This window comes from Pararhodobacter sp., assembly GCF_036802785.1.
GTDB lineage: Bacteria > Pseudomonadota > Alphaproteobacteria > Rhodobacterales > Rhodobacteraceae > Pararhodobacter.
The window spans coordinates 1-53,754 of record NZ_DAIRVN010000020.1; the positions used below are offsets into that span (position 1 = coordinate 1).

60 protein-coding genes, 1 tRNA gene and 1 pseudogene (1 of these 62 only partly in view) are annotated in these 53,754 nt (G+C 65.0%); 24 read left to right on the forward strand and 38 right to left on the reverse strand.

All coding sequences use genetic code 11. The features are described from left to right. A partial coding sequence (locus V7Q53_RS09020; protein ID WP_333828209.1) for an IS110 family transposase occupies nt 1-433 on the reverse strand: 433 nt, incomplete at its 3' end. 67 nt (nt 434-500) lie between these two features. Between V7Q53_RS09020 and V7Q53_RS09025 the strand changes: the two are divergent. After that, a pseudogene (locus V7Q53_RS09025) lies at nt 501-773 on the forward strand (integrase core domain-containing protein); the annotation flags it as partial. 177 nt (nt 774-950) lie between these two features. Here the strand turns inward: V7Q53_RS09025 and V7Q53_RS09030 are convergent. After that, complete coding sequence (locus tag V7Q53_RS09030; protein WP_333828210.1) at nt 951-1,631, reverse strand: pentapeptide repeat-containing protein; 681 nt, start codon at nt 1,629-1,631, stop codon at nt 951-953. Nucleotides 1,632-1,727: 96 nt separating this feature from the next. Continuing rightward, entirely contained in the window at nt 1,728-2,120 is a 393-nt protein-coding gene (locus V7Q53_RS09035; RefSeq protein ID WP_333828211.1) for a GFA family protein, read from the reverse strand. A gap of 189 nt (nt 2,121-2,309) precedes the next feature. On the opposite strand from V7Q53_RS09035, the gene V7Q53_RS09040 reads away from it, so the two are divergent. The 4 genes from V7Q53_RS09040 (at nt 2,310) to V7Q53_RS09055 (ending at nt 4,962) form a co-directional block, all read left to right on the forward strand. Next, nucleotides 2,310-2,651: an ArsR/SmtB family transcription factor gene (locus V7Q53_RS09040; RefSeq protein ID WP_333828212.1), complete on the forward strand. Its 342-nt coding sequence runs from the start codon at nt 2,310-2,312 to the stop codon at nt 2,649-2,651. Beyond that, nucleotides 2,648-3,124 carry an SRPBCC family protein gene (locus V7Q53_RS09045; protein WP_333828213.1) on the forward strand — a complete coding sequence of 159 codons (477 nt, stop codon included), beginning with the start codon at nt 2,648-2,650 and terminating at the stop codon, nt 3,122-3,124. The genes V7Q53_RS09040 and V7Q53_RS09045 overlap by 4 nt, the downstream gene beginning before the upstream one ends. Beyond that, on the forward strand, nt 3,121-3,996 hold the full coding sequence (locus tag V7Q53_RS09050; protein WP_333828214.1) for an SRPBCC domain-containing protein: 876 nt from the start codon (nt 3,121-3,123) through the stop codon (nt 3,994-3,996). The genes V7Q53_RS09045 and V7Q53_RS09050 overlap by 4 nt, the downstream gene beginning before the upstream one ends. 126 nt (nt 3,997-4,122) lie before the next feature. Beyond that, nucleotides 4,123-4,962 (forward strand): isocitrate lyase/PEP mutase family protein, encoded by an 840-nt coding sequence (locus tag V7Q53_RS09055; protein ID WP_333828215.1) that lies wholly within the window; start codon nt 4,123-4,125, stop codon nt 4,960-4,962. A 29-nt stretch (nt 4,963-4,991) separates the two neighbouring features. Here V7Q53_RS09055 and V7Q53_RS09060 read toward each other — a convergent pair whose 3' ends face one another. Both V7Q53_RS09060 and V7Q53_RS09065 read right to left on the reverse strand, forming a co-directional pair. After that, the gene (locus tag V7Q53_RS09060; RefSeq protein ID WP_333828216.1) at nt 4,992-6,005 is read right to left on the reverse strand and encodes a hypothetical protein; all 1,014 of its coding nucleotides are present in this window, start codon (nt 6,003-6,005) and stop codon (nt 4,992-4,994) included. Nucleotides 6,006-6,100: 95 nt separating this feature from the next. Next, nucleotides 6,101-6,508: an ArsR/SmtB family transcription factor gene (locus V7Q53_RS09065; protein WP_333828217.1), complete on the reverse strand. Its 408-nt coding sequence runs from the start codon at nt 6,506-6,508 to the stop codon at nt 6,101-6,103. 48 nt (nt 6,509-6,556) lie between these two features. Here V7Q53_RS09065 and V7Q53_RS09070 point away from each other — a divergent pair, with 48 nt between their 5' ends. Next, nucleotides 6,557-7,003 carry an SRPBCC family protein gene (locus tag V7Q53_RS09070; RefSeq protein WP_333828218.1) on the forward strand — a complete coding sequence of 149 codons (447 nt, stop codon included), beginning with the start codon at nt 6,557-6,559 and terminating at the stop codon, nt 7,001-7,003. A 34-nt stretch (nt 7,004-7,037) separates the two neighbouring features. On the opposite strand, the gene V7Q53_RS09075 is transcribed toward V7Q53_RS09070, so the two are convergent. The 5 genes from V7Q53_RS09075 to V7Q53_RS09095 are packed head-to-tail and all read right to left on the reverse strand — an operon-like array spanning nt 7,038 to nt 11,655. Further along, nucleotides 7,038-7,700, reverse strand: a complete 663-nt coding sequence (locus tag V7Q53_RS09075; protein WP_333828219.1) for an ABC transporter ATP-binding protein — start codon at nt 7,698-7,700, stop codon at nt 7,038-7,040. Continuing rightward, complete coding sequence (locus V7Q53_RS09080; protein WP_333828220.1) at nt 7,700-8,458, reverse strand: ABC transporter ATP-binding protein; 759 nt, start codon at nt 8,456-8,458, stop codon at nt 7,700-7,702. Before V7Q53_RS09080 ends, V7Q53_RS09075 begins: the two co-directional genes overlap by 1 nt. Then, nucleotides 8,455-9,402, reverse strand: coding sequence for a branched-chain amino acid ABC transporter permease (locus V7Q53_RS09085; RefSeq protein ID WP_333828221.1), 948 nt, complete (start codon nt 9,400-9,402; stop codon nt 8,455-8,457). Before V7Q53_RS09085 ends, V7Q53_RS09080 begins: the two co-directional genes overlap by 4 nt. A gap of 1 nt (nt 9,403) precedes the next feature. Then, nucleotides 9,404-10,303, reverse strand: a complete 900-nt coding sequence (locus V7Q53_RS09090; protein ID WP_333828222.1) for a branched-chain amino acid ABC transporter permease — start codon at nt 10,301-10,303, stop codon at nt 9,404-9,406. Between the two features lie 59 nt (nt 10,304-10,362). After that, nucleotides 10,363-11,655: an ABC transporter substrate-binding protein gene (locus tag V7Q53_RS09095; RefSeq protein WP_333828223.1), complete on the reverse strand. Its 1,293-nt coding sequence runs from the start codon at nt 11,653-11,655 to the stop codon at nt 10,363-10,365. 282 nt (nt 11,656-11,937) lie between these two features. On the opposite strand from V7Q53_RS09095, the gene V7Q53_RS09100 reads away from it, so the two are divergent. Next, nucleotides 11,938-12,636: a GntR family transcriptional regulator gene (locus tag V7Q53_RS09100; protein ID WP_333828224.1), complete on the forward strand. Its 699-nt coding sequence runs from the start codon at nt 11,938-11,940 to the stop codon at nt 12,634-12,636. 23 nt (nt 12,637-12,659) lie between these two features. Here V7Q53_RS09100 and V7Q53_RS09105 read toward each other — a convergent pair whose 3' ends face one another. From V7Q53_RS09105 to V7Q53_RS09130, 6 genes are all read right to left on the reverse strand, one after another. Next, complete coding sequence (locus V7Q53_RS09105) at nt 12,660-13,997, reverse strand: amidase (RefSeq protein WP_333828225.1); 1,338 nt, start codon at nt 13,995-13,997, stop codon at nt 12,660-12,662. Continuing rightward, nucleotides 13,997-14,383: a cupin domain-containing protein gene (locus tag V7Q53_RS09110; protein WP_333828226.1), complete on the reverse strand. Its 387-nt coding sequence runs from the start codon at nt 14,381-14,383 to the stop codon at nt 13,997-13,999. The genes V7Q53_RS09105 and V7Q53_RS09110 overlap by 1 nt, the downstream gene beginning before the upstream one ends. 6 nt (nt 14,384-14,389) lie before the next feature. Continuing rightward, nucleotides 14,390-15,871: a 4-hydroxyphenylacetate 3-hydroxylase family protein gene (locus V7Q53_RS09115; protein ID WP_333828227.1), complete on the reverse strand. Its 1,482-nt coding sequence runs from the start codon at nt 15,869-15,871 to the stop codon at nt 14,390-14,392. A gap of 22 nt (nt 15,872-15,893) precedes the next feature. After that, entirely contained in the window at nt 15,894-16,424 is a 531-nt protein-coding gene (locus V7Q53_RS09120) for a flavin reductase family protein (protein WP_333828228.1), read from the reverse strand. Further along, the gene (locus V7Q53_RS09125) at nt 16,421-16,963 is read right to left on the reverse strand and encodes a MarR family winged helix-turn-helix transcriptional regulator (RefSeq protein WP_333828229.1); all 543 of its coding nucleotides are present in this window, start codon (nt 16,961-16,963) and stop codon (nt 16,421-16,423) included. Before V7Q53_RS09125 ends, V7Q53_RS09120 begins: the two co-directional genes overlap by 4 nt. Before the next feature lie 110 nt (nt 16,964-17,073). Then, nucleotides 17,074-17,796 (reverse strand): DeoR/GlpR family DNA-binding transcription regulator, encoded by a 723-nt coding sequence (locus tag V7Q53_RS09130; RefSeq protein WP_333828230.1) that lies wholly within the window; start codon nt 17,794-17,796, stop codon nt 17,074-17,076. Nucleotides 17,797-17,857: 61 nt separating this feature from the next. On the opposite strand from V7Q53_RS09130, the gene V7Q53_RS09135 reads away from it, so the two are divergent. The 5 genes from V7Q53_RS09135 (at nt 17,858) to V7Q53_RS09155 (ending at nt 22,625) form a co-directional block, all read left to right on the forward strand. Then, a complete protein-coding gene (locus tag V7Q53_RS09135; RefSeq protein WP_333828231.1) occupies nt 17,858-18,523 on the forward strand; it encodes a TIGR00725 family protein in 666 nt (221 codons plus the stop codon). After that, nucleotides 18,520-19,599, forward strand: coding sequence for an ABC transporter ATP-binding protein (locus tag V7Q53_RS09140; protein WP_333828232.1), 1,080 nt, complete (start codon nt 18,520-18,522; stop codon nt 19,597-19,599). The genes V7Q53_RS09135 and V7Q53_RS09140 overlap by 4 nt, the downstream gene beginning before the upstream one ends. Continuing rightward, a complete protein-coding gene (locus V7Q53_RS09145) occupies nt 19,596-20,486 on the forward strand; it encodes a carbohydrate ABC transporter permease (protein WP_333828233.1) in 891 nt (296 codons plus the stop codon). The genes V7Q53_RS09140 and V7Q53_RS09145 overlap by 4 nt, the downstream gene beginning before the upstream one ends. Further along, the gene (locus tag V7Q53_RS09150; RefSeq protein ID WP_333828234.1) at nt 20,483-21,301 is read left to right on the forward strand and encodes a carbohydrate ABC transporter permease; all 819 of its coding nucleotides are present in this window, start codon (nt 20,483-20,485) and stop codon (nt 21,299-21,301) included. Before V7Q53_RS09145 ends, V7Q53_RS09150 begins: the two co-directional genes overlap by 4 nt. A gap of 76 nt (nt 21,302-21,377) precedes the next feature. Beyond that, the gene (locus tag V7Q53_RS09155) at nt 21,378-22,625 is read left to right on the forward strand and encodes an extracellular solute-binding protein (RefSeq protein ID WP_333828235.1); all 1,248 of its coding nucleotides are present in this window, start codon (nt 21,378-21,380) and stop codon (nt 22,623-22,625) included. Between the two features lie 63 nt (nt 22,626-22,688). On the opposite strand, the gene V7Q53_RS09160 is transcribed toward V7Q53_RS09155, so the two are convergent. The 3 genes from V7Q53_RS09160 to V7Q53_RS09170 form a co-directional block, all read right to left on the reverse strand. Further along, complete coding sequence (locus V7Q53_RS09160; protein WP_333828236.1) at nt 22,689-23,441, reverse strand: hypothetical protein; 753 nt, start codon at nt 23,439-23,441, stop codon at nt 22,689-22,691. Between the two features lie 71 nt (nt 23,442-23,512). Beyond that, nucleotides 23,513-24,112 (reverse strand): substrate binding domain-containing protein, encoded by a 600-nt coding sequence (locus V7Q53_RS09165; RefSeq protein WP_333828273.1) that lies wholly within the window; start codon nt 24,110-24,112, stop codon nt 23,513-23,515. Nucleotides 24,113-24,127: 15 nt separating this feature from the next. Then, nucleotides 24,128-24,388, reverse strand: coding sequence for a LysR family transcriptional regulator (locus tag V7Q53_RS09170; protein WP_333828237.1), 261 nt, complete (start codon nt 24,386-24,388; stop codon nt 24,128-24,130). A gap of 100 nt (nt 24,389-24,488) precedes the next feature. On the opposite strand from V7Q53_RS09170, the gene V7Q53_RS09175 reads away from it, so the two are divergent. Further along, the gene (locus V7Q53_RS09175) at nt 24,489-25,478 is read left to right on the forward strand and encodes an NAD-dependent epimerase/dehydratase family protein (protein WP_333828238.1); all 990 of its coding nucleotides are present in this window, start codon (nt 24,489-24,491) and stop codon (nt 25,476-25,478) included. A 25-nt stretch (nt 25,479-25,503) separates the two neighbouring features. Here the strand turns inward: V7Q53_RS09175 and V7Q53_RS09180 are convergent, their stop codons facing one another. The 5 genes from V7Q53_RS09180 to V7Q53_RS09200 form a co-directional block, all read right to left on the reverse strand. Beyond that, nucleotides 25,504-26,346 carry an FAS1-like dehydratase domain-containing protein gene (locus tag V7Q53_RS09180; RefSeq protein ID WP_333828239.1) on the reverse strand — a complete coding sequence of 281 codons (843 nt, stop codon included), beginning with the start codon at nt 26,344-26,346 and terminating at the stop codon, nt 25,504-25,506. 27 nt (nt 26,347-26,373) lie between these two features. Further along, nucleotides 26,374-27,468, reverse strand: a complete 1,095-nt coding sequence (locus V7Q53_RS09185) for a M24 family metallopeptidase (RefSeq protein WP_333828240.1) — start codon at nt 27,466-27,468, stop codon at nt 26,374-26,376. Continuing rightward, the gene (locus V7Q53_RS09190) at nt 27,465-27,935 is read right to left on the reverse strand and encodes a GAF domain-containing protein (RefSeq protein ID WP_333828241.1); all 471 of its coding nucleotides are present in this window, start codon (nt 27,933-27,935) and stop codon (nt 27,465-27,467) included. The genes V7Q53_RS09185 and V7Q53_RS09190 overlap by 4 nt, the downstream gene beginning before the upstream one ends. Before the next feature lie 66 nt (nt 27,936-28,001). Next, nucleotides 28,002-29,588 carry an ABC transporter substrate-binding protein gene (locus V7Q53_RS09195; protein WP_333828242.1) on the reverse strand — a complete coding sequence of 529 codons (1,587 nt, stop codon included), beginning with the start codon at nt 29,586-29,588 and terminating at the stop codon, nt 28,002-28,004. 24 nt (nt 29,589-29,612) lie between these two features. Beyond that, nucleotides 29,613-30,227 (reverse strand): helix-turn-helix domain-containing protein, encoded by a 615-nt coding sequence (locus V7Q53_RS09200; protein ID WP_333828243.1) that lies wholly within the window; start codon nt 30,225-30,227, stop codon nt 29,613-29,615. A gap of 229 nt (nt 30,228-30,456) precedes the next feature. Between V7Q53_RS09200 and V7Q53_RS09205 the strand changes: the two genes are divergently transcribed. From V7Q53_RS09205 to V7Q53_RS09225, 5 genes are all read left to right on the forward strand, one after another. Next, the gene (locus V7Q53_RS09205) at nt 30,457-31,425 is read left to right on the forward strand and encodes an ABC transporter permease (protein WP_442954425.1); all 969 of its coding nucleotides are present in this window, start codon (nt 30,457-30,459) and stop codon (nt 31,423-31,425) included. 2 nt (nt 31,426-31,427) lie between these two features. Next, entirely contained in the window at nt 31,428-32,336 is a 909-nt protein-coding gene (locus V7Q53_RS09210; protein WP_333828274.1) for an ABC transporter permease, read from the forward strand. Further along, complete coding sequence (locus V7Q53_RS09215) at nt 32,333-33,166, forward strand: ABC transporter ATP-binding protein (protein ID WP_333828245.1); 834 nt, start codon at nt 32,333-32,335, stop codon at nt 33,164-33,166. Before V7Q53_RS09210 ends, V7Q53_RS09215 begins: the two co-directional genes overlap by 4 nt. Beyond that, a complete protein-coding gene (locus V7Q53_RS09220) occupies nt 33,163-33,912 on the forward strand; it encodes an ABC transporter ATP-binding protein (RefSeq protein ID WP_333828246.1) in 750 nt (249 codons plus the stop codon). The genes V7Q53_RS09215 and V7Q53_RS09220 overlap by 4 nt, the downstream gene beginning before the upstream one ends. A gap of 182 nt (nt 33,913-34,094) precedes the next feature. Then, on the forward strand, nt 34,095-34,301 hold the full coding sequence (locus tag V7Q53_RS09225; RefSeq protein ID WP_228662462.1) for a cold-shock protein: 207 nt from the start codon (nt 34,095-34,097) through the stop codon (nt 34,299-34,301). A 197-nt stretch (nt 34,302-34,498) separates the two neighbouring features. On the opposite strand, the gene V7Q53_RS09230 is transcribed toward V7Q53_RS09225, so the two are convergent. From V7Q53_RS09230 to V7Q53_RS09240, 3 genes are read right to left on the reverse strand one after another with little or no spacing between them, the layout of a single operon-like run. Beyond that, on the reverse strand, nt 34,499-34,693 hold the full coding sequence (locus tag V7Q53_RS09230; protein ID WP_333828247.1) for a hypothetical protein: 195 nt from the start codon (nt 34,691-34,693) through the stop codon (nt 34,499-34,501). Between the two features lie 46 nt (nt 34,694-34,739). Further along, nucleotides 34,740-35,156 (reverse strand): nucleoside diphosphate kinase regulator, encoded by a 417-nt coding sequence (gene rnk / locus V7Q53_RS09235; RefSeq protein WP_333828248.1) that lies wholly within the window; start codon nt 35,154-35,156, stop codon nt 34,740-34,742. Nucleotides 35,157-35,200: 44 nt separating this feature from the next. Next, nucleotides 35,201-35,710 (reverse strand): hypothetical protein, encoded by a 510-nt coding sequence (locus V7Q53_RS09240; protein ID WP_333828249.1) that lies wholly within the window; start codon nt 35,708-35,710, stop codon nt 35,201-35,203. A gap of 378 nt (nt 35,711-36,088) precedes the next feature. Here V7Q53_RS09240 and V7Q53_RS09245 point away from each other — a divergent pair, with 378 nt between their 5' ends. From V7Q53_RS09245 to V7Q53_RS09255, 3 genes are all read left to right on the forward strand, one after another. Beyond that, entirely contained in the window at nt 36,089-36,484 is a 396-nt protein-coding gene (locus V7Q53_RS09245) for a VanZ family protein (RefSeq protein ID WP_333828250.1), read from the forward strand. Nucleotides 36,485-36,587: 103 nt separating this feature from the next. After that, the gene (locus V7Q53_RS09250) at nt 36,588-37,838 is read left to right on the forward strand and encodes a serine hydrolase domain-containing protein (protein WP_333828251.1); all 1,251 of its coding nucleotides are present in this window, start codon (nt 36,588-36,590) and stop codon (nt 37,836-37,838) included. A gap of 19 nt (nt 37,839-37,857) precedes the next feature. After that, the gene (locus V7Q53_RS09255; protein WP_333828252.1) at nt 37,858-38,319 is read left to right on the forward strand and encodes a MarR family winged helix-turn-helix transcriptional regulator; all 462 of its coding nucleotides are present in this window, start codon (nt 37,858-37,860) and stop codon (nt 38,317-38,319) included. Between the two features lie 50 nt (nt 38,320-38,369). On the opposite strand, the gene V7Q53_RS09260 is transcribed toward V7Q53_RS09255, so the two are convergent. Beyond that, nucleotides 38,370-39,278 carry an AraC family transcriptional regulator gene (locus V7Q53_RS09260; RefSeq protein ID WP_333828253.1) on the reverse strand — a complete coding sequence of 303 codons (909 nt, stop codon included), beginning with the start codon at nt 39,276-39,278 and terminating at the stop codon, nt 38,370-38,372. A gap of 98 nt (nt 39,279-39,376) precedes the next feature. On the opposite strand from V7Q53_RS09260, the gene V7Q53_RS09265 reads away from it, so the two are divergent. Beyond that, complete coding sequence (locus V7Q53_RS09265; RefSeq protein ID WP_333828254.1) at nt 39,377-40,120, forward strand: SDR family oxidoreductase; 744 nt, start codon at nt 39,377-39,379, stop codon at nt 40,118-40,120. 19 nt (nt 40,121-40,139) lie between these two features. On the opposite strand, the gene V7Q53_RS09270 is transcribed toward V7Q53_RS09265, so the two are convergent. The 3 genes from V7Q53_RS09270 to trpS form a co-directional block, all read right to left on the reverse strand. Then, a tRNA-Cys gene (locus V7Q53_RS09270) sits at nt 40,140-40,213 on the reverse strand. A gap of 47 nt (nt 40,214-40,260) precedes the next feature. Continuing rightward, on the reverse strand, nt 40,261-41,484 hold the full coding sequence (locus V7Q53_RS09275; RefSeq protein ID WP_333828255.1) for an MFS transporter: 1,224 nt from the start codon (nt 41,482-41,484) through the stop codon (nt 40,261-40,263). Between the two features lie 143 nt (nt 41,485-41,627). Then, nucleotides 41,628-42,665: a tryptophan--tRNA ligase gene (trpS, locus tag V7Q53_RS09280; RefSeq protein WP_333828256.1), complete on the reverse strand. Its 1,038-nt coding sequence runs from the start codon at nt 42,663-42,665 to the stop codon at nt 41,628-41,630. 90 nt (nt 42,666-42,755) lie between these two features. Here trpS and V7Q53_RS09285 point away from each other — a divergent pair, with 90 nt between their 5' ends. Beyond that, a complete protein-coding gene (locus V7Q53_RS09285) occupies nt 42,756-43,478 on the forward strand; it encodes a rhomboid family intramembrane serine protease (protein ID WP_333828257.1) in 723 nt (240 codons plus the stop codon). Nucleotides 43,479-43,588: 110 nt separating this feature from the next. Here V7Q53_RS09285 and V7Q53_RS09290 read toward each other — a convergent pair whose 3' ends face one another. The 3 genes from V7Q53_RS09290 to V7Q53_RS09300 are packed head-to-tail and all read right to left on the reverse strand — an operon-like array spanning nt 43,589 to nt 47,890. Continuing rightward, complete coding sequence (locus V7Q53_RS09290; RefSeq protein WP_333828258.1) at nt 43,589-45,241, reverse strand: FAD-binding dehydrogenase; 1,653 nt, start codon at nt 45,239-45,241, stop codon at nt 43,589-43,591. A gap of 1 nt (nt 45,242) precedes the next feature. After that, the gene (locus tag V7Q53_RS09295) at nt 45,243-46,145 is read right to left on the reverse strand and encodes a bile acid:sodium symporter family protein (protein ID WP_333828259.1); all 903 of its coding nucleotides are present in this window, start codon (nt 46,143-46,145) and stop codon (nt 45,243-45,245) included. Next, a complete protein-coding gene (locus V7Q53_RS09300) occupies nt 46,139-47,890 on the reverse strand; it encodes an AMP-binding protein (RefSeq protein WP_333828260.1) in 1,752 nt (583 codons plus the stop codon). The genes V7Q53_RS09295 and V7Q53_RS09300 overlap by 7 nt, the downstream gene beginning before the upstream one ends. A 317-nt stretch (nt 47,891-48,207) precedes the next feature. Here V7Q53_RS09300 and V7Q53_RS09305 point away from each other — a divergent pair, with 317 nt between their 5' ends. Then, complete coding sequence (locus V7Q53_RS09305; protein WP_333828261.1) at nt 48,208-49,371, forward strand: polysaccharide biosynthesis/export family protein; 1,164 nt, start codon at nt 48,208-48,210, stop codon at nt 49,369-49,371. A 28-nt stretch (nt 49,372-49,399) separates the two neighbouring features. Here the strand turns inward: V7Q53_RS09305 and V7Q53_RS09310 are convergent, their stop codons facing one another. The 4 genes from V7Q53_RS09310 to V7Q53_RS09325 form a co-directional block, all read right to left on the reverse strand. Beyond that, nucleotides 49,400-50,188, reverse strand: coding sequence for a glycerophosphodiester phosphodiesterase family protein (locus V7Q53_RS09310; RefSeq protein ID WP_333828262.1), 789 nt, complete (start codon nt 50,186-50,188; stop codon nt 49,400-49,402). Further along, complete coding sequence (locus tag V7Q53_RS09315; RefSeq protein WP_333828263.1) at nt 50,188-50,646, reverse strand: RidA family protein; 459 nt, start codon at nt 50,644-50,646, stop codon at nt 50,188-50,190. Before V7Q53_RS09315 ends, V7Q53_RS09310 begins: the two co-directional genes overlap by 1 nt. Before the next feature lie 114 nt (nt 50,647-50,760). Beyond that, on the reverse strand, nt 50,761-52,062 hold the full coding sequence (locus tag V7Q53_RS09320; RefSeq protein ID WP_333828264.1) for an HlyD family type I secretion periplasmic adaptor subunit: 1,302 nt from the start codon (nt 52,060-52,062) through the stop codon (nt 50,761-50,763). Next, nucleotides 52,059-53,754: the 3' portion of a type I secretion system permease/ATPase gene (locus V7Q53_RS09325; RefSeq protein ID WP_333828265.1), read on the reverse strand. 80 nt of this gene lie beyond the right edge of the window; 1,696 of the gene's 1,776 nt are visible here — the last part of the coding sequence; its start codon lies off the right edge, out of view — the gene reads right to left on this strand; its stop codon occupies nt 52,059-52,061. Before V7Q53_RS09325 ends, V7Q53_RS09320 begins: the two co-directional genes overlap by 4 nt.

The window sequence follows — 53,754 nt, forward strand, 5'->3', positions numbered from 1 at the left end:
CCAAATGCGCTCGGAATGCACAAGCTGCCATCGTTCTCTGTCGGACCAGAATCCCCCGGGCTCTGTGCAGCATCAGAAATGCCTGGTCCTCGCGCAATTTGACCGGGACAAAGCGCATGTTGGGACGGGTCACCGCTTCACAAATGGCGGCCGCATCCGTGGCGTCGTTCTTCGCCCCCCGCCGCACGAAGGGTTTGACGTAACCTGGAGGAATGAGGCGCACGTCATGGCCGAGCCTCTGCAACTGACGTGCCCAGTTGTGGGCAGTCGCACACGCCTCGATACCGATCAGGCAAGAGGGCAGTGACTCGAAGAAAGGCAAAAGCTCACGACGCGAAAGCCGCTTGCTGTCGAGTGTTCTGCCGGACGCGTCGGCGACATGGACGTGAAATACGTTCTTGGCCAGATCAAGGCCCACGGTGGCTGGGTTCATGGGATTGCTCCTTCTGCAAAGTAGGACCAGCATACGGTCCCTTCTCAGGAGCGGGGCCGTCTTCCCCATCAACGGCCGGCTGCGGGACGAGCTGCTGAACGAGACGCTCTTCCCGTCCCTGAACCATGCCCGCGTCACGCTGGCCGCCTGGCGCACGGACTACAACACCGAACGACCCCACTCGCGCCTTGGCTGGCAGACGCCTGCCGCGTTCGCCGAAACCTTCACCCCGCACCGGGGCCTGACGCTGCGCAACCCGCAAAGCTCCGCGCCAGCCCCCGTTGCCAAAACCGCCCTAATGGGCAAAACTCAAACCCAGAGTCTCCCTCACGCTGGATAAAAGTTGGGGGCAACGTCATAGACAGAGTAAATCCCGATCCGGTTTCGATTCAATCCTGGAACGACCCGGGCATCCGGGGGGCAGCGTGAACGGGACATGATTAGGCTGCAGCGTCTGCAAGAAGGGTTGCGGGATGCCCTTCGATTCACGGTGAGGCCTTGGCCCCTTTCCGGCTGATCAGAGAACGCGCAGCCCCAGTTGGCCGAGCAGGTCTGCCGCCTGCCGTCTGGAAATGATCGCTCCTCTGAAGCGCCGTGCCTCAGTCAGTTTCACGCCACCCAGATCCGCACCGCGCAGGTCGGCATTCTCAAACCGGCATTCCGCGAGATGGGCATCGCGCAAAGAGCATTCCTCGAAAACCGCATCCCGGAAATCGCAGGCCCTCATATCCGCCTCGCTGAAATCGACGTGCTTCAGCGTCATCTCCCGGAATGAGAGCTTCGGCAGAACCGCAAGAACCAGCAAAACCTCCTCCAGCACAAGCCCGATGGCCTGCACATCCGAGAGATCAGCGCCCGTCATCTTGCAGCGCAGGATTTTGGCGTCGGTCAGTCTGGCGCCCCGGAAATTGGTGTTGCTGAAGTCGCCGCCGTCGATCACCGCCTCCAGCATCGCGGCGCCGACGAAGCTGGATTCGGCAGCCCGGCAGGCTTTGAACGAAGCTCCTTCGAGCATGGCGCGGTTGAACGAACAGGATCTGAGATTGCAGCGCTCAAAACACCAGCCTGTCAGGTCAAGGTCTGCCAGATTCAAACCTTCCAGATCGCAGTTCAGCAGCGTGACCGGCCCTTTCCCGCTGAGGCGCTCGATCTCGCCACCGGCGGGCTTATGGTCGGAAAGGGTGATTTCTGATGTCATGCCCGTCATTCGCAGAGCGGTTGGAGGTGCACAAGATTCGCATGCGCTGATGTGACTAGCAGGCTGCGGAAGATGCGGGCCCATGCCTGAATCCAGCTAGCCTTCAAAGCGTCCCTTGTCGTCCTGATCGCGCGCATATCGTCTTTCAAGCGGGAACGGCGGCAGCCACGTTTCCCGGCGGATCGTCCAGAGCTCATAGGTCGGCAGAAACTGGTCAGGGGCGTCCAGCGCGCCGAGGTTCACTTCGATCTCATCGTCGCTGCGCCCGAAAACCGACGATCCGCATTGCGGGCAGAAGAACCGCCCCGCGTAGCTGCGCAGCTCGCCTTCGATTGTCACCGCGTCCTGTGGGAAAATGGCCGAGGCATGGAACAGAGCGCCATGATGCTTGCGGCAATCAAGACAGTGGCAAAGGCCGACCCTGTTGGGTTGCCCCGTCGCCACGATGCGAACGCTGCCGCACAGGCAACCGCCGGTGTATCGCTCCATGTTTTGCCCTTTCAGCCCTCATGCAATTTTGCCAGCGAACCCGCATCGCGGCAAGGAGGGATGTGCCGCTTGCTGCGTGGCTTTCCTCAAGGCCGCCACCGGGAGGTGTTCTGACGGCGCAATGGAGAAACTTCGCCGGTTGGCTAAGTTTTTCTTGCCATGAAATCGGTTTCAGGTATAGTTAGCTTTATGGCTAAGCATGAACCCGACCTTTCGCTTCTCTTTCACGCTTTGGCAGACCCAACGCGGCGCGCTGTCCTGGCGCGCCTGGCCCGGGGGCCTGCGCCGGTGACCGAGCTGGCCAACCCGACAGGGCTGCGGCTGCCGACGGTCATGCGGCACCTTTCCGTGCTGGAAGAGGCCGGGCTGATCGCCACGTCCAAGGACGGGCGGGTGCGAACCTGCGCCATTGTGCCAGAGGCGCTGGTGCCGATGCGGACATGGCTGGATGAGCAGCGGGCGCTTTGGGAGGCGCGGCTGGATCGGCTGGATGACTACGTGATGACCCTGATGGAGGAGCGCGAGAAATGAAACCCGAACTGGACCCCGCCACGGACCTGAGCTTCACCCGCACGCTCGCCGTGCCCCGGCAACTGATCTGGGAATGCTGGACGAAGCCTGAACACATCCCGCATTTCTTCATTCCCGCACCGCATAAGATAACGTCGGTGGACATTGACCTGAAGGTCGGCGGGCGGTTCAACACCGGCTTCGATGTGGACGGCACGCTGATCGACAATCGCGGCGTCTATCTTGAGGTGGTGGCGGGCGAAAAGCTGGTCTTTACCGATGCCTACAGCGAAGGCTGGAAACCGGCGCCTGAGCCGTTCATGACCGCGATCCTGCTCTTCTCGGACGCGCCCGGCGGTGGCACCACCTACACCGCGATCGCCCGCCACCGAAATCCTGACAGCCGGAAGGCGCATGAGGATATGGGCTTTTTCGATGGCTGGGGCACCGTGGCGACCCAGCTGGAAGCCTATGCCAAGGGCCTGATGCCATGAGCGGCGGCTGCGCGACGCTGGTTTTTGAGCGGGATGTAGCGGTGCCGGTTGCCACCCTCTGGCAGGCATGGACGGCTCCCGCCGCGCGGGCGGTCTGGGCGGCGCCCACACCCTCGGTCACCGTGGAGTTTCTGGAGGCCGATACCAAAGTGGGCGGGCGCGAGGTCTCGCTTTGCAAGGTGGAGGGGCAGCCAGACATACGCTGTGAGTGTGGCTGGCTGGCGCTTGAGCCTGCGCGGCGCAGCGTGAACTACGAGGTGATCTCCGCTGAAGAGATACCGCAGTCGGCGGCGCTGGTGACCGCGGATTTCGCCAGCACCGGCGCGGGCAGCCGGTTGGTGGTAAGCGTTCAGCTTTCTTCGCTGGCCGTGGATATGGCGGCGGACTACCGGCAGGAATTTGGCGCGGGGCTGGACAATCTGGCGGATGTCGCTGCGCGGACGATGGTGCTGGAGCGTGTGATCAGGGCGCCGCGACGGGTGGTCTGGAGCGCCTGGATGAACCCGGAAACCCTGCCGCAATGGTGGGGGCCTGAGGGATTTTCCTGCCGAACCACCCGGATTGACCTGCGGACCGGCGGCGAATGGGTTTTCGACATGATCGCACCCGATGGCACCGTCTTTCCGAACCACCATCAGTATGGCGAGGTCCGCACCGAAGACCGGCTCAGCTACGCCCTGAACTGGGGTGAGAGCGGGCCGAAACATGCCGATGCCTGGGCCATGTTCGAGGAGGAGGAAGGCGCCACAAAGGTAACGTTGGGCATGGTGTTCAGCACAGCGGCCGAATTTCAGGAAGCCAGAGGTTTTGGCGCCGAAGCGCTGGGGCTGCAGACGCTGGGCAAGCTCGCGCACTTTGTTGGCGCCGGGTGAAAGGGCGCGGGTTGCGGATTTCACTGCGGCGGGCCGGAAGAGGCTGACAGGGATCGCGACCGATTCACTGTTTCCTTTATGTTCTCATCCGCTATGATCGCCGCACAACCCCTTCCGGAGTTACGCATGCAGGATCAACAGGCAAAATTCGAGCGCATGAAAGCCCTTCATGCCGGTGAGCGCGCGTTTGTCATTCCCAACCCGTGGGATGCCGGGTCGGCGCGCCTGCTTTCGAGCCTCGGGTTCGAGGCGCTTGCAACCACCAGCGCCGGATATGCCTTTTCCAAAGGCAAGCTGGATTCCTTTGCCAGCCTTGAGCGCGCGGAAATTCTGGACAACGCGGCCGAGATCGTCGCCGCCACTGATCTGCCCGTATCGGCTGATCTGGAGGACGGCTTTGGCGCCGCTCCGGAAACCTGCGCTGAAACGATCCGTCTGGCCTGTGGGGTCGGTCTGGTCGGCGGCTCCATCGAGGATGCGACGGGCGATCCTGCCAACCCCATTTATGATTTCGCCCAGTCGGTAGAACGTGTTCAGGCAGCCGCCGAGGCCGCGCGGGGCCTGCCATTTCTTCTGACGGCAAGGTCTGAGAACTTCCTGTGGGACAAGCCTGATCTGGATGACACGATCAGGCGGCTTCAGGCTTTTTCCGCCGCCGGGGCGGATGTTCTGTATGCGCCCGGCTTGCCGGATCTGGAGGCAATCCGAACCCTTTGCGCGGCGGTGGACAAGCCGGTGAACGTGGTTATGGGGCTGAGAGGGCCGCGCTACTCCGTTGCAGAGCTTTCGGAGGCGGGTGTGCGCCGCGTAAGCGTCGGTGGCTCGTTCGCGCGGGCGGCGCTTGGGGCGCTGATGCGCGCTGCCGAAGAGGTCAGAAGCACCGGCACCTTCGACTACGCCACCGACGCACTGCCCGCAGGTGTCATCGCAGACCTCATGTCGCGCTCAGGGCGAAGCACCAGCTGAAGGCACGGGCTTTTCATCCGGTGCCACGCTCAGGCCGTTTGCTGTTCTGGCATCCGGATGAACCAGGTGATGGCATTGCTGTAGCCCGCGCTTTTGAGCAGGTCGATTTTCGATTGCCATGCGGCGGGGCAGACAACCAGCACTGCATCGTTCCCGCGCCGCGCGCGCGCTGCTTCTGCCGCCGCGAAAAGCGCCGCAGCATCACTGGCGTCAGCGCTCAGGCGTTCCGGGTCTGCAAAGGCGTCATGATAGAAGTCATCAATGACCCCGATGCGCGAAATGTCGTGCGGCGCGGGGAAGTGTAGCGGGGTCGCCGGTTGCGAAATGGCATAGCTCTTAGGCGTGTCGCCCGCCCCCGGGACGAACATGTCACGGTCGCTCAGGGTCAGGCTGCGGGTCATCCATGCCCCGAAGCGGCTGTAGGCATCGGCATGCGGCTTCCAGAACCTGTGAAGGGCGAACAGAACCTGTCTGTTCACCGCGCTTGAAGCGACGATGGCGGGCACGTCGTCGGCGGTTGCCTTGCGCACATCGGTGGGGGTGTTTTCGGGGCTGAGGCCTGTCCTGGCGAAATACAGTGTGAGCGGTTCATAGCCGCGCGCAGCATACGCAGTTTCCCACGCCCCGCCGACCTGCGACGAGGCCAGAAGTATCCGCGCGCCCGCCTTCACCAGATCAGCCTCGGCGGCATCCAGCAGCGCTGCCCGGGTTTCGCCGGGGGCACCGGGCGCGACGAAACAATCTTCCATGATCAGCCCCGGCGGGCCGGATTCACCGGCATAAATGGGCGGCACCGGCAGTAAAATGGAATGTGCCACCCCGACAATGGCACCACCGGCCTGCGCGATCAGCCATTGCTGCCGGAACGGTGGGTTTTCATTCTCCATCGCGGCTTTGACCACCGCGCGGATCTTCTCGCGCGGGTCGTCCGCCAGCCGCCATAAGGCGCTGTCCTTCGCCTGCCTTTCCCTGGCATCCGCCAGCAAAAGCCCGCAGAGCGCGTCAAGATCCGAAAGTCGGGCGGGTCGTATGCTGATTGTCATCGGAAAATCCTTCTTGCGTTGGCTTTATCTGCGCCGGGGCATGCGCAGCGCGGTTCTGCCGGGCAGTCTGGCATGCGTAGAAAACCTTGCTCAGCTCATGGCAGGTCTTCGGTTGACTGATCAGGAAGCCGGGAACTGTCGGTCGCATTCTGTGCGCCGTCGTCAGCGGCAGGCTGGGCCTCAGCCGCTCCCGTTTCCTTGAGTTGCGCCAAAAGGGTGACCGCATGGGTGGCGTAAGGTCCAATCCAGCGTTGCTGGATCTCGTGGATCGGTAGCGCATCAAGATGGTTCCAGCGTTCCCGCCCGCGCCGCTCAACCATAATCAACTGCGCTTTTTCAAGCGCCTTCAGATGCTGCATCACCGTGCAGCGGTCGCTCTTTGGCAGGGCGTCGCACAGGGCGCCCGTTGTCCGGGGTCCGTCTTTCAGCAGGTCCAGCATCTGCCTGCGGACCCGGTGGCCAAGCGCCTTGAAAAGCGCGTCATATCTGTCTTCGGTTGACATGTTATATTTTTATAACATAATCACCGGGAAGCAAAGAGGATTCGCACAATGGAACTGAAATTCACGGTGGCCGGGCGCATTGCAAAGCCCGTGGAAGAGGTGTTCGAGGCCGTGGTGAGCCCGGACAAACTGTCTCAATACTTCACCACCGGCGGCGCGAAGGGGCGGTTGATTGCCGGGGCAGAGGTGACGTGGGATTTCCACGATTTCCCGGGTGCCTTTCCGGTACAGGTGCAGGAGGTGGTGCCGAATGAGCGGATCATCCTGCAATGGGAGGCCGATGGCGACCTGGCCACCTGGACCACCGTCACCATGACCTTTCAGGCGCTCGACGATGGCCGCACCCTTGTGCGGATCAGCGAATACGGCTGGCCCGAAACCGAGGCCGGGCTGCGCTCATGCTTTGGCAACTGCGAAGGCTGGACCGGAATGCTGTGCGCGATGAAGGCCTGGCTGGAGCACGGCATCAATCTGCGCGACGGGTTCTATAGGTAACCCTACCCGTCGCGGCCCCGCCGATACGGCCCGCTCATACCCCGACCGCCTGCATCGCGCCGCGCTCGATATGCAGGGTCTGGTCGGCGATTGCCTTCAGCAGATGCGGGCTGGATTCGGTGACCAGAATGGCGATGTTGCGCTTTTGCTCATGCAGCGCGGCCAGCGTGCGCGAGTATTCCAGCGCCAGTGCCGGGGCGAGGCCCTGAAACGGTTCATCCAGCAGTAACACCCGCTCGGCCACCATCAGCGCGCGGCCCAGTGCCACCATCTTGCCCTGCCCGCCGGAAACGCCGCCCCCGGGCCGCTGACGCATCGTCGCCAGCTGCGGCAGCAGGGCATAGATTTCCTCCAGCCGTCGCTTGCGTTCCGGCGCGGAGAGCTTCAGTGCCAGCGCCGGAACAAGGATATTCTCCTCGACCGAGAAATCAGCGATCAGGCGCCGGTCCTCAGGCGCGTAGCCGATGCCATGCCCGGCGCGCGCATGGGCGGGCAGGCTGGCCAGTTCGGTGCCGTTGATGCGCACCGAGCCGGATTTCCACGGCAACAGCCCCATGATGGCCCGCAGCGTCGTGGTTTTGCCCGCGCCGTTGCGCCCGATCAGCACTGTGGCCTTGCCCGGCACAAGGCTGAATGAGACATCGCGCAAAACCTCGATACCGGCGATTTCGACCTTCAGATGTTCGATATCCAGCATCATGCCACCCCGACCACGCTTTCAATGACCCGCGGGTCTTTCAGAACCTCTGCCGGGCGCCCCTCGGCCATGACCGACCCGGCGTTCCAGACAACAACCCGGTCGGCGTATTTTTCGACAATCTCCATGTCATGCTCGACGAACAGCGCTGACAGCCCGCGCTGACGGGCCGCGCGCATCAGCGTTTCCATGATCTCGAACCGCTCAATCGACGAGACACCCGATGTCGGTTCATCCAGCACCAGAAGCCGGGGGTTCAGGGCAAAGGCCAGCGTGATGTCGGCCAGCTTGCGCAGACCTTCGGGAAGCGTGCCGGTCATCGCCCCGGCACTTTTCTCAAGCCCCAGAAGCTGCAGCAGCTCCATCGCCTCGGCGCGGTATTCCGGGCGGTCAAGCGGCCTGAGCGCCTGCCAGATACCGCGCCGCGCCGCGATCGACAGCATCAGATTGTCGATCAGGGTATGATCGGTGAAAAGCTGCGGGATCTGGAAGGCGCGGGCAATGCCCTGCCGGGCTATGGTGCGCGGCGGCAGGTGGGTGATGTCGCGTCCCTCCAGCCGCACGGTGCCCCGCGTCGGTTTCAGATAGCCGGTGCAGATGTTCAGAAACGTGGTCTTGCCTGATCCGTTCGGGCCGATAATGGCGACGAATTCACCGGCATTCACCGTCAGGTTCACGCCATCGGCCGCGCGAACGCCGCCAAAGGCGATTTCAAGATCGCTGGCTTGCAGCAGCGGGGGTGTCTGGGTCTGGCTCACAATGCACCCTCGCTTTGTGCCGCCGCGCGCCGCCGGACCAACCCGACGATCCCGCGCGGCAGGAAGAAGATCACGCCCAGAAGCGCGACACCGACAATCAGGTTCCAGGCATCAGCCGCATAACCGACAGCAAGGGTATGGATGCTTTCAAGTGCGATTGCGCCGATGAAGGGCCCGGCAACCGCGCTGAAACCGCCCAGCACTGCCGTCAGAACCAGATGGCCGGATTGCGTCCAGTACATGTATTCGGGCAGCACATGCCCCACCGCCATCGCCGCCAGCGCGCCGCCGATACCCGCAAGCACCGCCGAAACCGTATAGGCCGACAGAAGCGTGGCCCAGGCCGAGACGCCCAGATATTCCAGCCGCAGCTCGTTGCTGTGGATCGCGGACAGCGCCTGCCCGAGCGGGCTTTTCAGATAGCGGTGCCCCAGCCAGCCTGCCAGCAGCATCATCACAAGGCAGGCGGCGTAAAGGAAGCCGTCGAACTGCTGGCGCGAAGGCTCCCACCCCAGCACACTGGGCACCGCCACGCGCAGCCCATCCGTGCCGCCGGTCAGGCCATAAAGCTTTGAGAACAGCGCAAACAGCACCATCGAAACGGCAAGGTTGAGCATGGCGAAAAAGATCGCCCGGTAGCGCACCAGAAACGCGCCAAACGCCAGCCCGGCCAGTGCAGAAACAACGATGGCCGCCAGAATGCCCGCAAAGAAATCGGTGATTCCCAGCTTTGTGCCCATAAACGCCACTGCATAGGCGCCAAGGCCGAAATACATGGCATGGCCCAGCGAAATCAGCCCGGCGCGCAGCAGAAGGGCAACACCCAGTGCGGCGAAACCCTTGGCGATGGCCAGCGTCAGCATGAAGCGCGTGGTGGGAAAGAAATACGGCATTGCGGCCAGCACGACCACGGCGGCAATCAGGGCGATAAGGGCCTTGGACATATCAGATCCTCCGCGTCGCGGGTTTGCCGAACAGCCCGTAGGGGCGCACCAGCAGAACCAGCAGCATGACGATATAGGGGGCAACGGCATCCAGCGCGGGGAAGTAATAGATCGCCAGCACGCGCACGAAGGCGACGATGATTGCCGCCAGTGCCGCACCCTCGATCTGCCCCAGCCCGCCGATAGCGGCGACGGCAAAGGCCAGCACCATGGTTTCAGCCCCAAGGCCCGGCGCGATTCCGGTGGTTGGTGTGGCCATGGCGCCACCCAGCGCGGCCAGAAACACGCCGATGCTGAAGGCAAGCGTGAAGATGCGGCTGGTGTTGATGCCCATCGCCTCTGAAATCTCGCGGTCGGCAACCACCACGGCCAGAAGGCGGCCGGTCCGGGTGTGGCGGATGAAGATGCGGGTACCAAGCAATGCGACCACGGCCAGCGCGATCAGCAGCAGCTGATAGTTCAGATAGATGATGCCGCCGATTTCGCTGATCCCCAGCAAGGACATCGGCGTGTCGGCGTAAAGTGAGGAGACGCCGAACACCAGTCGCTGAAGGTCTTCAAGGATCAGGAACAACGCGAAAGTCACCAGAATCTGCACCGCCTCACCGCGCCCATAGGTCCAGCGGATCAGCGTTTTCTCAACAAGCGGGCCGAACAGCGCCGCCACCAGCGCGGCCGAGATCAGCAGCGACGGAAAGGTCAGCCAGGGGTTGCCCCCGGCGCCGACAATCCACAGCCCGGCACTGGCCGCGACATAGGCACCGATGGAATAGAAGCTGCCATGCGCCACATTGAGGATGCGCAGAACGCTGAACACCAGCGTCAGGCCGAAGGCTACGAAGAAGATGATCGCGGCATTGGCCAGCGCATCGACGATCAGCGGTATAAAGTTCTGGAACATGGGTTTCCTCCCGGCGTTCGGCGGCTGCCCGGCCTATGAAAAGCCGGGCAGCCCGTTGCTTATTGGCCGGTGGCGGGGGACAGGAAGGGCGCGAAGAATGCATCGTCGAGCGAGCCGATCCAGGCGATGGGGTCAGTGCCCAGCGGCGGCATCAGCGTGTTGCCGTCAAAGCGCACCATGTCGGTCATCACCAGACCGTCCACCCCTTCAGCCCGCCCCACACGGCCGACAATCTGGTCAACCGGCGCGTCGTTATCCTCGCGGAAGGTGATGGTGCCGGTCATCGTTTCAACGCTCAGCCCCTCCAGCGCGGCGGTCAGCGCAGCAGCATCCGGCCAGGCGCCGCCATTGTCGGCGATGGCGCGGTCATAGGCAGCCTTCAGCACAAGGAAGGCGTTGACCATCTTCATGGTCGGGAAGACCGGGTCTTCGCTGTAGCGGGCGCGGTAGGCCTCGGCAAAACCGGCGGCGCGGCCGATTTCAACAGCCTCGGGCGAACGCCAGTAGCCATCGCCAAGCACACCGATGATCGTGCCTTCGGGCAGATCAACGCGCTGCAGGATCGTCTCACCCAGCGCCAGAACCATGGTGCTTTGTTGGAACAGGCCGCGCGGCATGGCCTGACGGGCGAAATTCTCCAGATCGGCACCCCAGAGGTTTGAGAAGATCACATCGGGCCGCGCCGACGACAGGCGCGAGATCTCGGTCTGGAAGGTGGAGGAGCCAAGCCGGGGGAACAGTTCGGCGACAACCTCGATATCTGGGTTGATGGCCTGAAGCGTGGCGCGGACGATGGCGGCGGCATCATGGCCAAAAGCATAATCGGGGTTGATGATCGCAACCCGGCGCACATCGGGGTTTTCGGCAAGGAAATACAGCGCATAGGCCATAAATTCAGGAATCGTGTTGCCGTTGGGGCGGTAGTAATAGCTTGATGCGCCGTCCAGCAGCAGTTGGTGGGTGTCGCAGTTCCACGCCAGCGTGGGCATTTCAAGCTGTTCGGCCACCGGCGCCAGCGCCAGACAATTCCCCGAGGAAAGCGCGGCGATCATCGCCGCAACCGACCCGCTTTCCGCCAGACGGCGATATTCCGAGATGACACCCTGCGCACCCTGCGCCTCGTCAACATAGATCGGTTCAACCGGCACGCCGCCAATGCCGCCAGCGGCGTTGATCTGCTCAACGATCAGCTCGGCGCCCTGACGCCCGGGCATGCCGTAAGCCGCAGCGGGGCCCGAAAGGAAAGTGAAGACGCCGACACCCAGCGCGGCAGGCCGGTCTTGCGCCGGGGCCGTGCCGGCAAGCGCGAGAGTCGCCGCAAGGGCGACGGACAAAATCTTCGGGGTTCTCATGACGGGCACTCCCTGTGCGGTGGATGAGCATTTTGTCGGGAATCAAGATTGATCTTCCTGTAACATATCACAAGCATATTATCTTGAGTAACGTCAAGAACGATACCAGCACCTGCCCGTTTCCGCCCGCAGGTGCCGCCCGGATGAGCATTCCGAACGCAGATTCGTTGCACATCGGTCAAAAGTCATGCAGCTTGAAATGACCCTGATCGCGCCGGTTCTATCGCGCCGCGCCGATCTGGCGTAAGACATCACGGAGCTGCCAGTATTGGGGGAACAAAGTTGCCGGGCGGAGAACCTTATGGCGCAGATGCCGCCGAAATAAATTCCCTGCGGGGACGTCGCCCCTCGCTGCGCGATCAGGCCTATGAGGCGATCAAGCAGCAGATCGTGCGCTGCGAATTGCGGCCGGGTGAAGCGGTCACCGTCACCGATCTGGCGAATGCCCTCAACCTGGGGCGCACCCCGGTTATACAGGCGATTGACCGGCTGGCCGTTGACGGGTTGGTAGAGGTGATGCCGCGCAAGGGCGTGGTGGTTTCGCCGGTCAGCATGAACGATTTCATCGAGATCGTCGAAATGCGCATGCTGAACGAGGGGCAGGCCGCCCGCTGGGCCGCCGAACGCGCCGCCCCGGCTGATGTTGAGCGCATGGCCGCGAATATTGATGCCACGTGGTCTGCGGCGCGGCGTGGCGCGCTGGTTGATATGATTGATTTTGACCGCGAATTTCACCGCCTGCTCAGCGGCGCATCGCGCAATGCGATCCTGACAGAATTTCTGAGCAATCTGCATGACCGGTCGCTGCGCTTCTGGTTTCTGTCGCTGCGCGCGCCCGACCACAACATCCGCGTCTGCGAACAGCATGCGGCGATTGTGGAGGGTATCCGCAACCGCGACGCTGACGCCGCCGAAAAGGCGATGCGCGAGCATATCAACGCCTTCAGCCGCAATCTGGCCAATCAGATCGGCCGCAACTGATCCCGCAACCCGGCTCCGGGGCCTTACGCCCGGGCCAGCGCCTTTTCGACCCCGCGCGCAACCGCCAGCAGCACCCGGTCCTGAAGGGTTTCCCCCATCAGACTGAGGCCGACCGGAAGACCATCCACGGGCAGCGGCAGTGAGATTGCGCAGCGGTCCAGCAGGTTGGCAACGGTCGGGTTGCGCAGGCACAGCAGGTTGATCTTGCCATAGAGCGCCTCATCGGCGTCCAGATCGGCGATGCGCGGTGCGGTGATCGGCACCGTGGGCATCAGCACGGCGGCAAAGGGCGCGGTAGCAGCATCGGCGCGCGTGATCATCGCCTGACGCTCAGCCAGCAGCGCGGCCAGCTCGCCCGGCATCTGTGTTTCGCCCTTCAGGATGCGGCTGGCGACGCGCGGGTCATAGAGCGCGCCAAGCGAGTCCAGCATATCGCGGTGCACGGCCAGCGCCTCGGCCGCGACAATGCCACCGCGCGCGTTGAGTTCGGGCAGGCGGCCAAGGTCAGGCAGGTGCAGCGGCACCAGATGCGCGCCCGCCGCCGTGAGCGTTGCCAGCGCAGCCTCATAGGCAGCGGCGACCTCGGCGTCGATACCGTCGGTGACGTAGTTTTCCAGCACCGCAAAGGTCAGGCCCGCAAGGTCTGTGGCTTCGGGTGCGGGCACAGGTTCGCCCGCCAGTACTGCGTCCAGAAGCGCCACGCATTCCACGCTGCGCGCAACCGAACCGATTGAATCAAGCGTGACGGACAGCGGGAAGGTGCCTTGTGCAGGGATGCGCCGCGCCGTGGGCTTGAACCCGGTCATCCCGCAAAAGGCCGCCGGAATGCGGCAGGAACCGCCGGTATCGGTGCCAAGTGCCCCCGCCGCCATGCCATCCGCCACCGAAACCGCCCCGCCCGAGGTTGACCCGCCGGGAATGCGGCTGCGATCAGCAGGGTTGCCGGGTGTGCCGTAATGGGGGTTCATGCCCAACCCGGAATAGGCGAACTCGGTCATGTTGGTATGGCCCATCACCACCGCCCCCGCCGCCCGCAACCGCGCGACCGATGTTGCATCGCTGCGCGCGGGCGGCGCTTTGGCCAGAACGCGCGAACCGGCATGCGTAACCTTGCCCTCGATATCGAACAGGGCCTTGACCGACAGCGGTATCCCCGCCAGCGGCGGCAATGCCTCGCCGCGCGCGCGCGCCTCATCGCTCAGACGGGCCTGCGCGAAGCTGCGGTCAGGGTCGATCATGGTGAAGGCGCGCGCGCCTTCACCGGCGGGGTCCAGAATGCGCTCCATACAGGCTGTCGCCAGCGCCAGAGCCGTCGTTTCCCCCGCTTCCAGCTGCCGTGCCAGTTCGCTGATGGTTTCCATCACTTGTCCTGATCGTAATAGTGAATTTCCAGCAGCACGCATCCGCCCTCGGATTTGAACGGCCCGTGCCATGCCCCCGGCGGGCGACAGGCATAGGTGTTCGGCGCAAATTTCTCGCCGCCCTGCCCGTTGGCATCGTTGCCCACCGTCAGGTCACCTGAAACCAGATAAACCTCTTCCCAATAGTCATGCACGAAGGGCGCGGTTGTAAAGATCCCGGGCGCGAAGCGCAGAAGGCGGGTGCGGTTACCTGTCTTGCCTTCCTCATCCAGATACCCGGCGAGGAATTTCTGCTCGATGCCCTCAGGGTAGCCGGGGGGCGTGTGCCAGCCCTCGCTGCCCATGTCGATGGCGTGAAATTCCTTGTGTTCCTTGTCGATGGCCATATCCGTTCACTCCGCTGCGTGTTTCAGGGCTGCCAGATCATCTTCCAGCGTATAGCTGTCCAGCATGCGGTCAACCAAACCTACCGAGCCATCCCAGTCAAAGGTGCGGAAGGCGTGGTTCTTGGTAACAAAGGTCGCGCCGGCATAGAACATCTCATACTGCGTGTGGCGCGAGGCGAATTCCGATCCGATCGCATCCCACGCCAGCTTGAAGAACTTCACCCGGCCCTCGGAATCGGTGGTCGGTGATTGCTGGGTCTTGGCGATCAGGGCGCGGGTTTCGGGGTCGGCGAAATCGGCGACGGAAGAGGGGAGCATGATCAGCCCGCCGCCCGCCAGATCGCGCAACTTGCCGATGAAGTCATTGTAGCTTTGCTGCGTCAGCACCTGCGCGGCATAGAGCGTGGCCGGATCAGGGACGAAATAGCCGTTGCGCAGGCTGCCTTTGACCTCCATCGAATGCACCAGCGCATCGACCATCGTGCACTGCGCCGACAACTGACCCAGCGTTTCGCGCACCGGGGGGAAGTTGATGATGCCATTGGTTTCAGCAATCTTGCGGGCGATGCCGGTAAGAAAGCGCATTTTTACCATCAGGCGGATCTGGGCCTGATAGTTCTGGTAAACATGCGCCGGGGTGGCGTGAAACTGCGCCGCCGTCATGCGGATGTCCTGATTGACGAACACCCGGTCCCACGGAACCTTCACATCGTCGAAATAGAGCACGGCATCGTTTTCATCAAAGCGCGAGGCCAGCGGGTAATCGAACACGCTCGATGCCGCACCCTCATAGCTTTTGCGCGACAGGATCTTCAGACCCTTCGTGTTCATCGGAATGGCGAACGAGATCGCATAGCGCTCTTCGCCCTCGCGCAACGGCTGGATGCAGGTAACAAACACCTCGTTGGCAACGATCCCGCCGGTGGCCAGCATCTTGGCACCCCGGATTGTCAGCCCCTCGCTGTCCTGATCGACCACCCCGGCTGTCAGGAACGGATCGGCCTGTTCATGCGCGGCTTTTGAGCGGTCGGCCTGCGGGTTGATGATGACATAGGTCAGATACAGCTCGTTATCGCGCGCATGGCGGTAATAGGCCTCAAGCGCTCCGGCGCGCACCGGGTCATGCTCCTGAAAGGCCGGCAGGCCCATGACCATCCCCGAAATGCACGAGGCGACATGATCGGGTGCACGGCCCAGAAACCCGCCGTGCAGCTCTGTCCAGGCAACCAGCGCTTGACGGCGCTCAACCAGCTCGGCATGGCTGCGCGGCAGTTGCCAGATCCGGTTCGCCCGCTCACCTGAGCCGGTGTCAAAGGTCATCATCTCGATGTTTTCAGGGCGCGACTGGAAGTCATAAAGCCCCGCCACCGACTCCACCACGCGGCGGAAGGCGGGGTGCGTTGTCACATCATCGACGCGGCCACCGTCAATATGAATCTCGCGGCCATCGCGCAACGAGGCGACGTGATCCTTTCCGGTCTTCAGCATTTTCGTTCTCCTGTGGGGGGAATCAGTAATGGATGTCCAGCGGCCAGAGCGGCGGCGCCTCGTGCGGGCGGTCAAGCCCGGCATAGCGCCCCTGCGCAAAAACCAGCGGGCGGCGTTCGGGATGGGCGGTAAAGCGGTGGATGCGGGCGATGAACAGCACATGGTCGCCCCCATCGTGCTGCGCATGGGCGTCGCATTCAAAGACGGCGGCAGCGCCATGCAGCAAAGGCGCGCCGCCATGGCCCGGCGCATGGTCCAGCCCCTCCCATTTCGGGCCGGGGCGGGCAAAGCGGTTTGACAATGCGCGCTGCGTCTCGGCCAGCGCATGGATCGCGTAACTGCCCGCGCGTTCCCATTGCGGCAGGCCGCGCGCCCGGCGGTCGATCGAGAACAGCACCAGCGGCGGGTCCAGCGACAGGGCGTTGAACGAACTCATCGTCATGCCCAGCAGTTCATCCTCCACGCGCGTGGTCACGATGCAGACGCCGGTCGGAAACTGCCCCAGCGCCCGGCGCAGGGCCATCGGATCCGGGGCGGGCGTGGGCGCGGTCATTGCTGGCTTCCGCTGTCATCAAGCAGGTAGTCAGACAAGGTCACCGCACGCTCGGCACTGCGCCGCAAGTCGCGGATGATCTGGCACTGGCGTGCAAAATCTTCGCGCGAGAGCGGCTCAAAGATGGCGTCATTGACCTCACGCTGAAGGGGGGCAAGCTGGCGCAGCAGCGAACGGCCCCGCTCGGTCACACTCAGGCGCACACGGCGCATGTCATCGGGGTTGGGCGCCTTGTCCAGCACACCCAGTTTGACCAGCTTGGTTGTCTCAACGGTGACGAAGGGCGCTGAAAGGCCAAGATGATCGGCAAGCTCCCTGACCCCTACGCCCGTTTCGCGCTGCAACTGCCGGACCGAGACCAGAAGCGTGTATTGCACCCCGGTCAGGCCGATGAAGCCCCCGAACCGGGCGCGGACATGCTCAAGGCTGGCGAGCAGCGACAGCATGTCATGAAGCATGTCGCGGAAGGGGGAATCTGACCCCTGAACAAGCAGTTCCTCGCGGCTGACGGTCAGGTCCGGGTGGGGCTCGGTCTCCATCGATTCGCCTTGCTGATCTGGTGATATTTCAGCAATGATTAACTAACCTAGCTATTTTGTCAAACTAATTTTCGACGGGCCAGTGCCGGGTGCCGGCCAGAGGCCCGCCGCTAGTCTTCCGTCACGACGGCAGCGAAATCGTCCAGATCGGCGATCTTTCCCAAGGCGGTGCGCCCGAATTTGCTGCGCGTCGACAGCAGAAACGCGCGCGCCGAGGCGGCCATTGCGGCGCGCTTCACCGCGATTTTCGACAGATCGAAATCCATCACCCGCCCCGCCGGGTCTATCGCCGAACAGGCGATCAGCGCGAAATCCAGATGGATGGCGGCCAGTTTCAGCACCGTATCCTCACCCACCAGCGAGCCGTCCTTTCCCGCCAGACGCCCCCCCAGCACATAAACCGTGTGGCTGCCGGGGTCGAAAGCCATTGCTGCGCGCATCGAGGTGGTGAAGACGGTGAACCCCTGCCGCTTTGCAAGTTCGCGCGCGCAGGCCTCAACCGTGGTGCCCACATCCAGAAAGAGGGCCGCACCCGCCGGGATCAACGCCGCCGCCTTGCGCGCCACCGCCAGCTTGGCAGGCTTTCCGATCTCGCGCTTGGCGCTGTAGTCAAGGCGCGCGGCCTCTATCGCTTCTGCGGGGCCCGCGCCGCCATGAAACCGCTGAAGGCGGCCACTGTCCGACAGGGCGATGATATCGCGCCGCACCGTCTGGGCCGAAACCCCGAACTCTGCCGCCAAGGCCTCAATCGTCACATAGCCGTTCTGCGTGACCCGCTCCAGAATCGCGGCCTGTCGCTGCGAAAGGGGTGCGCCCGGTTGGTGTGCTGTCATATTTCTGTGTCATTCATCTGCCAGATTGTAAGATATCTTACAGGCTCTGGACGCCTTTGCAATGTCGCACATCTTCACCCTCGGAACCGATGACACCGTCTTTATCAATGGCGCGCGCCTTGACCCGCTGGCGTGGCGGACAGATGCACCGGTACCGGCCGGGACAGGCCAGCCGGTCAGCGCACAGGTGGCGATGAAAGCGCTGTCGCGCCGCTTTCCGCTCAGGCATCTGGTTGTGGGGGTCATCGGCCCGCGGGAGGCAACGGCTGCGCAGGTGTCAACGGCAGAGGCGCTTGGTGAAGCGCTTGGCGTGCTTGGCGTGACGGTGATCTGTGGCGGGCGTTCGGGCGTCATGGAGGCCGTGTGCAAAGGGGTATCAGCGGCAGGTGGCCTTGCCATCGGCATCCTGCCCGGCAGCACCCCGGATGAGGCAAACCCCTTCGTCGGCATTCCGTTGCCAACCGGCCTTGGCGAAGCGCGCAACATGATCATCGCAAAATCCGCCCGGGTTCTGATCGCGGTGGGTGGCTCTTACGGAACGCTGACCGAGGTCGCCTATGGGCTGCACTTTGGCAAGGCCGTCATCGGCCTGAGCGATGCGCCAAGGGTGGAGGGGGTGCAGCATGCCGACAGCGTCGGGGCTGCGATCCGCCTGATGCTGGAGGCGCTGGCCGCCGCCGCCATTGCCGCCGGGCAGGCGCCGGATTGTAAGAGTTCTTCCAGATGACAGGTCAGCCGGTTCTCAGCCTCGAAAACGTCACCCGCCGTTTCGGCGAGGCCGTGGCGGTCGATGATGTTTCGCTTGACCTGCATGAGGGGGAGTTCGTGGCGCTTCTGGGTGCCTCCGGCTGCGGAAAATCGACGACCCTGCGTCTGCTTGCCGGGCTGGAGCAGGTCAGTGCCGGGCGGGTTCTGCTGCGGGGGGCCGATGTGACCGCCGACACCGCCTCGGCGCGTAATGTCGCGCTGATGTTCCAGTCTTACGCGCTTTACCCGCATCTGACGGTCTATCAGAATATCGCCATGCCGCTGCGCCTGCGCCGCCTGTCTGTCGCCGGGCGGCTTCCGGGGGCCGGGCTGGTCCGGCCCGCTGTCCGGCACGCGCTGGCCGGGATCGACGCCAAGGTGCGTCAGGTCGCCGCTATGTTGCGGCTGGACCCGCTGCTGGCGCGCAAACCCGGCCAGCTTTCCGGCGGGCAGCAGCAGCGGGTGGCGCTGGCGCGCGCCCTTGTGCGTGATCCCTCCGCCTTTCTGCTGGATGAGCCACTCTCAAACCTCGATACCCAGCTGCGTGCCGACACGCGTGATGAGATCCGGGCGCTGCACAAGAGCACCGGCTATCCGTTCCTGCTGGTGACGCATGATCAGTCCGACGCACTGTCAATGGCCGACCGGATTGCGGTGATGATTGCGGGCCGGATCGTTCAGGTGGGAACGCCGGAAAGCATCTACAAGCGGCCCCTGTTGCGCGCGGTTGCCGAATTCATCGGGCACAACCGGATGAACATGCTTCCGCGCGGCGCGGCGGCGGCGCTGCACCCTGCCGGGGCGCAGCTTGACCTTGGTGTCCGGCCTGAGGATCTGAGCATCAGCACTGATGGCACGCTGGAGGTGCGGGTCGAAAGCCATGCCTATCACGGCGAAGAGACGATCCTGAGCCTGAGAGGCGCGGATGGCACCGCGCTGCGCGCTGTATTGCGCGGCGACATGGCCTTGCCGCCGCAGGGCGCTGCTGTCCGGGTTTCGGCTCCGCTTTCGGCGCTGCATGCCTTCGGCACCGATGGCCGGCGGGTGCCGCTGTGAGGATGGTGCGGCGCATTCTGACGGACGTTCTTCTTGCCGGGCCCGCCGCGCTGGCAGTGGTGCTGTTCATCTTCCTGCCCGTGGCGGTGGTGTTTGTGCTGTCGTTCACCGATTATCAGTTCGGTGCCCGCAGCTTTGAATGGGTCGGCATCGGGAACTATGCCGACCTCTTCGGCTCCCGCCAGGGCCGCAACGCGCTGACCAATACGCTGATCTATGCCGCTATCGTCATCCCCGCCTCGGTCGGTCTGGGGCTTCTGGTGGCGCTGGGGCTGCACGGCATCGCCGGGTCCATGCCGCGGGTCTCGGCGTTGCTGCGGGCGGTCTATTTCCTGCCGGTGGCGGCGACGCTGGTGGCAATGGCTGTCGCCTGGCAGATGCTGCTGCATCCCTCGATGGGGCTGGTGAACCAGTGGCTGTCGGCGCTTGGCATACCGGGGCGGCAATGGCTCAGCGATCGTGGCATCGTCCTGTATACGCTGGCGGGCATCGGTGTCTGGCAAAGCGTCGGCTACAACATGGTGCTGTTTCTTGCCGGTCTCGCAGCGATCCCGCCGACCCTCTATGACGCCGCCTCGGTTGACGGGGCGGAAAGCGGCTGGGACAGGTTCTGGATCGTCACCTGGCCAATGCTGGGGCCAACCACGCTTTTCGTGATGATCGTCACCGCTGCCAATGCCTTCCGGGTGTTCGAGACGGTCGCAACCATGACGCAGGGCGGGCCCGCGTTCGCATCCGATACCATTGTCTACGCGCTGTATCGTGAGGGGTTCGTCTATTTCAAGGCGGGCTATGCAAGTGCCATCACGGTGGTGTTCTTCGCGGCGCTTCTTGTCCTGACCGCGATCCAGATCGCGCTGGTTGAGCGGCGGGTGCATTACCGATGAAACCCGCAACGCTGATATCGCTTGGCCTGATCTGCCTTGGCGCGGTTATCGTGATCCTGCCTTTCGTCTGGATGGTCTCGGTCTCGCTCAAGTCACATGCCGAGATTTTCACACCGCATGTCACCCTCCTTCCACGGGCGCCGACGCTGGGGAATTACTGGCACGCGCTGACCGAAACCGCCATTCCGGTCTATCTGCTGAATGGTGCGATCGTGACGGCGGGCATTCTGGTGCTGCAACTGGCGATCAGCGTTCCCTGTGCCTATGCGCTGGCGCACCGGCGCTTTGCGGGGCGGGGGTTGCTGTTCGGCGCGATTGTCGCGGCGCTTCTGGTGCCGTTCCATGTCACCGCGATACCCGTCTTTCTGGGTTTCAGCCGGTTGGGCATTCTCAACACCTATACCGGCCTGATCCTGCCGTTCATTGCCACGGCCTTTGGCCTGTTCCTTCTGCGGCAGGCCTTCGCGCAGATCCCGGCTGAGCTGATCGACGCGGCGCGCGTCGATGGCATGTCCGAGATGGGGATTGCCTGGCGCGTGGCGTTTCCGCTGGGGATGCCCACGGTAATTGCCTTTTCGATCTTTTCGGTCACCGCGCACTGGAATGACCTGTTCTGGCCGCTGATCGCCACCACCGACCCCGGGCTGGCCACGCCGCCACGCGGCATCCTGTATTTCCGCGATCAGGAGAGTGGCGACAACATCGGCCCGCTGATGGCCGGGGCAACGCTGGTGACCGCGCCGCTGATCCTTGCCTTCCTGCTGGCGCAGCGCCGCTTCGCGCAGGGCCTTGCCGGGGCGGGACTGAAGAGATGAGGACCGAGCATCAACATGAGGCCGCATGGCCCGCCGCACTCCCCCACGCAGCCAAACTCCTATCCAGAGGTCATCCATGAAACATCTACTTTTGTCCGCCGCTCTCGGCTTTGCCGCAAGTGCCGCGGCAGCGCAGACCGAAATCCGCGTTCACTACGCCATTCCGACCATCTGGGCGCAGACCCAGCAACTGCTTGCCCAGGAATTCATGGCAGCGCATCCCGATATCCGGGTGGTCCTCGACGGCCCGGCCGAAGGGTATGAAGAGGGCGTGCAACGCCTGCTGCGCGAAGGGATCGCGGGCACGGCGCCGGACCTTGCCTATGTCGGCCTGAATCTCTGGCGCGTCCTGGAAGATCGCGGCGTCCTTCAGCCGCTGGACCCGTTCCTGCCCGAAGACCCCGGCGCGGCGGGCTATACACCCGCGCTTCTGTCACTTGGCCGGTTTGAAGACACCCAGTGGGCGCTTGGCACCTCAGGCTCGACACTGGTGATGTATGTCAACCCGTATCTGGTTGAGCAGGCGGGCGGCTCGATGGAGGATTTCCCGACCACCTTTGATGGCATCATCGCGCTGGCCGCCGATATTGACGCGCTTGGCGGCAATACCGAGGGGGTCTGGATCGCGCGTCATGACTGGCGATTCCAGTCGCTGCTGGGTTCGCATGGCGGGCGCCCCATGACGCCGGATGAAAGCGACATCGCTTTTGATGACGCGGCGGGCTTTGCGGCGGCGGGTCTCTACCGCCGCTTTGCAGAGGAGGCCGGGATGTCATCCATGTCAGAGAATGACGCCCGACAGGCATTCCCCGCGGGGACACTGGGTATCATGTTCGACAGCTCGGCCCTGCTGACCCGCTTCACCGAAGGGGCGGGCGATGGGTTCGAGGTGGTGGTGCGGCCCCTTCCCGTTGTGGCCGAAGACCCCTCCACCGTATATTTCCCCACCGGCGGCTCGGCCATTGTCATGCTGGCGGATGATCCGGCGGTGCAGCAGGCCGCCTGGGAATACATCGCCTTCGTCACCGGGCCTGAAGGGCAGCGCATCATCGTCGAAAACACCGGCTACGCGCCTGCCAATGCGCTGGTGATCGAAGATGACGCCTATCTGGGCGCCTATTACGCCGAGAATGAGAATGCCCGCGTCGCCCATGCGCAGGTCGCCGCCTATGCCGGCCCCTGGTATGCTTTTCCGGGCGCCGAAGGGGTCGCCGTCACCGACCTGATCGCCGCTGCCATGGTTGAAGTGGCGGACGGGGCCGATGTCGAAGCGACGGTGTCGGAACTGGCGGATACGCTGCGCGCCCGGCTGGGCATGAACTGACGACAGCAAAAGGGCCGCGCGGCACGGGCTTGGCCCGGTGCCGGGCGGCCCCCTCTGAACGCCTCAACGGCCCCGGATGATTTTCACAATGTCCTTTTCCAGCAGGTAGGTGCTGGAAATCAGCTTTCCGTCCAGCACCAGTGCAAAAACCCCATAGGGCGAGGGCGCGAGGCCGCGCAGCGCATCGGCGCTTTCGATCACCCGGTCAGAAAAGGGCAGGCCCAGTTTCTGAGCGGCGCTGCGGGCGTTTTCAGCCGCATCGGCCAGATAGGGGCATTGCGCCGAACGCAGCACATTCAGCCCGGGGCCAAGCGCGCGCGCCTTTTCCTCCCATCCCTGACACAGGCGCGGCGTGGGGCCGGGGGCGAAGGCCCGCAGCATCAGGGCAAACCCCGGCGGGGCATGATCGACGGGCACATAGCCCCGCCGCTCCAGAACGCCGGGGGCGATCAGCCAGTTGCCAGTGCTCGTCAATGCCGCGACACCGCGATAGCCGTTCTGCTTTGCCCAGCCCTCAACCTCGTCCAGCAGCAGGCCGGAATAGCCGTTTCCCTTGCTTTTGCCGACGACCCACAGGCAATGGATGACGACAAAATCCTCAGCCCCCTCAATGCCGCGCCATGCGTAGCGGCCGGGTATGAACTCGACAAAGCCGCGCTCGCCATCCCCCAGCAGGCGCAGCTGCAAACCCTCGGTGAAGCGCGCGCGCAGCCATGCCCGCTTGGCCTGCCAAGCCTCCGACTTGCGCGCGCTCATCTTGCAGAAAAAGCCCGTGGCATCGACAGATGCGTCGGTCACTGTGACAATGCTGACCATACGGCCGCTCCTTTGCCCGTCAGAACACGGCGCAGCCTGACACTGAGGCCCTACAGACCGAATGATCTGCGTCAAACCATCTCGCGGAAAGCGGCGGCGAGCGCGTCAAGCACGGCACGGACCCGGGGCACGCGCGCCAGATTCTCATGCGTCACCAGCCATGTATCGAGATGGGCAAGCACGATGCCGGGCAGCACACGCGCCAGCCGCGGATCGGCGCTGGCCACCGGCACCTGCGCAACGGCAATCCCCAGACCCGCGCGCGCAGCAGAAAGCATCGCGGGGTGGCTGTCGGTGCGCAGCACAATGCGGCCGCGCAGGTTCAGGCTTTCCACCAGCGCCAGATCGCCGCGCTGCCGGTCAGGGCCGATGAAATCATGCGTGTCGAGTGCGGCAATGCTGGCAGGATGGCCGCGCCGCGCCAGATAGTCGGGCGAGGCGAAGAACCCCAGCGGGATCGTGGCGACCTTGCGCGCCACCAACGCCTCCTGCTGCGGGGTGATCGTGCGCACCGCCACATCGACTTCCTGCGCCAGCAGGTTGGCGGGGGCGTTGCTGAGCACCATCTCGATGCTGATCTGCGGATGCGCGCGTTGCAGGCGCGCCAGCATCGCGGGGATCACCTCGATGCCCATGAAGTCAGGCACGCTCAGCCGCACCGTTCCCGCCAGCGCATCAGCGGGGGCTTAGGCTGCGCGCACGAAGCGGTCTGCCGCCATGGCCGTGGCGCGGGCGGGTTCGCGCAGGGCCTCGGCGGTGGGGGTGGGAGTCAGACCGCTGCCGGAGCGGGTGAAAAGCACCGTTCCCAGCCGTGCCTCCAGCCCTTCGATCCGGGCGCGCACGGTCGGATGCGACAGGCCAAGATGGCGGGCGGCAGCAGACAGGCTGCCCTGTTCAAGGACCGCCAGAAAGATGCGCTGATCGTCCCATGCCGGAGGGTTGCTCATAACTTTCTTACTAGCACCTGTCGGATTTCTTGCAATTCCTTTTCAGGCTCAGGCGCGGCATTCTGCCTGCATCAACATGGATCAGGAAGGGGACGGGTGAATGCAGGGTCAACAAATCGCGCTTGTGCTGGGGGCAACCGGCGGGGTCGGCGGCAGTATTGCGGCGGCGCTGCTTGCACGGGGCTGGCGGGTTCGCGGGCTGGCGCGCGACACGCAAAACGCGCGCCGCACCGGCCCTGCCGGGGTGGACTGGCGGCAGGGTGATGCGATGGTGCGCGGGGATGTGCTGCGCGCCGCCGAAGGGGTTGGCGTGATCGTTCATGCGGTGAACCCGCCGGGCTATCGCAACTGGGCGGGTCTGGTGCTGCCGATGATCGACAATACGATTGCCGCGGCGCGGGCGGCGGGCGGGGCGCTGGTTGTCCTGCCCGGCACGATCTACAATTTCGACCCGGCGAAAACCCCCTGCATCACCGAAGACAGCCCGCAGCACCCCAAAAGCCGCAAAGGGCTGATCCGCGTGGCGCTTGAGCAGCGGCTGCGCGACGCCGCCCCGGAGGTGCCCGCGCTCATCCTGCGGGCCGGAGATTTCTTTGGGCCCGGCGCCCGCTCAAGCTGGTTTTCGCAGGCGATGGTGGCACCCGGCAAGCCGCTCAGGCGCATCATCAACCCCTCGCGCGGGCCGGGGCACAGCTGGGCCTATCTGCCTGACCTTGCCGAGGCTTTCGCCCGCCTGATCGACCGGCGCGCGGACCTGCGGCCTTTCGAGGTTGTGCAGTTTGAGGGGCATTATGATGCGGATGGCGGGCAGATGATTGCAGCGCTGCGCCGGGCCGCCGGGCGGAAGCTGCCGGTCCATGCGCTGCCCTGGTGGCTGTTCGCGCTGGCGGCGCCGTTCGGCGGGTTCGCCCGCGAGGCCGCTGAAATCGCCCCCTACTGGCGCCACCCGATGAAGCTGGACAACAGCCGCCTGCGCGCCCTTCTGGGCGAGGAGCCCGCAACGCCGCTTGATCAGGCGGTGCGCAACGCGCTCGCGGCTCTGGGGTGCCTTGAGGGGTCAGCGGTTCAGCGCGCGGCGCTGGCTCAATGAGTGCGGCGCGCGCCTTAACGGCCCGTCAGGCTGCCGAGGCGCGCATCGTCACCACGCCCCGGGCATCGGCGATCCACAGATCGGCCTGCGCAGTGTCACTGGCGTGGCACCCGTTCACGCTGAACGTGCCGCCGTCAAACAAGGGCGCGGTGCCGCGAAAGGTGAAGCGGGCGGGCAGGGGGCGGTTCATCATCATACCCGCCATCCGCAGCAGGTAGGTTGCCTGTAGCGGGCCGTGAACGATCAGCCCGGGATAGTGCTCTTCGCTGCGGCAATACTCCCGGTCATAATGGATGCGGTGGCCGTTGAAGGTCGCAGCGGAATAGCGCATCAGCAGCACCGGCGTTGCATCAATCGTCAGGCGCGCATCGGGCACCGGCTGCGCCGCAGGGTCTGGTGTGGCGCCCGGCGGTGCGTCGATACCGCGATAGACGATGTCGTGGCGCTCGCTCAGCGCAAGGCCGCGCGGGCTGTGATAGTCGTGGCGCACTTCCACGAAACACAGCGTGCCGGTGCGCCCCTCCTTCACTGACACATCCGCGACGCGCGAGTGGCGGCGCACCAGATCGCCCACCCGGAAATCGCCGTGAAAAGCCAGCTCACCCCCCGCCCACATCCGCCGGGGCAGGGGCACCGGCGGCAGAAAATCACCCCGCGCGGGGTGGCCGTCCGGGCCAAGGCGCTGCATCGGCGCAATCTCGGGCGACAGGCACCAGTGGACGCCGGCGGGGGCGGGGTCGCCCGGTTGCAGGGTGACGGGTTCATCCAGAACGGCGGCAAGGGAGTTGGCCAGACGCGGGCTGATCTCATCTTCGCTTTCGCGCGCAGCCCCGATCCAGCTTTTCAGATGCTCAACATCAAGCGTCATTTCCGCTCCCCCCTCAGAATGCCGCAGTCAGGCGATGTGCAGCGCCCGTGACAGGCCAGAGAGAATACGCGCACCATCGGCGGTGACAATGGCGACTTCCTCAAGGCGGATGCCGAAGCGACCGGGCAGATAGATCCCCGGCTCGATGGTAAAGACCATGCCTTCCTCAAGCAGATCGGTGTTGGCCGAGGTCATATAGGGCGGCTCATGCACCTCGGTTCCGATGCCATGGCCGGTGCGATGGGTAAAGAACGCGCCATAGCCTGCCTGCTCGATGACCCCGCGCGCCGCGTCGTCGACGGCGTGGGCGGGCACCCCGGGGCGGACGGCAGCAAGAGCGGCGACCACGGCGGACTCGACCACGGCATGCACGTCATCATAACCCTCAGGCGCGTGGCCGTAAGCCGCCATGCGGGTGATGTCGGAATAATGCGCACCCTTGCGCCCGCCGATATCGACCAGCACCACATCGCCCGGCGCCAGAGTGCGCGGGCCGCTGTGATGATGGGGGAAGGCGCTGTTCGGACCAAAGGCCACGATGCCGAATTCACAGCGCGCCCCATGGGCGGCAAAGGCGTCGCGCGCGACCTGAACCATCTCGGTCTCGGTCACGCCCGGGCGCAGTGCTGCGCGCACGGCTTTCTGTGCCTCGTCAGCGATGCGGGCGTTTTCGGCCAGCGCTTCGCATTCCCCGGCATCCTTGATCAGCCGCAGCGCGCCCACTTCAGCACCCGCAAGGCTGTGCGCCGCACCGGGCAGGGCATCCAGCAGCATCAGCGCGTGATCGGCGCGCATGGTCTCATCCAGCGACAGTCTGCGCGGCGCGGGGCAGATATCGGCCAGCGTTTCGGCCAGCGCCTGCGCCGGGCCGGTGGCATCCGCCCATTCGTGGAACGGCAGGTCGGTGTGCTGGCGCGCATCGGTGGCGTTGAGCGCGGGCATCACCCAAGCGGCCTTCTCATGCCCCACCAGCAGCAGGCAAAGGCGCTCATCCGGATGGGGCGCGAAGCCCAGAAGCCAGTGCATATGCGCGCCGGGCGCCAGTGCCAGAAGCTCGGTTCCGGTGGCTTTCATCTGCTGTTGCAGGCGTCTGAGGCGGGCGGCGGGATCGGTCTTTGTCATGCCGGGGGCTCCATGGGGACAGCGGCCAGTGCGGCCAGAAGCGTGGCGCGGTGGGTGGCGACCAGCGCCTCCAGCCTGGCCACACGCTCAGGGGTGAAATGGCCTGCCGCGTCAAGAATGTTCACGGTGCCGACGACCCAGCCATCGTCATCGGCCACCGGCATGTTCAGCGCCGATTCGCAGCCAAGCGCGTTGATCAGCGCATGGTCTGAGAAATAGATGGCAAATTCGGGCGTGGAATTGGCCACAAAGCTTTTCCCGTCGCGGATGACCTGCCCGCTCCATGCGTCGGCGCGCATCGGTTTGGTGCCCGAGGTCGGATATTCATCAGGGTGCGAGGTATAGGCGCGCCGCGCCAGCCCCGCCGCGCGGTCAAGCACGGTGACGGTAAAGAGGCGCGCACCGCAGCTTTCCTGCGCGGCGGCGTGAAGGGCGGCAAAAACCGCATCCGGGTTGTTCAGGGTCATGGCTTTTCTTTGGGCAGAGGGCATTGCAGCAGGCGGCGGCGCAGTGCCGCCACCCGCAAGGGCTGATCAGTTCTTTTCGACCAGACGGTAATACACGAAGTCTGAGTTGGAGCCGTTGACAAAGCCGGTCACGTTATCGGCCATCGCCACCTGTTTGACGGCCTGAAACATGATCACGAAGGGTGCCTCCGCCTGCATTTCGCGCTGCAGTTCCAGATACATCTCGAGGCGACGGTCGGCGTCCTGCTCAGAGAGCGCGGCCATCGTCAGCTCGTTGATTTCCGCAGGCGGCATCCATGCGTTGCGCCATGTCGTGGTGGAGACATAGGCATCATCCGAGTTGTCGGCGTTATAGGCGAATGCCTTGGCGTTCGAATGCGGGTCCATGAAATCCGGGCCCCAGTAGAGCAGCATCGCCTGATGGGTGCGGGCGCGGTAGCGGGTGATCACCTGCGCGCCGGTGCCGGGCATGATTTCAAAGTTGATCCCGGCCTCGGCAAAGGTCTGTTGCAGCGACTGCGCCATGTCGTTGAACGGGTTGGCGTTGATCACATCCAGCGTGACGGTGACGGGCAGTTCCACCCCGCCCTCTTCCAGGATCTGGCGCGCGCGCTCAGGGTCATAGGTGAAGGGCGTGTCGGTCAGCGCGCCGGGGAAACCGGCGGGCCAGAAGGCCTGATGCACCTGCATCTGACCGTTGAGGAAGCTGTTCGCCATCCCCTCGTAATCCACCAGATAGCGCGCCGCTTCCCAGATGGCCGGGTTGGTCAGGCTCTCGGTATTCTGGTTGAACGAGACCCAGTGCACGGCGGCCTGCGGGAAGGTTTCAACGCGCACCGCATCATTGCCCTCAAGCCCCGAAACCTGATCCGGCGTCAAGTTCTTGGCCATGTCCACATCGCCCGATTCCAGCAGCAGGCGCTGGGTCGATGCCTCGGCGACATGGCGGATCAGGATCTGCTCCATCGCGGGCGCACCGGCGAAATAGTCCGGGTTGGCATCCAGCATCAGCACTTCGCCGGGGCGGAAGGTGCGAAGCCGGAAGGGGCCGGTGCCCGCGCTGTTCTGGTTGAGCCAGTCATGGCCCATGTCGCCATCGACCTCATTGGCCATGACGGTTTCCATGTCGACCACCGACGCGGGGCGCGAGGCCAGCACGTTCAGCACGAAGGACGGCGCGAAGTCACCGGCCCAGCGGATGGTGACGGTGTTGCCGTCGGCGCTGACCATCTCGTCAAAATTGTCAGCCGTCCAGCCCAGATTGCCCAGAATGAAGGCAGGCGCGCGGTCCATCACCACGACGCGGCGCCAGCTGCCCACCACATCCTCGGCGCGCAGCGGGTTGCCGGAATGGAAGGTCACGCCATCGCGCAGGGTGAAGGTGATGGTGCGGTTCTCGGCGTCAACGTCCCACTCGGTTGCAAGGCCGGGTGCGAGGATTTCGGTATCAACCGCGTCATACTGCACAAGCTGGTCATAGGTGTTGGTGACATACTCGCCCGAGCTGAACTCATAGGCCGTCGCCGGGTCGATGGTGACGATGTCATCAATGTTCTGCGCAACGACCAGTGCATTGTCAGGTGTCGCGGCCAGCGCCGGGGCTGTGGCGAGGGCCAGCAGGCTGGCGGCAAGGGTGGTTCTGATGAGTTTCATATAGCCTCTCCTGTCGTTGGTTTTTCAGGCGTTCTCGGGTGGGGTGCTGCCGAACAGGCGCATTGAGGTGCCGGTCCACAAAAGCCGGGCCGGGCCATCGCCGTCATTGGCGAATGAATGCGGCGTATCGCCCATGAAATGGAACGAATCGCCGGGGTTGAGCAGGATCACCGCATCGCCCAGCGTCTGGCGGATGCGGCCTTCGAGCACATAAATCATCTCTTCGCCGGTGTGGCGCGTCACCTCGGAGGCATAGCCTGCGGGGATATGGATGATCAGCGATGAGAGCGAGCCACCGGGCAGGCGCGTATCCAGCCGCTCGTAGGCCAGCGAGCTGTCGGCGAGCGAAAAGCGCGCGCGCTCCCCAGCGCGGGTGACGGCATCGGCGGGCTGGGGGGTGGCGATGAACCAGTTGATCTCAACCCCCAGCGCGGCGGCAAGGCTGGCGAGTGTGCCCAGCGACGGCGTGGCCTTGTTGCGCTCAACCTGACTGAGAAATCCCACCGAGATGCCCGCCTCATCGGCCAGGGCCTGAAGCGTCAACCCGGCCTTGCGCCGCAATTCCCGGATGCGGCCACCGAACTGCGGCGCCTGGGCCTGACTGGCCGAGGCATCGCTCTGTCGTAACGGTGCAGACATGGGAATCCTTTCACGGGCGGGCGTTGTTCGCTCTTTTTTGACGCTAGTAAAAAAATTTTGATCCGTCAAAGTTTTTTTGTTACACCCTCGTCATCCACCGGCTGACCGCCGCCCGGCGGCCCTTGCCGTCCGTTCTGTTGAGGAGAGTTGCATGGCCCAGGCCCCCCGCCTGTTCGGACCCCTCGCCACCCGCGCCGCGCCGCTGGTGTGGTTTGTGCTGATCATCACGATGACCTTCCTGGGCCTTCTCGCCATCACCTTCGTGATTGGCCGCGTTGTGCCCATTGACCCGGTGCTTTCCGTCGTCGGTGACCGCGCCTCGCGCGCGACCTATGATGCCGCGCGGCTGGCGATGGGGGTCGATGACCCCCTTGTGGTGCAGTTCCTGCGCTATGTCGGCGATGTGGTGCAGGGTAATCTGGGCCGCTCTGTCAGCACCGGGCGCCCGGTGGCCGAAGATCTGGCGCGGGTGTTCCCGGCAACGCTGGAGATGGCGACCTTTGGCATCATCATCGGTGTGGTGATCGGTGTGCCGATGGGGGTGATCGCCGCCGCGCGTCAGGGCTCGTGGATTGACCAGATCATCCGGGTTCTGGCGCTGGCGGGCTATGCGATCCCGGCCTTCTGGCTGGGTCTGGTGGGGCTGGTGATCTTTTACGCCAAGTTCCGGCTGGTGGGCGGGCCGGGGCGGATTGATATCTTCATGGATGGCATGGTGCCGGTGCGCACGGGGCTGTTGCTGATCGACAGCCTGATCGCCGGTGACATGCGCGCCTTCCGCTCGGCCTTTTCGCATATCGTGCTGCCCGCGACCATTCTGGGCTTTTTCAGCCTCGCCTATATCGCCCGCATGACCCGCAGTTTCATGTTGGAGCAACTGGGGCAGGAATACATCACCACCGCCCGCGTCAAAGGCGCGCCGGAATGGGTGATCATCTGGCGGCATGCATTCCGGCCCATTCGGGTGCAGCTGATTACCGTGATCGGGCTTTCTTACGCGGGCCTGCTGGAGGGCTCGGTCATGATTGAAACCGTGTTCTCATGGCCCGGTATCGGCAATTATCTGACGACGGCGCTGCTGAACGCGGACATGAACGCGGTTCTGGGCGCGACGCTGGTCATCGGCGCGGTGTTCATCACCATCAACAAGGGGTCCGACCTGCTTTACCGGCTGCTGGACCCGAGGGCGCGCGCATGAACATGGCATTCCTTTCCCGCGACTGGCTGCTGAGCGAGGATCCCGAAACCCGCGCGCAGGCAAGGCTGGGGCAATTCTACCGGCTGGTGCGCGCGCTGATGCGCAACCCGCTGGCGATGGTGGGGCTGGCGATCATTGTGGCGCTGCTGGTGGTGGCCGCTTTCGCGCCGTGGATCGCGCCCTATTCGCCCTTGCAGGGCAGCCTGCAAAACCGCCTGCAACCGCCGTCCTCGCTGCACTGGATGGGCACCGATGAGCTGGGCCGCGATATCCTCAGCCGGGTGATCCATGGCGCGCGGATCACGCTGTATATCGTGCTCTTGGTGGCGGTGATCTCGGCGCCGCTGGGCCTGATTGTCGGTGCGGTTTCGGGCTATTTCGGTGGCTGGGTGGACCGGGTGCTGATGGGCCTGACCGATATCTTCCTGTCGATGCCCCGGCTGATCATGGCGTTGGCCTTTGTCGCCGCCCTTGGCCCGGGGATTGAAAACGCGGTGATTGCCATCGCCATTACCGCATGGCCGGTCTATGCCCGCATCGCGCGCGCCGAAACCCTGACCTTCCGCACTGCCGAGTTCATTTCCGCCGTGCAGATGCAGGGCGCCAGCCACGCGCGGGTGATCTGGCGGCATGTGATTCCGCTCTGCCTGTCCTCGACCATCGTGCGGGTGACGCTGGATATGGCGGGCATCATCCTGACTGCTGCGGGCCTCGGCTTTCTCGGCCTCGGCGCGCAGCCGCCGCTGCCGGAATGGGGCGCGATGATCTCGCGCGGGCGGGCGTTCATTCTGGATCAATGGTGGGTCGCCACCATGCCGGGCTTTGCCATCGTCATCGTCTCGCTGGGCTTCTGCCTGTTCGGCGACGGTCTGCGCGATGTGCTGGACCCGAAAGGCAAGGTGAAATCATGAGCCTTCTGCATGTTGAAAACCTGCGCGTCCGCTTTCCCACCGAGCAGGGTGAGGTGGAAGTGGTCAAGGGCCTGACCTTTGATCTGGGGCGTGAGCGGCTGGGGATTGTGGGCGAATCGGGCTCGGGCAAGTCGATGACCGGCCGCGCGCTGATGGGGCTGATTGCCCCGCCGGGAAAGGTGACGGCAGACCGGCTGGAATTCGACGGGATCGACCTGCGCGGCATGCCTGAGCGTGAGCTGCGCAAGCTGCGCGGTGCGCGGATGTCGATGGTGATGCAAGACCCCAAGTTCAGCCTCAATCCGGTGATCCGCATCGGTGAGCAGATCGGCGAGGCGTTGCAGTTCCACCGCCGCATGCCCGCCCGTGCCCGCAAGCAGGCGGTGCTTGAGGTGCTGGAGGCTGTGCGCATCAATGACCCGGAACGCGTTTACCGGCTGTTCCCGCATGAGGTGTCGGGCGGGATGGGCCAGCGGGTGATGATCGCCATGATGGTGGTGCTGGAGCCTGACCTGATGATCGCGGATGAGCCGACCTCGGCGCTGGATGTGTCGGTGCGGGCGACGGTGCTGGAAATTCTGGATGATCTGGTGCGCAGGCGGGGGATGGGGCTGATCCTGATTTCGCATGACCTTGATATGGTGGCGCGCTGGTGTGACCGGATTCTGGTGATGTATGCCGGAAAGGTGGTCGAAGAATGCGCCGCCGGAAAGCTGCATGAGGCGACGCACCCTTATACGCGCGGGTTGCTGGCCTCGGTGCCCCGGCTGAATGAGACACGCAGGCGGCTGCCGGTGCTGGACCGCGCGGCGATCGGGGCGGGCACATGATCGGTATTGAGAACCTGACCGTCAGCTTTGGCGGCACTCCCGTGGTGCATGGCGTCAGCTTTGCGGTGGCGCAGGGCGAAAGCTTTGCGCTGGTGGGTGAAAGCGGATCAGGCAAATCGACGATCCTGAAGGCGATTGCCGGGCAGGCACCGGAATGGACCGGCACCATCCGCATCGGCGGCGACAGCCTCGGCAGGCGGCGCGATGCGGCCTTTGTGCGCCGCGTGCAGATGGTGTTTCAGGACCCCTACGGCTCACTCCATCCGCGCCGTTCAGTTGATGATACGCTCAGCGAGCCGCTGGCGGTACACCGGATCAAGGGCCATGACGCCAAGGTTCTGGCGATGCTGGATGCCGTGGGCCTGTCACGTCGCTTCCGGTTCCGTCTGCCGCACCAGCTGTCCGGCGGGCAGCGCCAGCGGGTGGCGATTGCGCGCGCGCTGATGCTGGAGCCGGAGGTGCTGCTGCTGGATGAGCCGACCTCGGCGCTGGATGTCTCGGTTCAGGCGGAGATCCTCAACCTGCTGGCCGATCTGCGCGAAGAGCGCGGGCTGACCTATCTGCTGGTGACGCATGATCTGCCGATTGTCTCGTTTCTGTGCGACCGGCTGGGCGTTCTGCGTCAGGGCGAACTGGAAGAGGTGACCGAGGCGTCAGAGCTGCGCGCGGGCCGGTTGCAAAGCGACTATGGCCGCGAGCTTGTGGCGCGCAGCGTTGTGAGTGAGCCCGCACAGCAGGGGTGCTGAAAGGGCGCCGGAAAAACTAATCCAGAAAGGCACTTGCATATGAAGGCGCTAAAGGGTATCTAGGTCAGGCAAAGCATCTTCGTTCGACCTTCTGTCTCCTAACGGCCTCAGTTGCGACTCTGACGACACTGAGCCGGGCCATCGCGATCATGTGGGTGGCATTTATAAAAGGAGACATCACGATGGCTAATGGCACCGTGAAATGGTTCAACGCAACTAAAGGCTTCGGCTTCATCGCTCCCGCTCATGGCTCGAAAGACGTGTTCGTTCACGTTACCGCTCTTGAGCGCGCCGGCATTCGCCAGCTCGATGACGGCCAGGCAGTGACCTTCGATCTCGAAAGCGATCGTAACGGCCGCGAATCGGCAACGAACCTCGCCCTCGCCTGAACCTCAGGTTCGGCAAGAGCAGATATTGAAACGGGGGTGACGCAAGTCACCCCCGTTTTCCGTTTTGTGCCCCGTGAGGACTGATTTTCAGCCTTTCCGGTCGGCAAGATTTCAGGGCCGGAACGTCCCGGCCCTGCGGGCCAACGCCTGCATTATGCGCAGGCCGGGGTGCCGCTGCGCATTCGCGCGAATCCCTCTCATGGCAACCGCTTCGGGTCGCGTGGCGCGGCGATGCGCTCTTTCTCGCGCATCGCGGGGTGGCGCGGGGCAATCCCGCCCGTTGAAACGGCGGAGGTGAAATCCTTCCGGCAGGCCGGGCAGCGCCCCGCTGCCGCGCGGGGTATCAGCGCGCCACAACCGGCGCAAACGGGCGGGATGAACCGGCGAAACATCGCGGCGTTCCTTCTGCTATGGTCGTTGGGTGCCGATGGCCGGTGCTTATGCCCCGGCCACGGTCGCGCGCCCGGCGGCCACCGCCAGCACGGTCATCGCGCGCTCTTCGCCTGCGCGGGTGGTCCAGCGGAAACGGTCGCCTTCAGACAGACCCAGCAACGCCACGCCGACCGGCGTCAGGACCGAGACGATCCCACGGCTGATATCGGCCTGCTCAGGCCATGCCAGCGTCACCTGCTGGGTGCGCCCGGTCTGCTCGTCGCGGTAGCTCAGCACGCTGCCGATGGTAATGACATCGGCGGGCAGCCGCGCCGGAGGGACCAGTTTGGCCGAGGTCAGTTTGTTGACCAGCGGATAGGCAACCTCAGGCAGGCGCGCGACGGCGGCGCCCGCAAGCGATTCCAGCCGCTCGATCAGGGTTGAGTCGATGACCGCGCGGGCGCGGCGAAGGGAACGGGACATGACAGCCTCCAACAAGAATGTGAATTTCGACCCGGTTTCGGGGGTCAGGCGCAGTGAGCGCGGCCAGATGCGGCCTGCGTATGGACGGCAAGCACCTGCACCTCGCCCCTCACGCCGTCGCCACTGATCAGCGGCGCGCACTGACCGGCTGACATGCCGATCAGCGTGATACCAAGGAACGAGCCCACGGGCAGACCACGCCCGCGCGCCGGGTAATCCCAGTGGTAAAGCGTGCAGGTCATGGGCCGCTGGCGACCGGTTGCAAAGCTGATGCGGGCCGCGCCGGTGACCGTGCCGGGGCGCAGTTCATCGGCGGGGATGATCTGCGCATCGGCTGACTTTGCGCGAATCAGGCGGGCGAGGCGCAGGAATCCGGCGCCGCCCAGCTCCTCGCACCGGCGGCGATGCGCCTGCATCTGCCAATAGTCGCCCGGGCTGAGCAGGGCACGCAACGGGCGCAAGGTGTCGATATCGGCATCGCGCCGCGCCGGGCGGTCAACCTGCGCAATGTGCCCGGCACCGCCCGGGTGCAGGGTATCGGGGTGATAATGCATGATGACTCCTCGACGGGCAGATGCCCGTCCGGCTGACCTTGGTTCTCAGAGAAATGTTACCCCGGGTGGAGGCGTCAGCAGGTGACCGCCTCTGCCCGGGGCAGAGAGCGCGTCAGCAGGGCATCGGACCGTGTCCGGACCCTGATAAGAGGAAACAACATCACCATGCGGGAGGAGATAGGCAGCAGGGCGCAAGGAGTCAATCTGACCGCCCGAAAAGCGGTAATTTCGTCAGCCTGTCGCCCTTATGGCACAGGTTGGGCGTTCGCGCCCACCAACCCGCGGCGGCGCGAAACTGCCGGTAATACCGTGCCTGTGAATTGACATGCCCTGCACAACCAGCGCAATGCGGGCTGCACCTGACAAAAGGCGGAACCTGTGGCATTTCTGACCAGATATCGCGCTCAGTTCATCGGCGTGGCATTGACGCTTTTTCTGGGCATCGTGATTGCGGTGCTGACACTGGCCCCTGTCAGCAGTCAGGATGTTCCCGGCTCTGACAAGCTGCACCATGCCCTTGCATTCGCCGCTCTGGCCTTTCCGCTCTCCTTCGCGCGGTCAAGACTGGCTTTGCCGGTGGCGCTGGGCGTGATTGCCTATGGCGGGATGATCGAGCTGATCCAGCCATATTTCGGGCGCCAGGCAGAATGGGCAGATTTCCTTGCCGATATCCTAGGCGCAATCACGGGTGCGACACTGGGGGCGCAGTCCGGCAAATGGTACCGGCGCTATTGGTCATCCGAAGAGGCCGGGGCGGGGGATGCAAAGGGCTGAAGAGCGGTGACGACCCTCGGAACTGACGCTTGCCCATAAACTTGTAGATACAAGTAATTTCGCATATGCTGATCCCGATAGCGATTCCGTGACGGGGGGTGTGATGTGCCAGAAGGAAATGCAGGGTCTGACACGGCGCGCGGCTCTGACCGGGGCTGCCGCTTTGCCGCTGGTTCTTGGTTGGAGTGATACGGTGTCGGCCAGCCCTTATGACGAACTGCGCAGCGCACTGGATCAGGCCGTCAGTTCAGGCCGGGTGCCGGGGCTTGTGGCACTGATCGCGCGCGGGCCGGATGTCTGGACCCATATAGCAGGCCAGCGCGATCTGGAGAGCGGGGCACCTATGCGGCGCGACACGCTGTTCGCGGTGGCCTCCATCGGCAAGCCCCTGACCGCCGTTTCGGCGCTGATGCTGGTCGAAGACGGGGTTCTGGGGCTGGATGACCCGGTTGATCGCTGGCTGCCGGAACTGGCCGCGCCCCGCGTGCTTCGTCAGATGGACGGCGCACTGGATGACACCGCGCCCGCCACCCGCGCCATCACCCTGCGGGACCTGCTGAGCCTGCGCATGGGTCTGGGCGTTGTCTTTGCCGATGTGCCACTGGCCAGACGGATGCAGGAACTTGGCGTTGCGCCGGGGCCAAGGATTTACGGCGAGGATGTCGATACCTTCATGGCCGCGCTGGGCACCTTGCCGCTGGCCCATCAGCCGGGCGAAGCATGGCTCTATCACACCGGGCTGGATGTGGCGGGCGTTCTGGTGGCGCGGGCCAGTGGCATGTCGCTGGCGGAATTCCAGCGCAGGCGCCTCTTTGCTCCGCTTGGCATGGCGGATACCGGGTTTTCCGGCCCTGCCGACCGCCTCGCAACCCAGTATTCGCCCGATGCCGAGACCGGCGCGCTGGCGCACTGGAACTCCGCCTCAGGCGATAGCTTTGCACAAAGCCCGGTCTTTGAGGCGGGCGGCAGCGGGCATGTTTCAACCGTGGATGACTTTCTGGCTTTCGGGCGGTTTCTGCTCGCCGGGGGCATGGCCGGGAACCAGCGGCTCCTGTCGGCAGAGCTTGTGGACGAGATGCTGCGCGACCAGATCACACCCGCCCAGAAAGCGGCCTCGCCCTGGTTTCCGCCGGATTTCTGGGAAACACATGGCTGGGGTCTGGGCGTGGCGCTGCGCACCGCCCCGGAAAACGCGCGCGGCCGGTTTGGCTGGTGGGGCGGGTTTGGCACCGCCTTCTGGTGCGATCCGGCCACCGACACCGTCGCCGCCCTCTTCACCCAGCGCATGATGACGGCCCCGGATGATGCCGCCTTTGCCGAGAGTTTCATCAACGCGGCCTTTGATGCGCGATGACACTACGGCAGGAGTCATGATGGATCACCTTGATGCGGCGCGGGTCATGGCGGCGGAATGCCTGTGTTTCCGGGCCCGGCGCACGGCCCGGGCGATCACCCGCGCCTATGATGAGGCCTTGCGCCCGACGGGGTTGCAGGCCACGCAGGTCACATTGATGAGCACCATCGCGCTGGGGAAGGACGGGGCGCAGCCGATGGGCCAGCTTGCCGATATCCTCGCGCTTGAGATATCCACGCTGACCCGCAATCTGCGCGCGCTGGAAAGCGGGGGGCTGGTCGTAACAGGCCGCAGTGAAACCGACCGGCGTGTGTGTGTCGTCCGGTTGACCGGGGCCGGCAAGGCACGGCTGGCCGGGGCGCTTCCCTACTGGCAGCGCGCGCATGACGAGGTCATCCGGGCGATGGGGGCCGATACCGCCGCAACCCTTCACGCCGCGCTCGACGCCGCCGCCTTGCGGGGCAATGCCAGGCCGGGCTGACCGGCTTTTCCTGCCGCATGCCTCGTAGCCGCACCCATGGCGCCGCCAGCTTACCCCGCCGCTTCAACCTGCCTTGCGAAGCGCCCCGGCGCCGTTCCCACATGGCGGCTGAAGGCGGTGCTGAAGGTGCTGGCAGAACCATAACCAACCCGCCTCGCCACCTCATCAAGCGTCAGGCCACCACCGCGCAGCAGGCTCTTCGCCACGGCCATCCGCCAGCCCAGCAGGTATTCCATCGGTCGCAGGCCGACCGTGCGGGCGAACCGGGCAAAGAAGGCTGAGCGCGACATTCCCGCCACCTCTGCCAGTCTGGGAATCGTCCAGTCCTGTTCAATTGCGCCATGCATCCCGCGCAGGGCGGCGGCGATCCTCGGGTCGGCCAGCCCGTGCAACAGGCCCGGCTGTGCCCGCGTTGCCGGGGCCGCGCGCAGCGCTTCGATCAGCAGGATATCCACCAGCCGCTCCAGAATAAGTGCGCGCCCCATCTCGTCGCGCGCCGCTTCGTCGCCCAGCAGCTGCACCAGTTGCGCCAGCCGGGGCACGGCGCGGATATGGATCATCCGGGGCAGCAGCGACACCAGCAGGCCCGCATCGGGCGCATCAAAGGTGAACCAGCCGCCGAACTGGCGCACATCGGGCGGCCCCTCCTTGCGGCCATGGCGGATCTCCTGCCCGGGTAACAGTGCCGTTGCGGGGTCGATCCGGAGCGGCGGTGCGGGGGTGAGGCCGGACATGGTGAAGGCCGGTGTTGCGGGCAGCAACACAAAATCCCCCTCCTCCAGAATGACCGGCGCCTCCCCCTCCACCGCCAACCGGCAGCGTCCCTCGGTCACGGCGCAAAAGCCCGGATGGCCGAACGCGGCATAGCGCACGGCCCATGCCCCGGCGCCACTGATCCCTTTCGAGAAAACGGCGCGGGGCCGCAAAAGCCGGATCACCTGTGTCAATGGATCGGTCATTCAGGACTTATGCAAATGAAAACAGGATTACTGATCGAAGATAGTCCTGATCATGCCTGCTATCTCCGTCAGGTCAACATCAAACACAGGAGACTGACATGAAAAGCGTCCTCATCACCGGCACCTCATCCGGCTACGGGCTGGAAACCGCCCGCCATTTCCACGCGCAGGGGTGGAACGTCATCGCCACCATGCGCACCCCGCGCGAAGGCCTGCTGCCACAGTCCGACCGCCTCCGCATCCTGCCGCTGGATGTCACCCGCCCTGAAAGCATCGAGGCGCTGATCGTGGCGGCGGGGCAGATCGATGTGCTGGTGAACAATGCCGGCATCGGTGTGGTCGGCGCGTTCGAGGCGACGCCGATGGCGCATATCCGCAAGGTGTTCGAGACCAACACCTTTGGCGTGATGGCGATGGTGCAGGCGGTGATCCCGCGGATGCGGGCGCGCCGGGCGGGGGTGATTGTGAACGTCACCTCCAGCGTAACGCTGGCCCCGCATCCGCTGGCCGCCGCCTATACCGCCAGCAAACAGGCCATCGCAGGGTTCACCGGGTCGCTGGCGCATGAACTGGGCGCGTTCGGGGTGCAGGCGAAGTTGGTGGAGCCGGGCTATGCGCCGACGACGCGCTTTGCCGCGAACACCGACATTCCGGTGACGGACCTGATCCCCGAAGCCTATGCCGGTTACGCGGGCCCGGTCTTTGCAGCCTTCGCCAACCCGCCCCTGACGACGCGGGAAAGCGACGTGGCCGAGGCCGTGTGGCGGGCGGCAACCGACGGGTCAGACCGGCTGCACTACCCGGCAGGCGCGGATGCCGTGGCGCTGGCACGGATCGCGTGAAACAGGCGGTGGAGGAAACTGGAGGCGGGTACCGGAATCGAACCGGTCTTCACGGATTTGCAATCCGCTGCGTAACCTCTCCGCCAACCCGCCTCGCGCAGATGCGTCTAGGTTCTTACGCTGCTTTCGTCAAGAGCGGATCATGCCCGCGCGGGGTGCGGTGGCGCTGTGCCCGCGGGGCGGCTTCGCAGCAGGATCATCAGCAGGATGGCGATGTTCAGGCCGTTCCAGACGATGCCGTTGATGAAGGCCAGCCGGTAAGAACCCGTCAGGTCATAGATCCAGCCAGACATCCAGCCGCCCAGTGCCATGCCCAGAATGGTGGCCATGATGACAAAGCCCACCCGCGCGCCAGCCTCACGCGCGGGCATGTATTCGCGCACGATGATGGCATAGGCGGGTACGATGCCGCCCTGCGCAAGGCCAAAGACCATGCTGACGATGTAGAGCGAGGCAAGCCCGTCGAACGGCAGGTACAGAAACAGCGCCATCGCCTGAAGCGACGAGCCGATCAGCAGGGTCACCACCCCGCCCAGCTTGTCGGCCAGCAGGCCGGACACCACGCGCGAGACCACGCCACCCATCAGCATGAGCGCCAGCATTTCGGCCCCCACGGCGGGCCCGTAGCCCAGATCAACGCAGAATGCCACGATATGCACCTGTGGCATCGACATGGCCACGCAGCAGCCCAGCCCTGCCAGTGCCAGAAGCCACATCAATGCGCGCGGCGACCACGGGACGGCGCGGGGTGCGAAAGGGGATTTCTGCGCCTCAACGGTCATGCTGGTGGCGGCCAGACGGCGGCGTAGCAACAGCGCCAGCGGCACCATCGTCACCACCAGCACCAGCGCCAGCGCGGTATAGACCACGCGCCAGCCCTGCCCGGCCAGCGCAGGCGACAGCAGCATCGGCCAGATTGCACCGGACAGGTAGTTGCCGCTGGCGGTGATCGCCACCGCAATGCCCCGCCGCCGCCGGAACCACAGCGAGATATCGGCGATCAGCGGCCCGAAACAGGCCGCCGCGCCCAGCCCGATGATGAACTGCGCCAGTGCCAGTGTCAGTACCGTGGGGCTGAGGGCGGCCAGCAGAAACCCGATGCCAGAGGCCAGCGCCGCACCGATCAGCGCCGCGCTGATGCCATAGCGATCCACCGCGCGGCCGATCAGCAGGTTGCCCAGCGCAAAGCCCAGCATGGTCAGCGTATAGGGCAGCGCCGCATCGGCGCGGCCGATGCCGAACTCGGTCTGAACGGCGGGCATGATCAGCACGATGGACCAGTTGCCGACATTGCCGATCGTGGCAATGCTCAGCGAAATGCCAAGCCGGGTCCAGGAGGTGCGACTGTCGAGTGAATCGGTCATGGCGCGAGGTTAGGGCGCGGCGTGGCGCTTGCCCAGCGTGAAAGTGCACAGGTTAAGCGAAGCGTACCGCCCGGGCGGGTGGCGCGCTTTCAGCCCTGCCACCGGAGCCCGTGAAAACCCCGCGAAAAACCCTGCGTGCCGGATCAGCGGCGCGCGCGTACCATGCCCACAATCTCGAAACAGCGGTCCAGAATCGGCGTGGCGATGGCCTCGGCGCGCTCAGCACCCGCCCCCAGAATGCGGTCAATCTCGGACACGTCCTGCATCAGCTCCTGCATCCGCGTCGAGATCGGCGAAAGCGAGGCCACCGCCAGATCGGCCAGTTTCGGTTTGAACGCACCAAAACCCTGCCCTGCGAATTCGCTCAGCACCTCTTGCGGGCTGCGGTTGTCGAGGGCGGCATAGATATTCACCAGATTGCGCGCCTCAGGGCGGGCATCAAGGCCTTCCAGCAGCTCAGGCAGCGGCTCGGCATCGGTTTTTGCCTTGCGGATCTTCTGGGCGATGGTGTCGGTGTCATCGGTCAGGTTGATGCGCGACTGGTCCGAGGGGTCAGATTTCGACATCTTCTTGGTGCCGTCGCGCAGGCTCATGACCCGCGCCGCAGCACCCTCGATCACCGGCTCGGTGATGGGGAAGAAATCGGTCCCGTAATCATGGTTGAACTTGGTGGCGATGTCGCGCGTCAGCTCAAGATGCTGGCGCTGGTCCTCACCCACCGGGACATGGGTGGCGTGATAGACCAGAATGTCGGCAGCCATCAGCGCGGGATAGGCGTAAAGGCCCAGGGACGCGGCCTCCTTGTCCTTGCCGGCCTTGTCCTTGAACTGGGTCATGCGGTTCATCCAGCCCATCCGCGCGACGCAGTTGAAGATCCAGGCCAGCTCGGCATGGGCCGAAACCTGGCTCTGGTTGAACAGGATCGAGCGTTCAGGGTTGATCCCCGCCGCGATGAAGCCTGCCGCCATTTCGCGGGTGGCGTGGCGCAGCTTGGCAGGGTCCTGCCAGACGGTGATGGCGTGCATGTCGACGAGGCAATAGATGGTTTCCACCCCCTCATCCTGCTTCTCGACGAAACGCTTGAGAGCGCCCAGATAATTGCCAAGCGTCAGCCCGCCCGAGGGCTGGATGCCCGAAAAGATGCGGGGCTGGAACTGGGAAGCGGGGGCTGCGCCGGTCATGCCGTCACTCCGTAGTGGAAAACTGGTGTGATGTCGCTTATCGCTCGCTTGGCGGGGCGTCAACCAAGGCCGCGCGCCACGGAGAGAACGATGCAGGACCGAGACCAAGAGAACACGCCTGACGGGTTGCACGATCTGAACGCCTCACCGCTCAACCCGCTGCCCGGTGCCGTCTGGCTGGTGAGCGCGGTGATGGCCGGGGTTGAGCTGGTGCTCTGGGCCGGGGGGGCCGGGCTGATCGGCGGGCCGCAGGCACTCGGCTGGCGGCTGGCGGCGATCGAGCGGTTCGGGTTTTCCAGCGCGGTGCAGGGCTGGATGCTGGAAACCGCGCGCTACCCGGTGTCGCATCTGTGGCGCTATCCGGCTTTCGGGCTGATCCATGCCGGGCCGCTGCATGCCTTTTTCGTGGTGGTGCTGGTGGCGGCGCTGGGCAAATATGTGGCCGAGGCCTTTGGCGCGCGCGCGTTTCTGGTGGTGCTGGCCTTGCCGCCGATGCTGGGCGCGGTGGTGTTCGGGCTGGCAGTGGGCGACGACGCGCAGGGCTGGCTGCTGGGCGGGATGCCGATGGTCTTCGGGCTGGTGGGCGCGCTGACATGGTGGCGTTGGCAAAGTGCCGGGGATGCGGCGGGGCGGCGGCGGGCGTTCGCGCTGATCGGTGTTCTGCTGGCGGCGCGGCTGGGCTTTGGCCTGCTGGCGGAGACCGGGCAGGGCTGGGTCGCCGAAATCGCCGCCTTTGGTTTTGGCTTTGCGCTGGCGGCGCTGGTGGGGCCGGGCGGTTGGGCGCAGGTACGCGCACGGCTCAGGCACCGGTGAATATGGCGGCCGGGTGAGGGGGCTTTGCGCCCCCTCGGCGCTGCGCCCCCTCGGCGCTGCGCGCCTCACCCCCGCAGGATATTTTCAGACAGAAAATGAGGCGCGCGTGTTCAGTGCAGGGCGGCGCGGCCTGCGTTGCGGCCCGAGAACAGGCAGCCGCCGAGGAAGGTGCCTTCGAGCGCGTTGTGGCCGTGATAGCCGCCACCGCCGAAGCCCGCGCATTCACCGGCGGCGAAGAGGCCGTCGAGGGGTTGGTCTGCTGCGTCCAGCACCGCGCCGTCAAGGTTGGTGTGGATGCCGCCCAATGTTTTCCGGGTAAGGATATGCAGTTTGACCGCGATCAGCGGGCCTTGTGCGGGGTCGAGCAGGCGGTGGGGTTTTGCGGTACGGATCAGCCGGTCGCCCAGATAGGCGCGGGTCTGGCGCAGGGCGAGGATCTGGGCGTCCTTGGCGAAGGGGTTGTCCAGTTGCGCATCGCGCGCCTCGATCTGGGCGCGGATATGGGCAGGGTCCAGCGGGTGGTCGGCGAGGCGGTTCATGCCGGCAACCAGTGTTTCCAGATCATCGGCCACGATGAAATCGGCGCCATGTTCCTTGAAAGCTTCGACCGGGGCCGGAGCCCTGCCGCCGCCGCCAAGGCGCGAGGCGAGGACCTCGCGCCAGCCGCCGTCTGTCAGGTCTGGGTTCTGTTCGGAGCCGGAGAGCGCGAATTCCTTGCGGATGATGGCCTGTGTCAGGATGAACCAGCTGTAATCATGCCCGGTGGAAAGGATGCGCTTCAGGGTGGCGAGCGTATCGAAACCGGGCAGGCAGGGGGCTTCCATCCGCTGGCCGGTGGCATCAAACCACATCGACGAGGGGCCGGGCAGGATGCGGATACCGTGGTTGGGCCAGACCGGGCTCCAGTTTTGCAGCCCCTCGGTGTAATGCCACATCCGGTCGGTATTGATCAGCGCGGCACCGGCGCGGGCAGTGGTGTCGATCATCGCGCCATCGACATGGGCGGGCACGCCCGCGACCATGCGCCGGGGCGCGGGGCCAAGCCGGGCGGTGGGCCACTGGCGGCGCACGCGTTCCAGATCGCCGCCGATCCCGCCCGAGGTGACGATCACCGCATCGGCGTGATGCTCGAACCGGCCGGTGACACTACGGTTGGAGGGCTGGCCGCGCAAGGTATCGGTTGGTGCCAGCACCTCACCCGCCACGCCCGCGACGCGCCCGTCGTGCTTCACGATTTCGGTGGCGCGGTGGCGGAAGGCGAAGGTCAGGAGGCCCTGATCGTTGAGCGCGCGGGCGCGGGCGATGAAGGGTGCCAGAACCCCCGGCCCGGTGCCCCATGTGATGTGAAAACGCGGCACCGAATTGCCGTGACCATCGGCCAGTGCGCCGCCGCGTTCGGCCCAGCCGACCACCGGGAACCAGCGCATGCCCAGCCCGTGCAGCCATGCCCGCATCTCGCCCGAAGCGAAATCCAGATAGGCCTCGGCGGTGCGGCGGGGCCAGTCATCCTGCGGGCGGCTGAACTGCGCCGAACCCATCCAGTCTGACAGCGCCAGCGCGTGGCTGTCGCGGATGCGCAACCGGCGTTGTTCAGGCGTGTCCACCATAAACAGCCCGCCGAGCGACCAGAAGGCCTGCCCGCCGAGGTTCTGTTCGCCCTCCTGATCCAGCAGCAGCACCTTCTTGCCGCGCCCCGCCAGTTCGCAGGCGGCGACCAGCCCGGCCAGCCCTGCGCCCACCACGATGGCATCGGTGCGCGCCATGTCAGCGTGCCTGAACCTTGGCGGCATCGCGCGCCAGAGCCTCACGCGTGGCGCTGCGGCGGTACCAGAGGGTGATGAAGGTGGAGGTGATCACGATGAACAGGCTGTAGAGTACGGGGATCAGCAACACCTCCTGCTGCATGTCGCCCGCAAAGCTGAGCGTGATCACCAGCACCGCCAGCGGCCCGTTCTGGATGCCGGTCTCCAGGCTGATGGTGCGGGAGCGGTTGGTATCCTGCGCCAGACCGCGCGCAACCCAGTAGCCGAACAGCATGCCGACAAGCCCGATGCTGATGGTGGCAAAATAGACATGCACCGGCGTATCCAGCAAAAGCTGGTAGTTGCGCGGCACCCAGCTGCCGATCAGGAACAGGATCACCACAACCCCCATGAACGAGCCGATCAGCTCGATCGTGGCGCCGATATTGGCGTTGACCTTGCGCAGCACCATGCCCAGCGCAGTGGGCACCAGCAGCACCACCAGCACCTGCGCCACATTCGCCGCCGGGATCACATAATCCCCCGTCACCCCTGCCATGCCGCTGTAGAACGACAGAAGCAGTGGCACCATGACCACCGCCAGAATGGTGGAAACCGTGGTCATCATGATCGACAGCGCCAGCACGCCCTTGGAGAAATACGCAAAAATGTTCGAGGTGGTGCCGCCTGGCATGCAGGCGATCAGCAAAAGCCCCACGATCAGGGGCGGCGGCAGGTTCAGTGCCACCGCCAGCAGATAGCCCAGAAAGGGCATCACCGCGAACTGGCTTAGCAGGCCCACCAGAATGCCCTTGGGCTTGCGAAAGGCGATGAGGAAGTCGCGCGGGGTCATGGAGGCGCCCATGCCCAGCATGATCACCATCATCATGATGCCCAGAAGCGTGGTTTCGAGTTCCGTCAGCATGCGCTACCTTTCGCGGCAAATTCGGCCCGGACCTCGGCCTTGAGATCCTTGCGCAGGATCTTCCCGATGGGCGATTTCGGCAGCTCATCGCGGATGATCACCGAGCGCGGCACTTTGTAGCCGGTCAGAAGCGTCTTGCAGTGGGCGATCACGGCCTCAGGCGTCAGCTCACCCGTGCTGTCGGGGTTTCTGACGACATAGGCGCGCACGGCCTCGCCGGTGTTCAGGTCAGGGATGCCGACAACGGCAGCCTCAAGCACGGTGTCAAGCTTCGCCAGCGCCTCTTCCACCTCGTTGGGATAGACATTGAACCCCGAAACGATCACCAGATCCTTCTTGCGATCGACGATCTTCAGAAAGCCATCGGCATCCATCACCGCCACATCGCCGGTATAGAGCCAGCCATTCCTGAGGGTCTGCGCCGTGTCTTCCGGGCGCTGCCAGTAGCCCTGCATTACCTGCGGGCCCTTGACGATCAGCTCGCCCGGCTGGCCGTCCGGCACCGGCGCGTCGTCATCATCAACCAGCGCGATATCGGTGCCGGGAACGGGAATGCCGATGCTGTCAGGGCGCAGGCGGCCGGTCAGCGGGTTGAAGCTGACCAGCGGCGATGATTCGGTCAGGCCGTATCCCTCGGCGATGCGGGTGCCCGTTACCTCATCCCAGCGGCGGGCAACGGCCTGATGCAGCGCGGTGCCGCCCGCGATGGCCGCGCGCAGCTTTCGCGGGGGGAAGGCGGCGAACCACTCCTCGTTCATCAACCCGTTGAAAAGCGTGTTCACGCCGGTGATCCAGGTGACCGGATAATTCTCGATCGCGCGCTGGATATTCTGAACCGGGCGTGGCGAAGGGACCAGAATGTTGCGCGCGCCGATCTCGAAGAAGGTCATCATGTTCGCCGTGAAGGCGAAGATGTGGTAGAGTGGAAGCGCTGTCAGCACGCAATCCTCGCCCGACATATGCGAGCGGCCCATGGCCTGAACCTGCGCCAGATTGGCCAGAATATTGCCATGGGTCAGCATTGCGCCCTTGGCCACGCCGGTGGTGCCGCCGGTGTATTGCAGCAAGGCAAGATCTTCCGGTTTCAGCCATTCCCACCACTGGCGCGGGTCGGTAGCAGCGGCGCGGCCCTTGGCCAGCGCCTGCGTGATGCGCAGGACCGGCACGTCAAGCGCGGGCACCGGCGGCAATGTGCGGCTCCAGACCTTCTGAACGCCGCGCACCACCATCCCGGGGATACGGGGAAAGAACTCGGGCACGCCGGCCAGAACCACGGTGCGGATGCCGGTCTGCGGAATGACAGCCGCCAGCTTGTCGGCGAACATATCGACGATCACCAGCACCTCGGCGCCGGAATCGTTGAACTGGTGGATCATCTCGGCGGGCGTATACAGCGGGTTGGTGTTAACCAGAACGCAGCCCGCCTTGAACACGCCAAAGGCCACCACCGGATAGGGCAGGCCGTTGGGCAGCTGCACCGCCACCCGCGCGCCGGGCTTCAGGGCGCAGTCATGGCGCAGGAAGGCCGCGAAAGCGTCTGACATGGCATCGACCTGCGCGAAGCTGAGCGAGCCGTTCATGCCGTTGGGCACGACGCAGGTAAAGGCGATGCGGTCGCTGAAACGGGTGCAGGCGTCCTTGACCAGCGCGGCGATCGTGTCAAAACGCGGCGCGGGCAGTTCGGCTTCGACCTCGGCCCCATAGGCCGAAATCCAGGGCCGGGCCCCGGGTTTGGTTGCTGTCACATTGCCCTCCCAGACGTCTTCCCGGCGCATGACCGGGGAGAAAAGCTTAGCGTCCGCGCGGGCGGTCGCCTAGCCGGTTTCTGGCCAGACCCGCCCTGGCCGACAAGACCCGACGTCGCGTTAACCGCCTGCCGGGCTGGTGTGCACGAAAGGCACAGGGCATGAGCCATGTTATGCCGTGGCGGCGAAAGGGCGGCTCTTCCCGCTTGCCGCAACGCGGGATCACAGATAACGTCTGCCCCCAGCCGGGCATTGCCGCCCGGCCTGTACCTGCTCCCAAGGCTTTCATGTTAAAACGGATACAGGCGAAACTGAACATGCACCTCGCCCGAGACCTGTCGCCCGGTAATGCGGCCGTCCCGATCCGTTTCCACCCGGAACAGGGGCTGCGCGTTCTGATGCGGGTGCTCGCGGTTCTGGTGCTGATTCCGGCGCTGGCGGCCTGTTCGATGCCGCGGAGCGCGGCAATGCAGAGCGAGGTTCTGCGCGGAACGCAAAGCGAGGATTCCGATTATCAGGTGGTCGAAGTGACCCGCGCGGGGCTGACCGAGATCAACGCCTGGCCGCGCCCGGCCCGGTCGGTGCGCTATTCTTGGGTGACCACCGGCGCCAGTGCAACGACGCGGCTGATCCGGGCAGGCGACCTCATTTCGCTGGCAATCTGGGACAGTCAGGAAGCCTCGCTTCTGACGACGGTCGAGCAGCGCTTCGCCAATATGCAGAACATCAGTGTCTCCACCAGCGGGCGTATCTTCGTCCCTTATGTCGGCGAGATCACGGTGTCCGGCATGACCGCCGACGCCGCGCGCCGTGACATTCAGGACCGGATGGAAATGATTGTGCCCGACGCGCAGGTGCAGCTTTCGGTCGTGCCCGGCTCAGGCAATACGATTGATGTGGTGACCGGCGTGGCCTCCCCCGGGCGCATTCCGCTGACCGAGATCAGCCCGACCATTCTGACCGTGCTGGCCGAGGCGGGCGGGATCAACGCCAGCATGCGCAACCCGCTGGTGCGGCTTCAGCGTGCGGGGCAGGCCTATGAGATTCCGGCGCACCGGCTGTTTTCCGAGCCTGCGCAAGATATTCAGCTGCGCGGCGGTGACCGAATTCTTGTTGAGCCTGATCAGCGCAACTTCATCGCGCTGGGCGCGGCGGGGCGGCAGGAAGTGGTGTATTTCGAGCGCGAGGAAATCAGTGCGCTTGATGCGATTTCCACCATCGGTGGCCTGTCTGCGACACGCGCCGATCTGCGCGGGGTGCTGGTGCTGCGCGAATATGCGCAGGCCGATGTACGCCCTGAGGGCGCCTATCCGCGCAAGCCCTGGGTGATCTTTACCTTTGATCTTACCAATGCGGACGGCCTGTTCGCCGCACAACGTTTCATGATCCATCCCGACGATGTGGTTCTTGCAACCGAATCACCGGTTCCGGCCATCAGTCAGGTGCTCAGCCTGTTCCGCATCGTGCGCAACACGCTCTGAGCGTGGCAGCGGTGCCGGGGCAGGGCGTTCAGTTGACCGGCGCGGGCAGATACTGCTCAAAGGTGATGTTCTGCGCGATGCGGCGGGCCTGCGCCTCTTGTTCCGGGCTGCGGATTGTCCAGCACAGAATTGCCGCGCCCTGCGCCTTCAGTTCGGCCACGCGCGGGCGGGTCAGATCAGCCCATTGGTGTGAGATGAAGCTGGCGCCGGTGCGCTCGTAATCGGCGATGGCGGCAAGCGCGGCGCGGCGCGCTTCCAGCGCCGGGTTCTCCTGCGCCTGCGGGAAATCGCTGGCGGGGAAGGCATACGTGGTCAGGCCGCGCGCGATATGCGGCGCCGCCTCAGCCAGCGCGGCCACCGAATGCGGGTTGAACGACATCAGGGCCACGGGGCCTTCATAGCCCTCCAGCGCGTCGACGGCTGCACGTTCCAGCGCGCCGTCCACCGGGCCAAGGCTGCCGCTCTGATCCTTCACTTCGATCAGAAGCGGCACACGCCCGGCGACCGCGCGCAGAACTTCGGTCAGGGTCGGCATGCCCGTACCCGCGCCGTGGTTAAGCGCGATGGCTGCCAGTTCGGCCGCGCTCCGGTCCGCGACCGGGCCGGTTTCAGAGGTCATGCGGTCCAGCGTGGCGTCATGGAAAACCATGGCGATGCCATCAGCCGAGGGCTGGAGATCAATCTCGATCCCGTAGCCCGCTTCGACAGCAGCCTGCACCGCGGCGAGGCTGTTTTCAGGGCGGTTCTGCGTCAGATCATGCAGCGCGCGGTGGGCGATGGGGCGGGTCAGGAAGTCAGGGTGTAGCGGCGCGCGCATCAGACAATCTCGAACAGGGCTTCGATTTCGACGGCAACACCCAGCGGCAGCGAGGCCACACCCACGGCCGAGCGTGCATGCCAGCCCGTTTCGCCCAGCACCTCGACCAGCAGCTCGGAGGCGCCGTTGATGACCTTTGGCTGTTCGGTGAAATCCGGGGTGCAGTTGACGAAGCCCGTCAGCTTCACCACCCGCCGCAGCCGCCCGAAATCGCCGCCACAGGCCGCGCGCAGCTGCGCCAGAAGCGAAAGTGCACAGGCGCGCGCGGCCTCGGCGCCCTGTTCGGTGCTCAGGTCTTCGCCCAGTTTTCCCTTGATCAGCCCATTGGCGTCCTGGCTGATCTGGCCCGAGACATAGACCACTCCACCGCTCAGGACGTAAGGCACATAAGCGGCAGCGGGCGGCGGGGCCGGGGGCAGGCCCAGTTCAGCAAGGCGGAGGTCAATGGCATGAGGCATGGCGCGGGTCCTTCAGTCTGTTGCGTTCGCGGTGCTTTCGCGGGGCGAGAGTAACCACAGAGCGCTGCGGACGGAAAGGGCCTATGGCCCACCGGGCCCGGGACGGGGCGGCGTTCAGCTTTCGCGGAAGGCGCGGAACAGATGTTCAGACAGGGGGCGGGTAAGGTAATCCAGCGGGGTGCGATCGCCGGTGCGGATGAAGGCGTCAACCGGCATCCCCGGCAGCAGCGTATGCGCGCCCAGAGCGCTGCGCGCTTCAGTCGACAGGACGATCTCGGCGCGGAAATAGCGCTGACCCAGCCGTTCATCCATGAAGGCATCGGCAGAGACCATGGTGACCGTGGCGCGCAGGTCAGGCATATTGCGCAGGCTGAAGGCGGGAAACAGGACCGAGGCCTGCTGCCCCGGGAAGACCTGATCGATATCCCCGGGCATGATGCGCACCGACAGAACAAGCGGGCGGTCATCGGGCACGATCTGCAACAGCGGCTCTGCCGGGCGCAGAACCGCGCGCGGCGTGGTGATCTGAAGCCCGTGGACCCGCCCCGCCACCGGCGCGCGCAGCTCAAGCCGGGCGATGTGATCCCCCAGCGCGCGCCGCCGCTCTGCCAGCTCGATGATGCGGATGCCCAGTTCGCGTAACTCGCCCTCGGCCTGTTCGCGGCGCGTCGCTTCAAGCGTCACAATCTGCAGCGCAATCTCGGTGATGCGGCCATGAACCTGTGCGATTTCGGCGGTGATGGCCCCCAGAACCCCTTCAAGGCGGGCGGCCTCCCGCTGTAGCGCAGTGACCCTTGCGCCCTGCACAAGCCCTTGCGCCAGCAGGCTTTCCTGGGCGGCAAGCTCGGTCTGGACAAGAGTGGCCTCCCGCGTGGTGGCGCGGCTTTGCGCGGCAAGCCCGTCCAGCTGCGAAAGGTTCTGCTCGCGTCGCCGCTCAAGTTGTGCGATCTGCTGGGCGAGGGTGCCGCGCCGCGCCTCGAACAGGCGGCGTTGCCCCTCGGCAATCTCACGCGCATCGGCGCGGATGTTCATGGCGACCATAAGCGGAGGCAGGAAGTGCAGCGTTTCCAGCCCCTCGCGCTCAGCGTTGAGGCGGGCCTGACGGGCGAGCGCCTCAAAATACTGGCTTTCGACAATGGCCAGCTCGGACTCCAGCAATCCCCCCTCCAGCCGCATCAGTATCTGCCCGGCCTCCACCCGCGCGCCCTCAGCTACCAGAACGGCTTCGACCACACCGCCATCAGGGTGCTGGACCACCTGCAGATTGCGCTCAACCTCGACCTGCCCGCTGACCACGACGGCGCCGGAAAGGGTGGCCGTGACCGCCCAGCCGCCGAAACCGGCGATCAGCAACAACGCAGCCAGCGCCCCGGTCAGAAGGGGGCGCAGGGCCTGCCACTGCGCGGCGCCGCTCATTCGCCACCCCCGGCGGCAGCCGGATGGGCGCGCGGGGCATCAGCCTGCGGGCGCACCAGGTCGGTGTGGTTGCGCACCACCTGGCGCAACACCTCGTCGCGCGGGCCAAAGGCCGCCTGAACGCCGTTTTCAAGCACCAGAAGATCGTCGCATTCCTGAATCGCGGCGGGCCGGTGGGCCATGATCATCACCGAGGCGCCTTTGGCTTTCGCGGCCCGGATGGCCATGTTGAGCGCATTCGAGCCCTCGGCATCGAGGTTTGAATTGGGCTCATCAAGAACCAGAAGCACGGGATCGCCGTAAAGCGCGCGGGCCAGCCCGATGCGCTGCACCTGCCCGCCTGACAGCCGCCCGGCATGTTCGCTGATGCGCGTGTCATAGCCTTCAGGCAGGGCGACGATCATGGCATGCGCACCCGCAAGCCGCGCCGCCCGCACGATTTCTGCGGGGTCTGCCTCCGGGTCAAGGCGGGCGATGTTCTCGGCCACCGTTCCGTCAAAGAGAGTCACACGCTGCGGCAGATAACCAAGCAGCCGGCCCAGCGCATCCGGTTCAAACTGGTCAATCGCCACCCCGTCCAGCCGGACCTTGCCTGCAGCAGGCTGCCAGGCGCCGGTCACGGTGCGCGCGAGGGTTGATTTTCCGGCGCCGCTGGGGCCGATCACCCCCACGGCCCTGCCCGGTGTCAGCTCAAAATCAATCATGCGCAGCGCCGCCTTTGCCTCCCCCGGGGGAACGACGGTGACGCCGCGCACCGAAAGATGCGCGCGCGGGCGGGGCAGCGTCATGCGCGGGACCGGCGGCGGCAGCCCGGACAGCACCGCGCCCAGCCTGCGCCAGCTTTCCCAACTGGCCTGAAGCGCGCCCCACTGGCCCACTACCTGCTCAACCGGGGCAAGCGCGCGGCCCAGAATGATGGAGGAGGCGATCATCAACCCCGGGGTGATCTGATCGCGCAGCACCAGCCATGCCCCCAGCGCCAGCATCGCCGATTGCAGGAACAGGCGGAAGCTTTTCGTGGCGGTTGTGAAAAATCCCGAGCGGTCGCTGGCGGTGAGAGCGGCGCACAGCGCGGCGTGCCGGTTGATCTGCCAGCGGTGAAAGGCCGCGCCGCGCATGCCCAGTGCGCCCACCAGCTCTGAATCGATGCCGATCTGGGTGCGAAAGCGCTCTGCCTCATGCGTGGTATGGGCGGCCTGTTGCAGCGGCGGGTGCAGCATCCGCTGGTTGAGCAGGGCAAGCGCGACCAGAACCAGCCCGCCCCCCAGCGCAAGCCAGCCCAGTTCAGGGTGGAACGCGAAGATCAGGGCGATGAACAGCGGGGTCCAGGGGATATCGAACAAAGCGAGGAAAATGGGTGAGCCGAGCAACTTCTGCACCCCCTCAAGGTCTCGCTGAACCAGCCGTGCGAGGGGGTCGGCGGGGCGCAGCGCCTGACGTTGCAGCGCGGCATCGAACACCCGCCGGTCAAGCCTTGCCTGAAACGCGGCACCGATCCGCGCGGTGATGCGGCCACGCGCATGATCCAGCAGCGCCATCATGATGTAGAGAAACGCCACCAGCGCGAAGAGGGCCGTCAACGTCGCCTCGGACCGGGCGGCGAGCACGCGGTCATAAAGCTGAAGCATGAACAGAGGCCCGGTCAGCATCAGCAGGTTGACCAGCACACTGAATGCGAGCACCCCGGCGAGG

Coding starts and splice junctions, on each gene's coding strand:
- V7Q53_RS09090 (WP_333828222.1), bottom strand. CDS start 10,303: ATGTTCCAGAACTTTATACCGCTGATCGTCGATGCGCTGGCCAATGCC.
- V7Q53_RS09210 (WP_333828274.1), top strand. CDS start 31,428: ATGGCATTCCTTTCCCGCGACTGGCTGCTGAGCGAGGATCCCGAAACC.
- V7Q53_RS09250 (WP_333828251.1), top strand. CDS start 36,588: ATGTGCCAGAAGGAAATGCAGGGTCTGACACGGCGCGCGGCTCTGACC.
- V7Q53_RS09320 (WP_333828264.1), bottom strand. CDS start 52,062: ATGAGCGGCGCCGCGCAGTGGCAGGCCCTGCGCCCCCTTCTGACCGGG.
- V7Q53_RS09305 (WP_333828261.1), top strand. CDS start 48,208: ATGCACCTCGCCCGAGACCTGTCGCCCGGTAATGCGGCCGTCCCGATC.
- V7Q53_RS09215 (WP_333828245.1), top strand. CDS start 32,333: ATGAGCCTTCTGCATGTTGAAAACCTGCGCGTCCGCTTTCCCACCGAG.
- V7Q53_RS09260 (WP_333828253.1), bottom strand. CDS start 39,278: ATGACCGATCCATTGACACAGGTGATCCGGCTTTTGCGGCCCCGCGCC.
- V7Q53_RS09055 (WP_333828215.1), top strand. CDS start 4,123: ATGCAGGATCAACAGGCAAAATTCGAGCGCATGAAAGCCCTTCATGCC.
- V7Q53_RS09155 (WP_333828235.1), top strand. CDS start 21,378: ATGAAACATCTACTTTTGTCCGCCGCTCTCGGCTTTGCCGCAAGTGCC.
- V7Q53_RS09180 (WP_333828239.1), bottom strand. CDS start 26,346: ATGACGCTTGATGTTGAGCATCTGAAAAGCTGGATCGGGGCTGCGCGC.
- V7Q53_RS09275 (WP_333828255.1), bottom strand. CDS start 41,484: ATGACCGATTCACTCGACAGTCGCACCTCCTGGACCCGGCTTGGCATT.
- V7Q53_RS09200 (WP_333828243.1), bottom strand. CDS start 30,227: ATGTCTGCACCGTTACGACAGAGCGATGCCTCGGCCAGTCAGGCCCAG.
- V7Q53_RS09140 (WP_333828232.1), top strand. CDS start 18,520: ATGACAGGTCAGCCGGTTCTCAGCCTCGAAAACGTCACCCGCCGTTTC.
- V7Q53_RS09150 (WP_333828234.1), top strand. CDS start 20,483: ATGAAACCCGCAACGCTGATATCGCTTGGCCTGATCTGCCTTGGCGCG.
- V7Q53_RS09240 (WP_333828249.1), bottom strand. CDS start 35,710: ATGCATTATCACCCCGATACCCTGCACCCGGGCGGTGCCGGGCACATT.
- V7Q53_RS09065 (WP_333828217.1), bottom strand. CDS start 6,508: ATGTCAACCGAAGACAGATATGACGCGCTTTTCAAGGCGCTTGGCCAC.
- V7Q53_RS09130 (WP_333828230.1), bottom strand. CDS start 17,796: ATGACAGCACACCAACCGGGCGCACCCCTTTCGCAGCGACAGGCCGCG.
- V7Q53_RS09190 (WP_333828241.1), bottom strand. CDS start 27,935: ATGACCCTGAACAACCCGGATGCGGTTTTTGCCGCCCTTCACGCCGCC.
- V7Q53_RS09075 (WP_333828219.1), bottom strand. CDS start 7,700: ATGCTGGATATCGAACATCTGAAGGTCGAAATCGCCGGTATCGAGGTT.
- V7Q53_RS09185 (WP_333828240.1), bottom strand. CDS start 27,468: ATGACAAAGACCGATCCCGCCGCCCGCCTCAGACGCCTGCAACAGCAG.
- V7Q53_RS09265 (WP_333828254.1), top strand. CDS start 39,377: ATGAAAAGCGTCCTCATCACCGGCACCTCATCCGGCTACGGGCTGGAA.
- V7Q53_RS09125 (WP_333828229.1), bottom strand. CDS start 16,963: ATGGAGACCGAGCCCCACCCGGACCTGACCGTCAGCCGCGAGGAACTG.
- V7Q53_RS09170 (WP_333828237.1), bottom strand. CDS start 24,388: ATGAGCAACCCTCCGGCATGGGACGATCAGCGCATCTTTCTGGCGGTC.
- V7Q53_RS09110 (WP_333828226.1), bottom strand. CDS start 14,383: ATGGCCATCGACAAGGAACACAAGGAATTTCACGCCATCGACATGGGC.
- V7Q53_RS09035 (WP_333828211.1), bottom strand. CDS start 2,120: ATGGAGCGATACACCGGCGGTTGCCTGTGCGGCAGCGTTCGCATCGTG.
- V7Q53_RS09060 (WP_333828216.1), bottom strand. CDS start 6,005: ATGACAATCAGCATACGACCCGCCCGACTTTCGGATCTTGACGCGCTC.
- V7Q53_RS09310 (WP_333828262.1), bottom strand. CDS start 50,188: ATGCGCGCGCCGCTACACCCTGACTTCCTGACCCGCCCCATCGCCCAC.
- V7Q53_RS09205 (WP_442954425.1), top strand. CDS start 30,457: ATGACCTTCCTGGGCCTTCTCGCCATCACCTTCGTGATTGGCCGCGTT.
- V7Q53_RS09045 (WP_333828213.1), top strand. CDS start 2,648: ATGAAACCCGAACTGGACCCCGCCACGGACCTGAGCTTCACCCGCACG.
- V7Q53_RS09160 (WP_333828236.1), bottom strand. CDS start 23,441: ATGGTCAGCATTGTCACAGTGACCGACGCATCTGTCGATGCCACGGGC.
- V7Q53_RS09050 (WP_333828214.1), top strand. CDS start 3,121: ATGAGCGGCGGCTGCGCGACGCTGGTTTTTGAGCGGGATGTAGCGGTG.
- V7Q53_RS09085 (WP_333828221.1), bottom strand. CDS start 9,402: ATGTCCAAGGCCCTTATCGCCCTGATTGCCGCCGTGGTCGTGCTGGCC.
- V7Q53_RS09255 (WP_333828252.1), top strand. CDS start 37,858: ATGGATCACCTTGATGCGGCGCGGGTCATGGCGGCGGAATGCCTGTGT.
- V7Q53_RS09030 (WP_333828210.1), bottom strand. CDS start 1,631: ATGACATCAGAAATCACCCTTTCCGACCATAAGCCCGCCGGTGGCGAG.
- V7Q53_RS09115 (WP_333828227.1), bottom strand. CDS start 15,871: ATGCTGAAGACCGGAAAGGATCACGTCGCCTCGTTGCGCGATGGCCGC.
- V7Q53_RS09120 (WP_333828228.1), bottom strand. CDS start 16,424: ATGACCGCGCCCACGCCCGCCCCGGATCCGATGGCCCTGCGCCGGGCG.
- V7Q53_RS09135 (WP_333828231.1), top strand. CDS start 17,858: ATGTCGCACATCTTCACCCTCGGAACCGATGACACCGTCTTTATCAAT.
- V7Q53_RS09195 (WP_333828242.1), bottom strand. CDS start 29,588: ATGAAACTCATCAGAACCACCCTTGCCGCCAGCCTGCTGGCCCTCGCC.
- V7Q53_RS09225 (WP_228662462.1), top strand. CDS start 34,095: ATGGCTAATGGCACCGTGAAATGGTTCAACGCAACTAAAGGCTTCGGC.
- V7Q53_RS09295 (WP_333828259.1), bottom strand. CDS start 46,145: ATGCTGACGGAACTCGAAACCACGCTTCTGGGCATCATGATGATGGTG.
- V7Q53_RS09290 (WP_333828258.1), bottom strand. CDS start 45,241: ATGGCGCGCACCGATGCCATCGTGGTGGGCGCAGGGCTGGCCGGGCTG.
- V7Q53_RS09040 (WP_333828212.1), top strand. CDS start 2,310: ATGGCTAAGCATGAACCCGACCTTTCGCTTCTCTTTCACGCTTTGGCA.
- V7Q53_RS09230 (WP_333828247.1), bottom strand. CDS start 34,693: ATGTTTCGCCGGTTCATCCCGCCCGTTTGCGCCGGTTGTGGCGCGCTG.
- trpS (WP_333828256.1), bottom strand. CDS start 42,665: ATGACCGGCGCAGCCCCCGCTTCCCAGTTCCAGCCCCGCATCTTTTCG.
- V7Q53_RS09175 (WP_333828238.1), top strand. CDS start 24,489: ATGCAGGGTCAACAAATCGCGCTTGTGCTGGGGGCAACCGGCGGGGTC.
- V7Q53_RS09070 (WP_333828218.1), top strand. CDS start 6,557: ATGGAACTGAAATTCACGGTGGCCGGGCGCATTGCAAAGCCCGTGGAA.
- rnk (WP_333828248.1), bottom strand. CDS start 35,156: ATGTCCCGTTCCCTTCGCCGCGCCCGCGCGGTCATCGACTCAACCCTG.
- V7Q53_RS09220 (WP_333828246.1), top strand. CDS start 33,163: ATGATCGGTATTGAGAACCTGACCGTCAGCTTTGGCGGCACTCCCGTG.
- V7Q53_RS09095 (WP_333828223.1), bottom strand. CDS start 11,655: ATGAGAACCCCGAAGATTTTGTCCGTCGCCCTTGCGGCGACTCTCGCG.
- V7Q53_RS09315 (WP_333828263.1), bottom strand. CDS start 50,646: ATGCCTCATGCCATTGACCTCCGCCTTGCTGAACTGGGCCTGCCCCCG.
- V7Q53_RS09285 (WP_333828257.1), top strand. CDS start 42,756: ATGCAGGACCGAGACCAAGAGAACACGCCTGACGGGTTGCACGATCTG.
- V7Q53_RS09105 (WP_333828225.1), bottom strand. CDS start 13,997: ATGGAAACCATCAGCGAACTGGCACGGCAGCTGGAAGCGGGGGAAACG.